Here is a 56,610-nt window from a genome sequence, read left to right on the forward strand (position 1 = left end):
AGGAGACCACGAAGGCTTTCGCCGCCGCGTAGACGGCCATCCCCGGCATCGGCGCGTACCCGGTGAGGCTGGCCACGTTGAGCAACAGCCCCGTTTCGGCGTCGAGCAGGTCGGGCCAGAGGGCCTTGGTCAGATCGGTGAGGGCGGTGACGTCCACGGCGATCTGCCGGGCCGTCTCCTCCGCATCGGCCCGAGCGAACGCCCCGGCCCTGCCGTACCCGGCGCAGTTCACCAGTGCGCCGGCGACGACGCCCTCCTGGGCGAGCCGGTGACGCAGTGCCCGACCGGGCCGGGGAGCGGTGAGGTCCAGCGCGACGGGTGTCACCCTCACCCCGTGCTGCTCCCGCAACTGTGCCGCGAGGCGTTCCAAACGCTCGACGCGCCGGGCGACCACGACCAGGTCGTCGCCCCGGCTCGCGAACCTGCGTGCGAACTCCTCGCCGATGCCGGAACTCGCTCCGGTGACGACCGTGACCCTCCGCATGAAGCCCCCAGGGTTGACAGGTGTCAAGTACCGGGTCAGCACGGTACATTGACACCTGTCAACCAACAAGTCCCGGAAGCGCCCGGAGGATGGGAATGGCCGGCGACACGGCAGGCAGGGGCGGCCGCGACCTGCGGCGGTCCCTGATCGAGGCGGCATCGAGGCTGCTACAGGAGCCGCGCACCGCCCCAGCCCCCTCGCTCCGCGCGGTGGCCCGCGCCTGCGACGTCTCGGCGACCGCCGTCTACCTGCACTTCGACTCACGCACGGCGCTCATCGACGCCGTGCTCGACATGCACTTCGCCGAGGCGCGGGAGCGGGCCGAGGCGGCGGTGACCGCAGCCGCAGGGCCGCGGGAGCGTCTCGACGCGTTCGCTCTCGCCTACGTCGGCTGGGCGCTGGAGCGCCCCGGCCCCTACCAGTTGCTCTTCGAGAGCGTCGACTGGCTCAAGGGGACCGGCGCCGTCCGCGCGTGGATGGAGGAGCGGACGGCCTCCCTGGCCGAGGACCTGCGCGCGGTCGACCCCGGACTCGCCCCCGGGGAGGCGCTGGAGAGGGGCGAACAGCTCTGGACGGCCCTCCACGGCATCGTCGCGGGCCGCTCCCGCCGGGGAGACCACGAGTGGCCCCGCAGCGTCGCCGACGAGGTCGTCGGCATGGTGGCGATCTTCGCCGGCGCTCAGCGCCCCGGCACACCGCCCCTCTCAGCGCGCACCCCGGAGCACCCTGCGCGGACGCCCCGCTGAGCAGCCCCGTCCCGGCCGGCGGGACGAAAGCGGCACTGCGGACGCCGGCACCCTCCGGACCGCCAACTGACCGCGCAGTCGAAGCACTTGACGCGCAGCGAGCGCGCTCCCGGGCGACCGAGCTGCGCGCGTGCCCATTCAGCCGACGGCTGCGTCCCCGCTGCCCGTGCCCTCCTCAGCGATCCGCTCGTGGTGCCGGATCACCTCGGCGATGATGAAGTTGAGCAGCTTCTCCGCGAAAGCGGGGTCGAGCTTGGCGTCCTCGGCGAGGCTGCGGAGGCGGTCGATCTGCCGGGACTCGCGGGCCGGGTCGGCCGGCGGAAGTCCGTGCCCCGCCTTGAGTCTGCCGACGCGCTGGGTGCACTTGAAGCGCTCGGCGAGCAGGTGGACCACGGCCGCGTCGATGTTGTCGATGCTGTCCCGCAGCTCCGCCAACTCCTCGCGCACGGCGGTGTCGATCTCGTTCTTCTCCATCGGCTGGTGCTCTGCTCCAGTGTCGTCGCTGCGGGCTGTGCGGTGAGCGGCACGCGGACCGCCAACGGCACCCTAGCCCAGGTCCTCCGAGGGCCCGTCCGCTGCGGTGGTCCCGCCGGAGGAAGCCGGCTCACGACCGTCGACGGTCGGCGTGCATCCGGCGGTCGCGGTGACGAGGACGAGCGCACCCGCGATACGCACCCGCTTTCCGTACCGCCCGCCGGGAGCCGGGTATCCGCCCGTAGAGTGGAACGACCGCAGGCACGAGGGTCCGAGGTGGTGCGCGATGGGCACGGGTGGCAGACGCGGCGCGGCCGACCCGGTCGAACACGGCTTCCCGCACCTGGAGACGGTCCGCGACGCCATCGCCGCCCTCCACCGCCGCCTGTCGTACGAAACCCTGAGAACCTGGGATGCGAGCCTCTCCCCCGCCGAGGTCGCCTTCGCCGACGACGACGAACTCCACCTCGGCGTCCAGCAGGTGGCCGCTGCCGTCGTCCGCCACTACCGGCTGCCCGAGGCCCGCGTGATCGTCAGCTTCCGCGAGATGGAGCACGCGGCCAACGTCGAACTGGAGGCGGGGCCCGAGTACTTCGTCGAGCTCAACACGCGGTTCAAGGCGCACCGCAGGGACGTCGGCGCCGCCCTCGCGCACGAGGTGGCGCACGTGCTGCTGCACCGGCTCGACCTCGCCTTCGGCACCGTCGGCGAGAACGAGATCCTCACCGACACGGCCGCCGCCTACCTCGGCGCCGGCTGGCTCCTCCTCGACGCCTTCCGCCAGGACGCGCTCACCTCGCAGAAGCTCGGCTACCTCACGCCTGAGGAGTTCGGCTACGTCCTCGCCAAGCGCGCCGAGCTCAACGGCGAGGACCCGGCCGTCTGGTTCACCAGCCCGCAGGCGTACGACGCGTACGCGGCGGGCCGCACCCTCGCCGCGCGCGACCGGCGGCAGCCGCCGCTCACGGCCGCCGGCTGGACGACGCGCGCCCGCTACGCCATGGACCGCAAGCTCGCCCTCGCCGGCCGCCCGCCCGTACCGCAGCCGGACGCCGCCTACGCCTTCGACGCCGGCTCGCCGCCCCGCGTCTCGTTCCGCTGCCCGACCTGCCTTCGCCGCATCCGGATACCGGTGCGGGGCAGGGTGCGTGCCCGGTGCTCGTCGTGCCGCTCGGTCCTGGAGTGCGACGCCTGAGGCCGGACCGTACGGGCGCGCGGCCCTCCGTCGCGTAGGTTCGGTTGCCATGAGTCCCACGATCGCGACCAACACCCCCGTCGGCCTCGACGACCTCCTGGAGTTCGTCCGGCCCAGGCACCGCGCCGTCCTGCTCACCACCCGTACCGACGGCACCCCGCAGGCGTCGCCCGTCACCTGCGGGGTCGACCCGGAGGGGCGGATCGTCGTCTCGACCTACCCGGAACGCGCCAAGGTCCGCAACGCGCGGCGCACGCGGCGGGCGAGCGCCGTCGTCCTCTCCGACGAGTGGAACGGGCCGTGGGTGCAGGTCGACGGCGAGGCGGAGGTGATCGATCCGCCGGAGTCCGTCGAACCGCTCGTCGAGTACTTCCGGGCGGTCTCCGGTGAGCACCCGGATTGGGACGAGTACCGCGAGGCGATGCGCAAGCAGGGCAAGTCCCTGCTGCGCCTCACCCCGACCCGCTGGGGTCCCGTCGCCACCGGCGGCTTCCCCGCCCACCTCGCCGAGGACTGACGGAGGTCCGACCGCGTCCGGCGGGGCGCTCGGCACACGTCGGACGCGGTGGTCGGCAGCGCCGCGGGGAGCTGTCCCCGGCAGGGCCGTCGTGCGGCCGACCACCGTGCGGAGACGCCGAATCCACGTCGGCCTAGCGCCCCTTCGCCTTCTGCTCCTTCTTCTCCGCCCGCACCTTCTCCAGCGTCTCGGGGCCCGTCACGTCGGCGGCGGAGCGGTAGGTGCCGTCCTCGCCGTACGGACCCGCCGCCTCGCGCCAGCCCTGCGGGCGGACGCCGAGCTGCTTGCCGAGCAGGGCGACGAAGATCTGCGCCTTGGCGTCGCCGTAACCGGGCAGGGCCTTGAGGCGGCGCAGCAGGTCGCGCCCGTCGGAAGCGCCCTCCCATACGGTCTCGGCGCTGCCGTCGTAGTGCTCCACGAGGTACTGGCAGAGCTGCTGCACGCGCTTCGCCATGGAGCCGGGGAAGCGGTGCACGGCGGGCTTCTCCGAAAAGAGCTGCTCCAGCTCCTCGGGGTCCATCGCGGCGACGGCGCGTGCGTCGAGGCCGTCGTCCCCGAGGCGCCGGTTGAGTTCGTACGGGCCTGCGAAAGCGCGTTCCATAGGCACCTGTTGATCGAGGAGGGAGCCGACGAGCAGCGCCAGAGGGCTACGGCTCAGCAGGGCGTCGGCGTCGGGCTGCTGCGCCAGGTGGAGCGTGTGGTCCATGGCGTCGATGGTCGCCCCGGGAGGCGCGCCGCGCACGCCGCGGCACGCGGAACCCGGCGCGCACACGCGTAACGCCCCCGGCATCTGGGCAGCGTACGGCCGAAACAGCCCGGAGTCAGAGTGCGCAGCGCATCGGTGATCAAGCACGTACTAGACGGAGGCTCCCGTGTGCGACTTGCACGATCCCCACGAAAGCGTCGAGCAGGCGAAGCAGGCCGCCGAGACGATGGCCGCAGGCGGCATGAGCAGGCGCCGCATCATGCAGCTCCTCGGCGCCGCCGGCGTGACGACGGCCGCAGGCGCCGCGACGGCGGACCCCGCGATGGCTGCGGCGGCCGGCCCGGCGGCCGGTGACGGCTACGAGCCCCCGAAGGGCCTCGCCAAGGACTCCCCCGCGAAGACCTCGGCGCTCTCCTGGATCGAGCGCCAGGAGAAGCGCATCGTGGGGCTCAACGACGAGATATGGGAGAACGCCGAGTTGAGCCTGCGCGAGTGGAAGTCCTCGCTCGCCCAGGCCGAGTTCCTCGAACAGGCAGGCTTCGACGTGGAGTTCGGCACCGCCGGCTTCCCCACGGCGTTCACGGCGACCTTCACGAGCGGCTCGGGCGGCCCCGTCCTCGGGTTCAGCGGCGAGTACGACGCGCTCCCCGGCCTCTCGCAGCGCAAGGGCGCGGGCGAGCACGCACCGCTGGAGTACATCCACGACCCCTTCTCCCCCACCTACGGCCCCGGGCACGGCTGCGGCCACTGCGCGCTCGGCACCGCGGCGGCAGCGGCGGCGGCAGCGGTCGCGCGCGCGTCGAAGCAGCACGGGCTCGACGTCACCGTGAAGTTCTTCGGCTCGACCGCGGAGGAACAGCTCATCGGCAAGACCTACGCGGTCAGCAAGGGCGTCTACGACGACCTCGACGCCTTCCTCGACTGGCACCCCTCGACGGCCAACGCCACCGGCTGGGACACCTCGACGGCGATGACGGCCGTGACCTTCACCTTCCTCGGCGTCGCCGGGCACGGCGGCAGCCCGCTCGGCAACAAGAGCGCGCTCGACGCCGCCGTGATGATGGCGACGATGTCGGAGTTCCTCCGCGAGGAGGCGATGGCGCCCTCGGCACGGCTGCACTGGGCGATCGTCAACGGCGGGGACATTCCCAACGTCACCCCGGAGAAGGCGGAGATCTCCTACTACGTCCGCGAGGGGAGCCCGGAGCGCGTCGAGTCGCTGCTGGAGAAGGTGATCGCCGTCTCCGAGGCGGCGGCGAAGGCGAGCCGTACGAGCGTCCGGCACAAGATCACGTCGGCGTGCTGGAACCAGCTTCCCTCCCGCTCCTTCGCCGAGCTGATGTACGACAACATGCGGCGGATCGGGCCGCCGAACCACTCCGACGAGGCCCAGCAGATCGCCAAGTCCCTGCAGAAGTCCCTCGGCCTCCCGCAGAAGGGCCTCCACGACGAGATCGGCGAACTCACCCCGCCCAACCCGGTCTTCAACGGCGGCGGCTCCACGGACGTCGCCGACATCAGTTGGCAGGTGCCGACGGTCTCGCTCGGAACGGCGCTCGCACCCGTCGGCTCGAAGATGCACACCTGGTCGACGGCGTCGTGCGCGGGCTCGGCGCCCGGGCACGCGGCACTGCTCGCCGCGGCGAAGTACCTCGCGGCGACCGCGCTCGACCTGGTCGTGCAGCCGAAGCTGCTGAAGGCCCTGAAGAAGGAGTTCGCCGAGCGCACCGAGGACGTCGACTGGAAGACGGCCCTCCCCGACGGGTACGAGCCGCCGATGTACGAACCGCCGTCCTGGTTCCTCGAGAAGACGGGCCAGAGCTGGCCGCCCGAGAACATCACCTGGCCCCCGGCGCAGGTGATCAGCAAGGAGAAGTTCTCTTCGCTGGGCCCCGAGTTGGAGCCCCAGTACTGAGGACGTGACGGCGGCGCCCCGCACCCGGCAGCGCGATGCGGGCGCGGGGCGCCGCCCGTGCGGCCGCCGCCGGGCGGTGGCCGCACGGGTGCGGGGGTCAGACGGTGAGCGCCCGGTCCGTCGGCCGGATCGGCGCCGGGAGCGCGCTCGCGCCGCCGGCGAGGTGCCGGTCGACGCCCTTCGCCGCGGAGCGCCCCTCGGCGATCGCCCAGACGATGAGGGACTGCCCGCGCCCGGCGTCGCCCGCGACGTACACGCCGGGGACGTTGGTGGCGAACTCGGCGTCGCGCGCGACGTTGCCGCGCTCGTCGAGGTCGAGGCCGAACTGCTCGACGAGGCCGTTCTCCCTGTCGATGCCGGTGAACCCCATGGCCAGCGTGACGAGTTGGGCGGGGATCTTCCGCTCGGTGCCCGGCTTCTGCGTCAGCTTGCCTTCGACCATCTCGACCTCGACCAGGTGGAGCCACTGGACGTTGCCGTCCTCGTCGCCCTCGAAGCGGGTGGTGTTCACCGAGTAGACGCGCTCGCCGCCCTCCTCGTGCGCCGAGGTGACCTTGTAGAGCATCGGGAAGGTCGGCCACGGCTGGTGCGGCGCGCGCTCCTCGCCCGGCTTCGGCATGATCTCCAACTGCGTGACGGAGGCCGCGCCCTGCCGGTGCGCGGTGCCGACGCAGTCGGCACCGGTGTCGCCGCCGCCGATGACGACGACGTGCTTGCCCTCCGCGGAGATCGGCGGGGTGACGTAGTCGCCCTCCTGGACCTTGTTGGAGAGCGGCAGGTACTCCATCGCCTGGTGGATGCCGTTCAACTCGCGTCCGGGCGCCGGCAGTTCGCGGGCCGTGGTGGAGCCGGCCGCGATCACGACGGCGTCGTGGCGCTTGCGGAGCTTCGCCGCGTCGAGGTCCCGGCCGATCTCCACACCGGTGCGGAACTTGGTGCCCTCCGCGCGCATCTGCTCGATACGGCGGTTGATGTGCCGCTTCTCCATCTTGAACTCGGGGATGCCGTACCGCAGCAGCCCGCCGAGGCGGTCGGCGCGCTCGTAGACGACCACGGTGTGCCCTGCGCGGGTCAACTGCTGCGCGGCGGCGAGCCCCGAGGGCCCGGAACCGATCACCGCGACCGTCTTCCCCGAGAGGCGCTCGGGCGGCTGCGGCGTGACGAGGCCGCAGGCCCACGCCTTGTCGATGATGCTGACCTCGACGTTCTTGATCGTCACCGGCTCCTGGCTGATGCCGAGGACACAGGCGGACTCGCACGGCGCAGGGCACAGCCGCCCGGTGAACTCCGGGAAGTTGTTGGTCGCGTGGAGCCGCTCGCTCGCCGCCGACCAGTCGTCCCGGTAGGCGTAGTCGTTCCACTCGGGGATGAGGTTCCCCAGCGGACAGCCGTTGTGGCAGAACGGGATGCCGCAGTCCATGCAGCGCCCCGCCTGCTCGCTGACGATCGGCAGCAGCGAGCCGGGGACGTAGACCTCGTTCCAGTCCCTGACGCGCTCCTCGACGGGGCGCGACTGGGCGCCCTCGCGCTCGGTGGTGAGAAAGCCCTTCGGGTCAGCCATGGGTCGCCGCCTCCATCATCTTCTCGTGGGTCTCGGACTCGGAGAGTCCCGCTCGCTCGGCGGCGTCCTTGGCGGCGAGCACGGCCTTGTAGGTGGGGGGCAGAACCCGGCTGAACCGGGCGGCGGTCCGCTCCCAGTCGGCGAGGAGCCGCTCGGCGACGGTGGAACCGGTCTCCTCGAGGTGGCGGCGCACCACACCGTGCAGCCACTCCAGCTCGTCGGCCCCCGGTACGCCGACGGCGTCCCGCAGGCCGGGGTTGACGTGGTCGGGGTCGAGATCGAGGACGTACGCGGTGCCGCCCGACATGCCGGCGCCGAAGTTGCGGCCCGTCTCCCCGAGGACGACGGCGGAACCGCCGGTCATGTACTCGCAGCCGTGGTCCCCGACGCCCTCGGCGACCACCGTGGCACCGGAGTTGCGGACGCAGAACCGCTCGCCCACGCGGCCGCGGAGGAAGACCTCGCCGCCGGTCGCGCCGTAGCCGAGGGTGTTGCCCGCGATCGTCGAGTACTCGGCGAGGTGGTCGGCCCCGCGGTCGGGGCGGACGACGAGGCGGCCGCCGGAGAGGCCCTTGCCGACGTAGTCGTTGGCGTCGCCCTCCAGCCGCAGCGTGACGCCGCTCGGCACGAAGGCGCCGAAGGACTGGCCCGCCGACCCGGTGAAGGTGACGTCGATGGTGCCCTCGGGGAGCCCGGCGCCGCCGAACTTCCGGGTCACCTCGTGGCCGAGCATCGTGCCGACGGTGCGGTTGATGTTCCGGATCGCCACCTGGGCGCGGACCGGCTGCGCCTGCTCGGCGGTCTCCGCGTTGAGCGCGTCGGCCGAGAGCTTGATGAGCTGGTTGTCGAGCGCCTTCTCCAGGCCGTGCTCCTGCGGGGTGACCCGGTGCCGCGCCGCGCCCTCGGGGAGCTCGGGCACGTGGAGGAGCGGCGCGAGGTCGAGGCCCTGCGCCTTCCAGTGGTCGACTGCCCTGCTGGTGTCGAGGAGTTCGGCATGGCCGACGGCCTCGTCGAGCGACCGGAACCCGAGCGCGGCGAGGAGCTCGCGGACCTCCTCGGCGATGAACTCGAAGAAGTTGACGAGGTGTTCGGCCTTGCCCGTGTACCGCTCGCGGAGCACCGGGTTCTGCGTCGCGATACCGACCGGACAGGTGTCCAGATGGCAGACGCGCATCATGACGCAGCCGGAGACGACGAGCGGCGCCGTCGCGAAGCCGTACTCCTCGGCACCGAGCAGCGCGGCGACGAGCACGTCGCGGCCGGTCTTGAGCTGGCCGTCGGTCTGCACGACGATGCGGTCGCGCAGGCCGTTGAGGAGCAGCGTCTGCTGCGTCTCGGCGAGCCCCAGCTCCCAGGGGCCGCCCGCGTGCTTGAGGCTGGTGAGCGGCGAGGCGCCGGTGCCGCCGTCGTGCCCGGAGACGAGCACCACGTCGGCGTGGGCCTTCGAGACGCCGGCCGCCACGGTGCCGACGCCGACCTCGCTGACGAGCTTGACGTGGATGCGGGCCCGCGGGTTGGCGTTCTTCAGGTCGTGGATGAGCTGGGCGAGGTCCTCGATCGAGTAGATGTCGTGGTGCGGCGGCGGCGAGATGAGGCCGACGCCGGGAGTCGAGTGCCGGGTCTTCGCCACCCACGGGTAGACCTTGTGGCCCGGGAGCTGCCCGCCCTCGCCCGGCTTGGCGCCCTGCGCCATCTTGATCTGGATGTCGTCGGAGTTGACGAGGTACTCGGAGGTCACACCGAACCGTCCCGACGCGACCTGCTTGATCGCGGAGCGCCGCTGCGGGTCGTAGAGGCGCTCGGCGTCCTCGCCGCCCTCGCCGGTGTTGGACTTGCCGCCGAGGCGGTTCATCGCGACGGCGAGCGTCTCGTGCGCCTCCTGCGAGATGGAGCCGTACGACATCGCACCGGTCGAGAACCGCTTGACGATCTCGCTCGCCGGCTCGACCTCCTCCAGCGGGACCGGCTGCCGCTCGCCCTCCTTGAGGCGGAAGAGCCCGCGGAGCGTCATCAGGCGCTCGGACTGCTCGTTCACGCCGTCCGTGTACTTCTTGAAGATGTCGTAGCTGCGGGTGCGGGTGGCGTGCTGGAGCCGGAAGACGGTGTCCGGGTCGAAGAGGTGCGGCTCGCCCTCGCGGCGCCACTGGTACTCGCCGCCGATCTCCAACGCCCGGTGCGCCGAGGCGATCCCGGTCGCCGGGTACGCCTTGGCGTGCCGCGCCGCGACCTCCTTGGCGATCGTCTCGAGACCCGCACCGCCGATCTTGGTAGTGGTGCCGTGGAAGTAGGTGTCGACGAAGGACTCGTCGAGTCCCACCGCCTCGAAGACCTGCGCACCGCGGTAGGAGGCGACGGTGGAGACGCCCATCTTGGACATCACCTTCAGCACGCCCTTGCCGAGCGCCTTGATGAGGTTGCGGATCGCCGCCTCGGGCTCCATGTCGCCGGGGAGGAAGGTGCCCGCGCGCACCAGGTCCTCGACCGACTCCATCGCCAGGTACGGGTTGACCGCAGCGGCGCCGTACCCGATGAGCAGGGCCGCGTGGTGCACCTCGCGGACGTCGCCCGCCTCGACGAGCAGACCCACCCGGGTGCGCTGCTTGGTGCGGATCAGGTGGTGGTGGACGGCCGAGGTGAGGAGCAGCGACGGGATCGGCGCGTGCTCGGCGTCGGAGTGCCGGTCGGAGAGGACGATCAGCCGGGCGCCGGACTCTATCGCCGTGTCCGCCTCGTCGCAGATCTCCCGGAGGCGGGCGGCGAGCCCCGCGCCGCCGTCGGCGACGCGGTAGAGGCCTGAGAGGGCGGCCGAGCGGAAGCCGGGGAGGTCGCCGTCGGCGTTGATGTGGATCAGCTTGGCCAGCTCGTCGTTGTCGATCACCGGGAACGGCAGGGTGACGCTGCGGCAGGAGGTGGCCGACGGCTCCAGCAGGTTGCCCTGGGGTCCGAGCGGCGAGCGGAGCGAGGTGACGAGCTCCTCGCGGATCGCGTCCAGCGGCGGGTTGGTGACCTGCGCGAAGAGCTGGGTGAAGTAGTCGAAGACGAGCCGCGGGCGCTCCGAGAGCGCGGCGATCGGCGAGTCCGTGCCCATCGAACCGATCGGCTCGGCAGCGGACTTCGCCATCGGCGCCAGCAGGACGCGCAGCTCCTCCTCGGTGTACCCGAAGGTCTGCTGGCGGCGGGTGACGGAGGCATGGGTGTGCACGACGTGCTCACGCTCGGGCAGGTCGGCGAGGGCGATCAGGCCCGACTCCAACCACTCCTCGTACGGGTGCTCGGCCGCGAGCTGCGCCTTGACCTCGTCGTCCTCGATGATGCGGTGCTCGGCGGTGTCGACGAGGAACATCCGGCCCGGCTGGAGGCGGCCCTTGCGGACGATCCGCTCCGGCTCGATGTCGAGGACGCCGACCTCGGAGCCGAGCACGACGAGCCCGTCGTCGGTGACCCAGTAGCGGCCGGGACGCAGCCCGTTGCGGTCGAGGACGGCGCCGACCTGGGTGCCGTCGGTGAAGGTGACGCAGGCCGGGCCGTCCCAGGGCTCCATGAGCGTCGCGTGGTACTCGTAGAAGGCCCGGCGGGCAGGGTCCATCGTCTCGTGGTTCTCCCACGCCTCGGGCACCATCATCAGCACCGAGTGCGGCAGCGAGCGCCCGCCGAGGTGGAGCAGCTCCAGAACCTCGTCGAAGGTGGCCGAGTCGGAGGCGCCCGGCGTGCAGAGCGGGAAGATCCGCGAGAGGTCGGCGGCGGCCTCGGGGGCCGCGTCCTTCGCCGCGAAGAGCGCGCTGGAGAGCTGGGACTCCCGGGCGCGCATCCAATTGCGGTTGCCCTGGACGGTGTTGATCTCGCCGTTGTGCGCGATGAACCGGTAGGGGTGGGCGAGGGGCCAGCTCGGGAAGGTGTTGGTGGAGAAGCGGCTGTGCACCAGCGCGATCGCCGAGGCGAACCTGCGGTCGGAGAGGTCGGGGAAGAACGGCTCCAGTTGGCCGGTGGTCAGCATCCCCTTGTAGACGACGGTGCGCGAGGAGAGCGAGGGGAAGTAGACGTCCGCGTCGTGCTCGGCGCGCTTGCGGAGCACGAAGGCGATCCGGTCGAGCGCGACACCGTTGCGCTCCCCCGCCGCGTCGGCGACGAAGAGCTGGCGGAGCTGCGGCAGGGTCTCGCGGGCGCCGGCGCCGAGGAGTCCGGGGGCGACCGGTACGTCGCGCCAGCCGAGGACGCGCAGCCCCTCCTCGTCGGCGAGCTGCTCGATCCGCGCGACGGCGGCGGCTGCGTCCGCCTCGTCCGCGGGAAGGAAGGCGATACCGACGGCGTACGCGCCCGCGTCCGGCAGTGCGAAGTCGGTGACCTCGCGGAGGAAGGCGTCCGGGATCTGGACGAGGATGCCCGCGCCGTCGCCCGTGTCCGGGTCGGAGCCGGTGGCGCCACGGTGCTCCAGGTTGCGCAGGACGGTGAGACCGCGCTCGACGAGCTGGTGGTCGGGCTCGCCTGTCAGGGTCGCCACGAAGCCGACGCCGCAGGCGTCGTGCTCGTACCTCGGGTCGTACATGCCCTGCTTGGCAGGGTGGGCCAAAGCCGCCAATGGTGCTGCACGCATCGGCTCTCCCGTCGTCTCGTGGCAATCGCACGCGCCGAGGGACGACGTTGGCCCTCTGCATGAACAAATTTTCGCGCAGGTTACATCATCACCCTCTTCCCACTGCACGGAAACTCCGGACCACCATGCGGACGCACAGGGACGCCTGGGATGTGTGCACGGAGGTGCCGTGCGAGGGAAGAGGGGTCTGTGGACCCGCTGTCTCAAAAGGGTGCGGAAGGTCTCCGCTCAAGTACGCGCTGCGCCCCGGGCTTCGTTGCCCTTGGGCTTTCCGGCTTCTGCCCGGCACGCAAGAGACTGAAACCGCCGAGTAACACGGGATCACGCCCGGGAGCCGTGGAGCACGCCGTGGGTCAACCCACAGCGACACCGAAGAGCGCCCCGAGCCCGTACGTCAGCGCAGCGGCACCGCCGCCCAGCGCGAGCTGACGCAGCCCGCTGAACCACCAGCTTCGCGCCGTCACCTTGGCGACGACCGCCCCGCAGAGGAACAGCCCCAGCAAGGCCACGACCACGGCGGGCAGCAGCGCCGTCGCCCCGAAGAGGTACGGCAGCACCGGCAGCACCGCGCCCGCGCTGAACGCGAGCAGCGAGGAGACGGCGGCGACCGTCGGGGAAGGCAGGTCGTCCGGATCGATGCCCAGCTCCTCGCGGGCGTGCACCTCCAGCGCCCGCTCCGGATCCCGGTGGAGCTGCCGCGCCACCTCCCTCGCCAGCTCGGGATCGACGCCGCGCCCCTCGTAGACGGCGGCGAGCTCGCGCACCTCCGCCTCCGGGTGCTTCCGCAGCTCCCGGCGCTCGACCTCCAACTCCGCCTGTACCAACTCCCGTTGGGAGGCGACGGAGTGGTATTCGCCCGCCGCCATCGAGAAGGCGCCGGCCGCGAGTCCGACAAGGCCGGAGAGCACGATGGCCTGTGGCGAGGCGGAGGAGCCCGCAACGCCCGTCATCAGGCCGAGGTTGGAGACGAGCCCGTCCATGGCACCGAAGACCGCGGGCCGCAGCCATCCCCCGCTCACGTCGCGGTGGTGCGGCGCACCGTCCGCTGACTCGCCGTGCTCCCGTTCGGCTATGCCGGTGCTCATGGTGGTGACCCGCTCCCTTCGACGGCGGAAGCCGGCGCTCCGGCGCCGCCTCTCCCAGCTCGAAGGTAGGCACACTCCCGCCGACCGCGCCAGCAAGGAAGGCCGAACTAACCGCGCTGACCTGCGGTTTCGTCGAAGCCCCCCCCGCCCCGCACACCCGAGAGCCGGCCCGCGGATGCGGACCGGTGGGACCCGGTGGACGATGAGCCGCGTGTACACAGCAGGCGCCCCGCGCGGGCGGCACCGATGAACGCCCGGCGCCGCGCCTCCGCCCACGACGAACCGCCGCCCGAACCCCGGGCGGCCGATCCGTCGGGCCCCCGCGCCCAGTTGACGCTCCTGCTCCTGGCGACCGCTTCGGGCAGCGTGGACGCGCTCGCCTTCACCGCGCTCGGCGGCGTCTTCGCCGGGGTGATGACGGGAAACCTCGTGCTCGGCGGCGTCGCGGCGGCCGGTGCCGCGCCGCCCGGGCACATCTGGTCCGCTGCCTGTGCCCTGGGCGGGTACGCGGTGGGGACGGCGGCTGTCGCGCTGCTGACGCGATGGGCGCGGTCGGCGTCGTCCGCGGAACCGGGGCGGCTGTGGCCGCGCCGGGTGAGGCTCGCCTTCGGCGCCGAGGCGCTGGTGCTCGCCGTGCTCGCCGGGTGCTGGATCGCGGCCGGGTCCGCGCCTGCCGACCGCTGGCAGACGCTGCTCGTCGTCGGTTACGCGACCGCGATGGGCGCGCAGGCGACGGCGCTCCTCGCCGCCGGCCGCAGCGGCGCCCCGACGACGTACTTCACCAGCACCCTCACCACCCTCCTCGCGCGCCTCGCGACGGGGACCGCCCGGTCGGCCGGCGCACACCCGTCCGACCTGTGGATCGCCGCGCGCCTCGCCTGCCTCGTCGCCGGCGCGGGCGGCGCCGTGGGGCTGCATGCCGCGGTGGCGGCGCCTGCCGCGCTGCTGCCGGTCGGGCTCGTCGGCGCGGCAGGGGCCGTCACGGTCGTGGGTGACCGGCGCAACTCCCGTGCGCACGGGCGGAGTTGACGACTAGGCCGCGCTCGGGCCGCGATCCTCCGGGCTGCCGCCCCCTTCGCTCGAACCCTCGCCTGACGCGGCGGAGGTGTCCCCGCCCGCGTCCACCGGTTCCGCCTCGCCCCGCCGCTCGGCGGCGCGCTGCGCCTCCCTGCGCTGCTCGGCCTCCTCTATCGCCTCACCGAGCTCGTCGAGGACGAGCCGCTGGCGGTCGAGGCGGCCGCGGTAGCCGGCGCGGCCGACCATGTGCGCGGCGACCGGCGTCGTCACCAGTTGGAAGATCGCGATCAGGATCAGCGTCGTGACGTCGACGACGGTGCGCAGCCAGAGCGCGGCGCCTCCGAGGACGAACAGCAGGCCCAGCGCCTGCGGCTTGGTCGCCGCGTGCATGCGGGTCAACACGTCGGGGAGGCGCATCAGTCCGATGCCGGCGACGAGGCAGAGCAGCGCGCCGAGGAGCATGAAGACGGCACCGGTCCAGTCGACGACCGCGGCCCAGTTCATCGGTTCTTCCTCCGTCCGCCGCCGTTCCTGCCCTCGTTGCCGTCGCTGCCTTTGCGCCCTTTGGGCCGCGTCGACCAGGAGCCGACGTTCTGCTCCGCGAGGGTGTCGGCGCTCTTGCCCGCGTAACGGCTCTCGTCGACGTCGGTCGTCCCGGCCTCGTCCCGCAGCGTCATGAACCGCGCGATCGCGACGGAGCCCGTGAACCCGAGGAAGGCGAGAACGAGCATCACCGGCAGGTAGAACGGCACATGCTGGACGGCGGTGTAGACGCCGATCCCCGCCATTATCACGGAGACCAGCGCGTCGAGTGCGACCGCGCGGTCGAGGGTGGACGGGCCGATCGCCAACCGCGCGGCCACCAGGACCCCCGCGGCGATGAGGACCGCCGCGACCACGAGCATCATCACGTCCACGGGCCGATCACCCTCTCCGCTGTCTCGGCCGCCTCCATGGCGGCGACGTCGTCGGGCGTGCCGAACGCGCGGACCACCCGGGCCTCCAGGCGCAGCACCTCGTGCACCGCCCGCTCCCGCTCGGCGAGGCTGTCGGCGCCGAGCACGTGGATGTAGAGGGTGCCGGTCGCGCGGTGCACCTCCAGCACGGTGCTGCCGGGGACGGCGGAGACGGCGATGGCGGTGCCCGTCATCATCAGGTCGCCCGGGCAGCGCATCCGCACCCGCAGCACGGCCCAGGAGGGCTTGCTCTGGCCGAGGATGAAGCGGTTCAGCCGCCAACTGGAGATGAGCATGTCGAGCACGAAGCGCGCAAGGAACCTGGTGAACCCCAGGAGGTGCAGGCGCGCCTGCGTCTCGATCGGCGGCAGCGGGAAGACGACGCAGACGAGCACGCCCACGAGGAGCCCGGTGAGGACGTTCGCCACCGAGAGTTCGCCCCAGAGCAGCACCCACACGATCATCAGCCCGACGATCATGGGCCACTGTGTCGCGCGGAACCGCCCCGGCGCCTGCTCTTTGAACCTCTGCGGAGAGGTCACCTGTCCATCACCGCCGATACGTACGGGGTCCGCTCGATGAGCTCGTCGGCCGTGCGCCCGGTGAAGTCGAAGAGCGGACCGGCGAGGGCGGTGAAGGCGAGTCCGAAGAGGACCAACCCCACCGTTGAGCCGATCATGCTCGCGGGGAGCCGGGTGGTCGTGGTGACCTGCTGGCCGCCGAAGGTCGCCGTCTGCGTGTGCCCGGCCGGTGCGGGCGCCTCCTGCCTGGCGGTGTCGGTGGCGGTGCCGACCGCCACGTGCGCTTCCTCCGGCGCGCGTCCCGAGCCTACCGGCGGCTGGGAGGCGGGGGCACCGGTGTCGGACGCGGTGCCGGTGTCGCCCTGTTCGCGGCTCGCCTCCGCCTCGGACTCGTCGGTCTCCTCGTCGGTCTCCTCGGAGTCCAACACGGCGCCCACCTCGTAGAGTTCGGCCGGCGCCGCGCGCCAGAAGGCGAGGTTCCAGACCTTCGCCATCGCGTAGAGCGTCAGCAGCGAGGTGAGGGTGCCCCCGGCGACGAGCACGTACGCGAGGACGCTGCCGTCGGCGACGCCCGCGCGCAGCAGGCCCAGTTTGCCGAGGAACCCGGAGAGCGGGGGGATGCCGGCGAGGTTCATCGCGGGGATGAAGAAGAGGATCGCGAGCAGCGGTGAGAGCGTCGCCAGCCCGCCGAGCCGTTGGAGGTCGGTGGAGCCGCCTCTCCGCTCGATCAGCCCCACGACGAGGAAGAGCGTCGTCTGCACGGTGATGTGGTGGGCGACGTAGAAGATCGCCCCCTCGAAGCCCTCCGGGGTCGCCAGCGCGATCCCGAAGATCATGTATCCCATGTGGCTGATGAGCGTGAAGGAGAGCAGCCGCTTGAGGTCGGTCTGGGCCACGGCCCCGACGATGCCGACGAGGAGCGAGAGCAGCGCGACGATCATCAGCACGTCGGTGAGCCGGGTGCCGGGGAAGAGGAGCGTCTGCGAGCGGAGCATCGAGTAGACGCCGACCTTGGTGAGGAGCCCCGCGAAGACGGCGGTCACCGGGGCGGGCGCCGTCGGATAGGAGTCGGGTAGCCAGGCGGCGAGCGGGAAGACCGCAGCTTTGATCCCGAAGACCCCGAGGAGCGCGATCTCCATCAGCGTGGTGACGCCGTCCGGCAACTTCTCGATCGCCGCCGGCAGTTCGGCCATCGTCACGGTGCCGGTGGCCCCGTAGACCATGACGATCGCCACCAGGAAGAGCACCGAGGAGAGGAGCGAGACGATCGCATACGTCGCCCCCGCGCGGATGCGCGCGATGGTGCCGCCCAGCGTCAGCAGCACGAAGCTGGCGACGAGCATGATCTCGAAGCCGACGTACAGGTTGAAGAGATCGCCCGCGAGGAAGGTGTCCGAGACGCCGGCGACGAGCACCAGGTACGACGGGTGGAAGACGCTGAGCGGCGTCGCCCCTTCCCGGTCCGCCATGCCCTGGCCGTTGGAGTAGACGAGCACGCCGAGCGTCACCGATGTCGAGACCACCAGCATCAGCGCGGAGAGCCGGTCGGCGACGAGCACGATCCCCACAGGGGGCGCCCACCCGCCGGCGTACATCACCTGCGGGCCCTCTTTGTCCGCCACGACGAGCAGCACCAACGAGACGATCACGACCAGCGACAGCACGACGATGCTGATGGCGCGCTGGGTGCGCTGGAGGCGCAGCCCGATGGCGAGCTTCAGTCCGGCCGCGAAGAGCGGCAGGATCACGGGCAGGGGGACGAGTGCGGAGGCGACGGAGGCGGCCTCCGAGGGTCCGGCGCTCATGGGCGCTCCCTCGCAAGGTCGGGGTGTGCGGGTGCCGGGCGCAGGTGCGGCCCGACGGGGTCACTCGGTGTCACCTGTCGGCTCCCAGAATCGTCTCCCACGGGTCGTCCTCCTCCGCGGTCTCCTCGGCGGTCTGCTCGGCCCGCGCCTGCCGTGCGCGGTGCGCCCGTGCGTCGGCGCGCGCTCGGTCCTTCAACTCGCGGTAGCGGTCACGGGCTTTGCCGAGCCGCTGGTACGCGCGGCGCTCCGCGGCCCGCTGCTCCTCCTCCGAGCCGACCATGCTCTGGTACGCCTCGCGCCAGTCGTTGTAGGTGGCCCGCAGGCGCTCCCGCTCCTCCATGTAGACGGCGCGCCTGGCGACGCGGATGTCCTCCACGTCGTCCTGCACGTCGTCGCTTCCGGAGAGCTGCCAGGCGCGGTACGCCATCGTCACGAGGAACGCCGTGAGCGCCAGCGTGATGACGATGGCGGTGAGGATGAACGCCTGCGGCAGCGGGTCGACGATAGTCGACGTGTCGGCGCCGAAGCCGAGCAGCGGTGCGTCGCCCGCGGCCCCCGCCGTGGTGAGGACGAGGATGTTGGTCCCGTTGCCGAGGAGCACCGAGCCGAGCAGGATGCGCGTCAGCGGGCGGCAGAGCAGCAGCGTGGTGCCGGCTCCGAAGAGGGTGCCGCCGACGATGACGAGCGCCAGGGTCAAGGTCATTTCTGCGTCGCCCCTCCCTCTGCCGTCGCGTTCGGGACGCGGCGGAGTTCGCGTTCCACCCGCCGGTCGATCTCGGAGCCGAGGCTCCGCAGGACGTCGAGGACGACGCCGAGGACGAGCAGGTAGACGCCGGTGTCGAAGAGGACCGGCGAAGCCGCGTGGAAGTCGCCGATCAGCGGCAGGTGTCCGTGGAAAGTGCCGGAGCCGAGCACGGAGCCGGTGAAGAGCAGCCCGCCGAGCCCGGTGAGGGTGATGGTGAGCAGCCCGATGCCGAGGAGGAACCCGGCGTCCACCGGCGCCGCGTTCGCCAACTCGTGGCGCCCGCCCGCCAGATACCGCACCCCGAGCGCGAGCGAGGCGACGAGCCCCGCGGTGAACCCGCCGCCCGGCAGGTTCTCGGCGCAGAAGAGCAGGAAGAGCGAGAGCACCACGATCGGGTGGAAGACGAGCCTCGCCACCACCTCGAAGACGACCGAGCGCCGCTCCGGCGCGAGCGTGGAGCTCGCGGCGAGCCAGGTGCGCCGCGGTGCCCTGCCGATCGGGTCGGGCTTCGGCCACCGCTCGGCCCGCTTCGCCTTCGTGTCGACGTGCGGCTGTTGCCCCGTGGCGCGGACGGACTCGGCGGGCCGCCCGCCGGGCTCCTCCGGGTGCGCGGTGCCGGAGCGGTGCCCGTGGTGGGCGAGGGCCGCGTTGGGCGGCGCCCCCGACGGCGCGGGGGACGCCGGTGAACCGGAGCGGCGCCGCAGGTAGACGAGGCTGGTGACGCCGACGGCCGCGACGGCGAGGACCGAGGACTCGCCCATCGTGTCCCAGGCCCTGAGGTCGACGAGCGTGGTGGCGACGACGTTCTTGAGTCCGTGGTCCTCGGTGGCCTGGCTGAGGAGCGGTCCCGCGGGCTCGTCGACGCGGGCGGAAGCGGCGATGTACGTCAGGCCGGCGGCGAAGGTCCCCGCCGCGATACCGAAGACGATCTGCGTCACCCGGCGCATCCGGCCCGCCGCGGGACCGACGGGGAACCTCGGGGGCAGCCTCCGCAGCACCAGCACGAAGACGATGATCGAGACCGTCTCGACGGCGAACTGGGTGAGCGCGATGTCCGGTGCGCCGTGCAGGACGAAGAGCACCGCGGCGCCGTACCCGGTGACGCCGGCGAGGACGACCGCCTTCATGCGCTGCCGCGCCCGCACGCAGAGCACCGCGACCCCGCAGACCGCGAGCGCGACGGCGAGTTGTGCCGTCGAGTCGTAGAGGCGTACGTCGCTGACGTGCTCCCAGGGCCGGTCGACGACGAGTGCGACCAACTGCGCCCCGATGAGGACGGCGAGCGCGGTGCCGAGGTAGAAGGGGAGCGAGCCGCGCTGGACGATGCCGGTCGTCTGGAGGGAGAAGCGCTCCAGTCCCCAGAGCGAGTGCGCGAAGGCGTGTTCCCCGTCCAGGACGGCGAGGTCGTCGCCGACCTTCGCGATCGGCCGGTTGAGCGCGAAGAGCACGGCGCCGAGCACCCACGCGGCGACGGAGAGCCCGAAGGCGATGCCGATGCCGTGCCAGAACTCCATGTGCAGCGGGTTGTGCACGGCGGGGAAGGCGCCGGCGAAGTCGGAGAGAAGCGGGTCGAGGAGCACGGCGCCGGGCCCGAAGGCGAGGCTCACCAGGACGACGGCGGCGCCGGGCAGGAAGAGCGCGGCGCCGGGCCTGCGCAGCACCTCGATGGGCTCGGCGCCCGGCTTGCTGGCGAACGCGCCCCAGAGGAACCGCAGCGTGTAGGCGGTGGTGAGTCCGGAGCCGACGACGATGGCGGCGAGCGCCCACTTCTGCACGGGTCCTTCGTGGAGCAGCGACTCCAGTGCTGCTTCTTTGGCGGCGAAGCCGAAGAGCGGCGGCACCCCGGCCATCGAGGCACCGGCGAGCACCGCGACGGTGCAGACCCACGGCATCTTGCGTCCGAGGCCGGAGAGTCGGTGGACGTCGCGGGTGCCCGTCGTGCGGTCGATGAGGCCGACGGTGAGGAACAGCGCCGCTTTGAAGAGCGCGTGCGCGAGGAGCATGGCGAGCCCGGCGAGCTCGCTGTCGTGGTGGCCGTCGCCCACGAGCATGGTGAGGAAGCCGAGTTGGCTGACGGTGCCGAAGGCGAGGATGCGCTTGAGGTCGGTCTCGCGGAGCGCCCGCCAGCCACCGAGGAGCATCGTGAGTCCGCCGAGCACCAGCACCGTGCCGCGCCAGGGGACGACGTCGGCGAAGGCGGGCGCCAGCCGCGCGATGAGGTAGATGCCTCCTTTGACCATCGCCGCGGCGTGGAGGTAGGCGGAGACGGGCGTGGGCGCGGCCATTGCGCCCGGGAGCCACAGACTGAACGGCCAGATCGCGGACTTGGAGAGCGCGCCGACGAGGACGAGCACCAGCGCGATGGAGACGAGCGCGTTGGCCTCCGGCGGGTTCTCCACCAACTCGGAGATCCGGAAGGTGCCGGCCTCATGGCCGAGCATGAGGAATCCGATGAGCATCACCAGGCCGCCGAGGGTGGTGACGATCAACGCCTGTAGGGCGGCGCGGCGGTTGGTCCTCGTCTCCGGATTGTGGCCGATGAGGAGGAAGGAGAAAATCGTGGTCAACTCCCACCAGACGTACAGCACGATCAGGTCGTCGGAGAGGACCAGTCCGAGCATGGCGCCGGCGAAGGCGGTCAACGTCCCCGCGAAGCGCCCCAGTCGTGGTTCGTCACTGCGGAAGTAGCCGGCGCAGTAGACCATCACCAGGGCGCCGACGCCGCCGGCGATGAGGGTCATCAGGAGCGAGAGCGAGTCGAGGCGGAACCCGAGTTCGACGCCCTGGTTGGGAATCCACGCCCAGTGGAGGGTGATTTCCTCCCCGCTGCTCACCACCTTCGGGTACTGCACGCCTGCCCACACGGCGGCGGCCGCCGGTGCGAGGGCCAGCAGCAGGAAAGCGCGCGAACCGAGCCACCGTACGAGGAGAGGGGCACAGCACGCGGCGGCGCAGTGGAGGACGATCAACCACAGCATGGGGGAAGCTTTGCACAGAAGGGTCCGCGAATAATGCAGGTCCCCCTCGGGCTGGTCCAGACCCCGTCCGGTAAAGTATCCCTTTGCCCTCGGCCAAGTTGACGCAAAGAGCCCGGTCGTAACCGGGCCCCTGTCGTTCTGCTACTCCTCCTTCGCCGCCGAACTGGCGCTTCCCGCACCGTTTTTGGCGTCCGCACCGCCCTGCCTCGGTGGCGTGGAGGCGGGTTCCTTCTCCTCCTCGCGGGAGGTCTCGGACCCTTCGTCCTCCTCCGAGCCTTCGGGGCTCCGCGGTTCGACGGTCTCCTCTCGCCCCGGCACCTTGCGGGCCGAGACCACGATGTACGCGACGGCGCAGAGGAAGACGACGATCGCCGTCCAGTTGTTGAGCCGCATCCCGAGCACGTGGTGCGCATCGTCGACGCGCATGTACTCGATCCAGAACCGGCCCGCGGTGTAGGCCGCGACGTAGAGCGCGAAGGCGCGGCCGTGCCCGAGCCGGAAGCGCCGGTCGGCCCAGATCACCAGGAGCGCGACGCCGATGCACCAGAGCGACTCGTAGAGGAAGGTCGGGTGGTAGGTGGCGATGTCGGGAGTCTCGACGGGGCGGTGCTGCGCGTCGATCTCGACGGCCCAGGGCAGGTCGGTGGAGCGGCCGAAGAGCTCCTGGTTGAACCAGTTGCCCCAGCGCCCGAGCGCCTGCGCGAGGACGATGCCGGGCGCCACCGCGTCCGCGTACGCGGGGAGCGGGATGCCGCGGCGGCGGCATCCGATCCACGCGCCGAGGGCGCCGAGGGCGATCGCTCCCCAGATGCCGAGACCGCCGTCCCAGATGCGGAAGGCGTCCACCCAGTTCCGGCCCTCGCCGAAGTAGAGCTGGTAGTCGGTGAGTACGTGGTAGAGCCGGCCGCCGACGAGCCCGAAGGGGACGGCCCAGACGGCGATGTCCGCGACGGTGCCCGGCCGGCCTCCGCGCGCGACCCAGCGGCGTGAGCCGAGCCAGACGGCGACGAAGACACCGGCGATGATGCAGAAGGCATAGCCGCGCAACGGGATCGGCCCGAGATGAATCTCGCCCGACGAGGGACTGGGGATGAAGGCAAGGGTGTCCATGGCGATCCAGACGCTACCGTGCCCGGGCGCACCGCGGGCAATCAGGCCGCACAACGGCTCCATAACAGCGGCGCCCCGACAGCCGATCGGCCGGAACCGACCTGCACCGGGGCGCCGGGCCCGTCAGTTCTTCCCGGCGACGAGCTCCTTGAGCCGCTGCGGGGTGAGCGGCTTCTGCTGGTTGCCGTAGATGTCCTCGCCGTCGAGCAGGACGGTGGGCGTCGACTGGTGGCCCGACTGCCCGAACGCCTTGTCCGACTCCTCGACGGTGCTGTTGTGCCGGCCCTCCTCCACGCAGGAGGTGAAGGACGAACCGCTGAGGCCCGGGACCTTCTTCGCCAGCCCGAGCAGGGTGGAGGTCTTGCCGAAGGTGTCGTCCTGCTCCTGCGGTTGGTTGCGGTAGAGGACGTCGTGGTACTCGGGGAACTTCCCCTCGTCCTTGGCGCAGTACGCCGCGTTCGCCGCCTTCTTCGAGCCCGTCCCCGGCATGTTGCTGTCGATGAGGGTGACGAGGTGGTAGTCGGTGCGCAGCTCGCCCGCTTCCGCCAACTCCCTGATCGTGTCGCTGAACTGGTTCTCGAACTGGCCGCAGGCCGGGCAGCGGAAGTCCTCGTAGATGGTGAGTCGGGAGGCGGCGGACGCGCTGCCCATCGAGATCGGCTTCGCCGAGGACTGGCTCTCCGTGCTCTCCCCGCCGCCCCTGTTCACCAGGAACACACCGGCGACCGCGGCCACGCCCAGCACCAGCACGCAGGCGAGGCCCATCTTCAGCGCGCGCCCGCGGCGTTGGGCGGTCTTCTGCCGCTGCTGCTCCTCATGCAGCCGCTCGCGCGCGGTGCGCTTTCCCTCACGGTTCTTCTGGCTCATCACACCCGGGGGCAACGAGCGGCCCCGGGGCAACCGCACCCCACCGCCGCCGATTCACCCGAAAGAGCAGGGTAGTTGGGGACCCGCGTACGGCACCGCGACGAGCGCCGTGCCGTACGCGGACCGCACGCTCCCGGCGTCAGCCGGTGCGGCGCACGCCCTCGGCGAGCTCGCCCGCGAGCGCCCGCACACCGGCGAGGCCCCCTTCGAGGTCCTCCCCCGCCGAGAGGAGGAGCTTGACGAAGGCGGAGCCGACGATCACCCCGTCCGCGAACCCGGCGACCTCGGCGGCCTGCTCGGCCGTGGAGACCCCGAGTCCGACGCAGACGGGCAGTTCGCCGACGCTCCGCGTCCGCGCCACGAGGTCCTGCGCCCGGCCGCCCACCGACTCACGCGTCCCCGTGACGCCCATCACGGACGCCGCGTAGACGAAGCCGCTCCCGGCCTCCGTGATCTTCGCCAGCCGCTCGTCCCTGCTGCTCGGCGCGACGACGAAGACCGTCGCGAGGCCGTGCTCCTCGGCGGCCTTCCGCCAGCCCTCGGACTCCTCGACCGGCAGGTCGGGGAGGATGCACCCGGCGCCGCCCGCCGCCGCGAGGCCGGCCGCGAACCGCTCGGCCCCGTACCGGTCGACGGGGTTCCAGTACGTCATCACCAGCACCGGCTTGCCCGTCGCCGCGTGCGCCTCGCGCACGGTGCGGAGCACGTCGGCGATGCGGACGCCGCCGCGCAGCGCGACGTCGTCAGCGGTCTGGATCACGGGGCCGTCGAGGACGGGGTCGCTGTGCGGCAACCCGACCTCGACGACGTCGCACCCGCCCTCGAGGAGAGCGGTGCAGGCGCTGATGCCGCCGTCCACCGTGGGGAAGCCGGCGGGCAGGTAGCCGACGAGGGCCGCGCGGCCCTCGTCCTTCGCCGCCGCGAGGGTGGACTCCAGCAGTGCGCGGTTCCCGCCGCTGTCGGTGCTCATTCGTCGCCCTCCGGGTCTGCGTCGTCGGCGCCGTCGTAGAGGCCGAAGTAGCGCGCGGCCGTCTCCATGTCCTTGTCCCCCCTGCCGGAGAGGCTGACGAGTACGACGCCCTCGGGGCCGAGTTCGCGGCCCAACTCCAGGGCGCCGGCGAGCGCGTGCGCGGTCTCGATGGCCGGGATGATGCCCTCGGTCTCGGAGAGCAGGCGCAGCGCCTGCATCGCCTCGTCGTCGGTGACGGGGCGGTACTCGGCGCGGCCGGTCTGCCGCAGGTGGGCGTGCTCGGGGCCGATGCCCGGGTAGTCGAGCCCTGCCGAGATCGAGTACGGCTCGGTGATCTGACCCTCGTCGTCCTGGAGGACGTAGCTGCGGGAGCCGTGGAGGATGCCGGGGCCGCCCTCGGTGAGGGTCGCGGCATGCTCGCCCGACTCCACCCCGTGCCCCGCCGCCTCGAAGCCGAGGAGGCGGACCTGCTCGTCGGCGAGGAAGGCGTGGAAGATGCCCATCGCGTTCGAGCCGCCGCCCACGCAGGCGGCGACGGCGTCCGGCAGCCGGCCGATGCGCTGGAGCACCTGCCGACGGGCCTCGACGCCGATCACCCGGTGGAAGTCGCGCACGAGCTGCGGGAAGGGGTGCGGGCCGGCGACGGTGCCGAAAAGGTAGTGCGTGTGGTCGACGTTGGCGACCCAGTCGCGGAACGCCTCGTTGATGGCGTCCTTCAGCGTGCGGCTGCCGGTCTCGACGCCGACGACCTCGGCACCGAGCATCCGCATCCGCGCGACGTTGAGCGCCTGCCGCTCGGTGTCGACGGCACCCATGTAGATCGTGCAGCTCAGCCCGAAGAGGGCGCACGCCGTGGCGGTGGCGACGCCGTGCTGTCCCGCACCGGTCTCGGCGATGATGCGCGTCTTGCCCATACGCCGGGCGAGGAGCGCCTGGCCCAGCACGTTGTTGATCTTGTGCGAGCCGGTGTGGTTGAGGTCCTCGCGCTTGAGGAAGACGCGAGCGCCCCCGGCGTGCGCGGCGAAGCGGCGTACCTCGGTGAGCGGGCTCGGGCGTCCCGTGTAGTCGACGAGCAACTCGTCGAGCTCGGCTGCGAAGGACGGGTCCTGCTTCGCCTTCTCGTACTCGGTGGCGACCTCGTCCACGGCGGCGACGAGCGCCTCCGGGACGAACCTGCCTCCGAAAGCGCCGAAGTACCCCTCGGCTGTGGGGGTTCGACCCTCGGGGTCGGGGATGAAGTAGTCGGACATCCGACAGTGCTCCTCGGACAGAAGAACGGACGTTTCCGGGTGCGGCGGGACGCGCGGGCACGACCGGCGGGCGGTGTCGCCCCCGGTTCCGGCGCCTCGCTCAGTTCGCGGCGGAGCCGCAGGAGGCGCGCCATCGGCGGCCGTTGATCTGTCCCGGCTCGCAGCCGATGTGGTAGCGCACCCGGCGGCCGAGCGCCCTGCGCGCCGGGGCCCTGCACCCGCGCGGCCGGCGCCCGCGTGCCAGCGCGGGGTGCGCCTCGGGGGCCCGGGGCGCGTACGTCGGCGAAGGGGGTGCGAAGGGCAAGGTGCTCAGTCCCTGCCGTGGCGCAGCGCCGGGTGGGCGCCCGCGGCGACGAGGTCGGAGACGGCGGTCTTCGGGTCCTTGCCGATCACGAGGGACTCGCCCACCAGGACGGCGTCCGCGCCCTCGTTGGCGTAGGCGATGAGGTCGTGCGGCCCGCGGACGCCCGACTCTGCGACCTTGACGACGTGTTCGGGGATCTCCGGCGCGATCCGTGTGAAGTTGCCGCGGTCCACCTCGAGCGTCCTGAGGTTCCGAGCATTGACCCCGATCACCTTGGCGCCCGCCTCCACGGCGCGTTCAGTCTCCTCCTCGTCGTGCACCTCGACGAGAGGGGTGAGCCCGATCGACTCGGCCCGCTCGATGAGCGAGACGAGCGCCTCCTGCTCCAGCGCCGCGACGATCAGCAGGACGACGTCGGCGCCGTGCGCACGCGCCTCCCAGAGCTGGTAGGCGGAGAACATGAAGTCCTTGCGGAGGACCGGGACGTCCACCCGGGAGCGGACGGCTTCGAGGTCGGCGAGGGAGCCGCCGAACCTGCGCTGCTCGGTGAGGACGGAGATGACGGCGGCGCCGCCCTGCTCGTAGTCGGCGGCGAGCCCGGCCGGGTCGGCGATGGCGGCGAGCGCGCCCTTGGACGGGCTGGAGCGCTTCACCTCGCAGATGACACGGACGCCTTCGCCCTTCAGCGCGGCCAGGCCGTCCAGCGCACGGGGAGCCTGGGCGGCGCGCTCCTTGAGCTCGTCGAGACTTACGCGCGCCTGCCGTTCGGCGAGGTCCTCACGCACGCCTTCGATGATCTCGTCGAGCACACTCACGCGAGCGGCTCCCTTCTTGGCTGATCTTGGCTGGTCCTGGCTGACTGCTTCTCGGGGATTCTCAGCGCTTCTCGGTGCTTCTCGGCCGGGTGCACCCGCGGTCGCGGGCAGACGTTCAGGTCACGGAGTGCGATGGTATCCGCCACCCCGTCCGAGCCTCGCATCCGCCCGTCGCAAATCCCACATCGCGGACGAACCTCGCAACGGAACCCCGCGTCCCTCACGGCGCGAGGACGGCCCCGAAGGGCAGGTTCCGGACAACACTGAAGACGCCCACCACGGCACCAACCGCCCACCAGTGCACGGCGCTCGGCGCCGGCACGCGCAACGGCCTCCCGCGCGCCGACTGCACCAGCCACGCCGACAACCCCCCGGCGAGCAGCACGACGAGGACGACGGCGAACGCGTTGGCGCCGAGCGCTGCCGGCACGTCCCCGTGCGCGAGGGCGTGCGCGGCGCGCAGGCCGCCGCAGCCCGGGCAGTAGACGCCGGTGAACGTGAGCAGCGGGCACGCCGGATAGTGGCCCGGGGTGTTCGGGTCGACAGCGCCCACGTACGCGAAAGCCGCGCCCGCGGCGGCGAGTGCGGCCAGGGGCGCGGCGAGGCGCGGCACCGCGCTGCGCAGGCGGTGCCGTGGTGCGGCCTCGGGCCGCTCGCTCAGGAGCGCGCTCCTGCCGTACCGCCCGGCTCCGTCGCGGTCTTGGCGGTGGGCCTGTGCCTCTCCTTGCCCATCCCGGCGGCGCTCATCGCCATGCCGACGAGCCCGCCGGCCCCCACCACGACGAGTCCGGCCACGACACCCCACGGCTGCGCCATGACCATGAAGGCGCTGCCGATGCAGAAGCCGATGAAGGCGATGGTGACGCCCGTCCACGCCGCGACGGTGTTTCCGTGGCCTGTGTCCGCCATGAATGCTCCTTGTTACCGACGAATCCCGTGGTGTGCCCGTACGACCGCGCCCACCTGCCTCCATTGTCCCCTGCGGCGCCCACCGCACAGCGAGCGGCCCCCGCTAGTGTCCGCGCACGCGTCCGGCCGGGCGGCGGGCTTCAGGTGGGGTCCTCGCCGCGGTCGAGCGCCTTCCACAGGTCCTCGGGCCGCTCGGGGTCGACCTCAGCGGCCGGTGCCTGCTTGCGCGAGGTCCGCTCGTACCGCGAACTCCCCGACATCGAGGGCCAATTGCGGCCGTAGACGAGGGCGAGCAGCCCGGCGAGGAGGATCAACAGGCCGCCGGCGGCCGAGAGGTAGGGCCAGGGCGTGGTGGAGACGGCTCCGATCGCGCTCTCCGCGAGGCCGCTCGTCTCGGCGGCCTCCTCGCGCAGCGCCGAGTCGTCGCCCATGCCCGTGAGCGCGGAGACGACGACGCCCGCGCCGCAGAGCGCGAGGAGCCCCGAGACGAGGAAGCGTCCTGCCCTGCGGACCGCGAAGACCGCGACGAGCGCCGCGAGTCCGACGAGTGCCAGGGCGCTCGGCAGGCCCGTGACGTCGCCGCCCGAGGCGCTGACGGGGACGCGTCCGCGCGCGAAGCTCGTCGCCGACTCGCTCCACGTCTGCCCCGCGGCGAGGAGGGCGAGCGCCGCGCCGACGGCGCCCGCGAGGAGCGCGACGCCGAGCGCCCTGCGGGCGGCCCGGGAGCGCGTAGTGCGGCCGGGCGCCTCGTCCGGCGCGGGCTCGGCCTCGGAGGCGTCCGCCTCCCCCGGCTCCGGGGCGTCCGAGGGTTCGGAGGTGCGCGCGTGCGGGAGGGAAGTCACCTCTCCACGCTACCGCCGAGGCGTTCGGCCGTACGGACCGCCCTCAGGACGGCCGCCGCCTTGTTCCGGCACTCGGCGTCCTCGGCCGCCGGTTCCGAGTCGGCGACGACGCCGGCGCCGGCCTGGACGTAGGCGGTGCCGTCGCGGAGGAGCGCGGTGCGGATGGCGATCGCGGTGTCGGCGTCGCCTGCGAAGTCCAGATAGCCGACGCAGCCGCCGTAGAGGCCGCGTCTCGTCGGTTCGAGCTCGTCGATGATCTGGAGCGCCCGGGGCTTGGGGGCGCCGGAGAGGGTGCCGGCGGGGAAGCAGGCGGTGAGTGCGTCGAGCGCGGTGCGGTCCTCGGCGAGGCGGCCCGTGACCGTGGAGACGATGTGCATCACGTGGCTGTAGCGCTCGATCGTCATGAAGTCGACGACCTCGACGCTGCCGGGGGCGCAGACCCGGCCGAGGTCGTTGCGGCCGAGGTCGACGAGCATCAGGTGCTCGGCGCGCTCCTTCTCGTCGGCGAGCAACTCGTCGGCGAGCGCGGCGTCCTGCTGCGGGGTGGCGCCGCGGGGCCTGGTGCCGGCGATGGGGTGCATCATGGCGCGCCCCTCCTCCACCTTCACCAGCGCCTCGGGGCTGGAGCCGACGACCTCGAACCCGTCGTCCGCCTCCTGCCCTGCGAACCGGAAGAGGTACATGTACGGGCTGGGGTTGGTGGCGCGCAGCACCCGGTAGACGTCGAGCGCGTCGGCGGCGCAGTCGGCCTCGAACCGCTGCGAGGGCACGACCTGGAACGCCTCGCCCGACCTGATCCGCTCCTTGATCTCCTCGACCCAGCCGCGGTAGGTGGCGCCGCCCGATCGACTGCGGTGGTCGGGGAGTTGGGAGGCGGGCAGGGCCGACGGGGGGACCGGTGCGGCGCGCGCGAGGTCGGCCTCCATCGCGTCGAGGCGGGCCAGGGCGTCGGCGTAGGCGTCGTCGACGCCGGTGTCGAGGTCGTTGTGGTTGATGGCGTTGGCGATGAGGAGGACGGTGCCGTCCTTGTGGTCGACGACGGCGACGTCGGAGGCGAGGAGCATGGTGAGTTCGGGGACGCCGAGATCGTCGGCGGTGTCCTCGTCGCGGCCGAGTCGCTCCAGGCGGCGGACGACGTCGTAGCCCAGGTAGCCGACCATCCCGCCGGTGAACGGCGGGAGTTCGGCGTCGCGGTGGAGGTCGCGGGGCGTGTGGAGGGCGGCGAGCGTCTCGCGGAGTGCGGCGAGCGGGTCGCCGCCCGTGGGGAGGCCGACGGGGGGCGTGCCGCGCCAGTGGGCCTCTCCGCCACGGACGGTGAGGGCCGCCGCGCTGCGTACGCCTATGAAGGAGTAGCGGGACCAGGTGAGGCCGTTCTCGGCCGACTCCAGCAGGAAGGTGTCGCGGCGCTCGCCCACGAGTTTTCGGTAGAGCGCGATGGGCGTGTCGCCGTCCGCGAGGAGACGCCTGGTGACGGGGATGACGCGGCGGTCCTCGGCGAGGGTGCGGAAGCCTTCGAGGTCGGGGGTGGTCATGGCGGGAACCTTGGGGCCGTGGGGATCGGGGCGGGGGTGCGCGGTCGGCGGCGACGCGCGGGCGGTGGCGGCCGGGAGGCGTACTGCGCCAACTACTCTGCCTGCGCGGCCTCTTGGGCTCCGCTCACCGGGAGGCGGTCGGCGTCGAAGCAGGTGCGGTCGCCCGTGTGGCAGGCGGCGCCGATCTGGTCGACCCGGACGAGGACGGTGTCGCCGTCGCAGTCGAGGGCGACGGCCTTGACGTACTGGACGTGCCCCGAGGTGTCGCCCTTGACCCAGTGCTCCCCGCGGCTGCGGCTGTAATAGGTGGCGCGGCCCGTGGTGAGGGTGCGGTGGAGCGCCTCGTCGTCCATCCAGGCGAGCATGAGCACTTCGCCGGTGTCGTACTGCTGGGCGACGGCGGGGATCAGGCCGTCGGCGTTGCGCTTGAGGCGCTCGGCGATCGACGGATCGAGAGAGACGGACATGGCTCCATTCTCGCCCATCGTCGCGCGCACACTTCGCGCGGAGGCGAACACGGAAGGTGACAGGACCGGAGGGCGCGGAAGCCGAGCAACACGCCTCCGCACCGGCTCGCGGCAGGGTGCTGCGCCGTAGGGTGGGGCACATGTCGACACACGCACAGCGGGAACGCCTGCTCCTCGCCGACCTGTTGGAGAACCACGGCCCCGACGCCCCCACCCTCTGCGGCGACTGGCGCACCCGGGACCTCGCAGCGCACCTCCTCGTCCGCGAGCGGAGGGGCGACGCGGCGGCGGGGAGCTTCGTCAAGCAACTCCAGCCGCGCATGGAGCGCGTGCAGGCCGAGTTCGCCGAGAAGCCCTACGAAGAGTTGCTCCAACTCTTCCGCTCGGGTCCGCCGCGCAGCTCCCCGTTCGCGATCAAGCAGATCGACGAGGCCGCCAACACCGTCGAGTTCTTCATCCACGCCGAGGACGTCCGCCGCGCCGAGGAGAGCTGGAAGCCGCGGCAGCTCGACGCGGTCTTCCAGGACGTGCTGTGGCGGCGGCTGGAGAAGGCGGCGCGGGTCCTTGCGCGCAAGTCGCCCGTGGGCCTGGTGCTTCGGCGTCCCGACGGGCAGACGGTCGTGGCGCGCAAGGGCACGCCCGTCGTCACGGTGACCGCCGAGCCGTCCGAGCTGCTGCTCTACGCCTCGGGCCGGCAGCGGGTCGCGAAGGTCGAGGCGGCGGGCGACAGCGAAGCGGTGGCGCGGGCCGAGACAGCGGACCTGTCTTTTTGACACTCCCCGACTGCCCCTCGCTGCACGGTAATTGACGCTTCTCCGTGCATCGCCCCGAGCCCCTGTTGACCGACGGTAACCGGGCGTATCGTCTGCTCCGTAGCTGCGGACGGGGGAGACGGCGCCGAGCACTACATCGTCATGGAGGACGCCGGCGGCAACACGGTGGAGGAGACCCTCCTGCGCACCAGGAAGAGCGAGGAGCAGCTCGGCAGGCCGCTCGACGTCGAGACGGTCCTCGCCTACGGGTGCAAGATCCTTGACCTGGGCGGCATTCGGCCCCCGACCGACGAGACCCCTCCCGTGGCCACTCTCGGCCACCCCTCACCCGAGATGGGCGAGAGCCCCAGGCTGCGGACGACCGTGGCCCGCGACATCCACACGGTCGGCCGCGCCCTGGAAAACCACGCGCACCGGGACGTGCCGGGACTCGGCATCGCCTCGCTCAAGGCGCTGGCACGCCTGTGCGCACGAGCCGTCAGCAGCAAGCCACCTCGCCGTTCCCCATGGGCAGTTACCCGCACGGTCCTACCATCGGAAGCGACGCCACCATGCCCGAAACCCCCTGAGGTGCACACGTGAGCAACTGGGCTGATCTGACGACCGGTAAGCGCATCAAGGCCCTGCGGGGCGCCGACCTGACACAGCAGGGCCTGGCCGAAGCGGCGGGCGTCTCGTACGCCCTGATCCAGAAGGCCGAGCAGGACCGCGGCGAGCTCTCCGTCGGCTCCCTGCTCAAGCTCGCCGCCGCGCTCCGCACAGACGTGGGCGTGATCCTGGGCCAGCAAGCACCGCGCCGCGGTATGAGCAGAGATACCAGGGCTGCTGTACGGCTGCTTTCCGACGGGGTACATGAAAGCGCGCTCGGCGGTTGGGCAGGCGTTGAAGACCCGAGCACGCTCAGCGAACTGTCGACAGCTTACGAACACGTGAGTGCCGCTTATTGGCGGGGCTCATACGGGGAGTTGAGCGAACTCGTCCCCAAGGTGTTGCTTGAGGGTCAGGCACGGTATGCGCATGCCACGGGACACGAACGTGAGCGCCTGGGCTCGGTCCTCGCGAGCACCTACCAATTTGCTGCGTCTGCCGCGCTTCTCCTCGGACAGCGTGACCTCGCTCTGAGCGCGCTCACCTCCGCGCGGAATCTGGCGGAGGACTCCGGCGACGAGGTGCTGAGCGCGCTGGTGGAATCCACGCTGTCGTGGATCTATCTGCGGAGCGCAAGGGTTCCACGGGCGGTGGCGGTTGCCGAACAGGCGGCATTGCGGATCGAGCCGTCATTCAGCCGTGCCGGCCGTCCCCAGTTGCTCGCGTACGGGCGACTGATGATCTCTGCTGCCGTAGCGGCCTCCCGGCGGGGCGATGGCGTATCCGCAGACGACTATCTGTCGCAAGCTCATGCTGCGGCTGCTCGGCTCGGTGCGGACGAGGCTATCTACGGCACGCATTTCGGCCCCACTGCCGCGAGCACCGAGGCCGTTGGAATCGCGGTGGCGCTCGGGAGCCACGGGAAAGCGCTCCAACTGGCATCGCGCACGCAACTGCCCCCATCCATGCCCAAGCTGGCGCGCAACCGGTACAAGCTCGACGTTGCCCTCGCGCAGTGCTCGGCAGGGCTGTACGACAAGGCCGGTGACACGCTGGTCGAGGTCGGTCTCGACGCGCCGGAGTGGGTGAAGCATCAGGCGTTGCCGGGCGTGATCGGGCAGCGGATCGCGAAGGTGTCCACAACACGCGTGCGGAACATCAGCGAATTGATCGGTGTTCCCTTGGTCGCGTGACACCTACGGAGCGTAGGAGTTGGCCCGGAACAAGTTACGTCGGTCCTACGCTCCGTCTCTTCACTGTGCGTGATCGTCGCGACACGATCTACGCATGGTCAGCATCGAGCAAGGACTCCACAAGGGGCCAACTCCGGCCCGGCGAACCGCAGGTGAGAAGAAGCGGCGGCAGGCCCTCGCGGACCACGCGGCCGGCCACGTGCCGGGCGAGGGCCCCGTACCGGACCACGCGTCCAAGGTCGACCGCTTCCGCGTCGTGATCTACCTGTGCGCGGCGGCCCACTCCGATATCTCGGGGCCGCGCAAGGAGTGCACCGAGTACGCCGCGGCGTTCGGCTGGAACATCGCCGACGTGGTCGAGGACCGCGTCGGCCTGCTTCCCCCGGAGGGCCGCGAAGGACTGACGCGCGCCGTCGAGATGGTCGAGAAGAGGGAAGCGGGCGCGGTGCTCACGCCCTGCCGCTCGATGATCTCGACCATTCCGCAGGAGTACGACGAAGTCGCGCGCAGCGTCGAGAAGGTGGGCGGCTTCCTGCACGTCATGGACTCCGACCGGGCCCGGCCGCACACCCCGTGCTGACGGCGCCGGCCATGCGCGGAAAGGTCACCGCCGGGTACTGGTGTGAGTGGTGGGTGTCCGATCCGAGCACGCCCGCACCGCGCCGCATACAGGCGTGCCCGGTCGCTGCACCCTCGAACGCGCTCCGTTGGGCGCGCGTCGGCCTCGCCATCATCGCGTCAGCCCTCGAAGAACCGGCCTCGGCGTACGCCTTCGACTGGCTCGGCGCGGACCCCCGCGAGGCCGAGGCCGACCTCGCCCGCGGAGAACCGTTCGAGTTCGCCGTCTCGTGCGGCGAAGCACGGTTCGCGTGGACGGCCCGACCGGTCAACTTCCTGCCCCTGGTGGGCGGCGACCCCTTGTCCTGCGGCGCACGCGGGGGTGCGCCGTGGGAGTGAGGCCGCTGGAACTGTGGGCCCGGTTCGAGTTCCGCCGCGGCTCGTGCCATCGCTGCGAGCGTACGAACCTGCCCGTGGCGCGCCTGGGGACGATGGAGGCGCACGGCGTCACCGTTGTATTCCGCGCCTGTCACCGGTGCATCTTCCGGCTTGAACAGCTCCATTGGGTCGAGGCCGAGCGCGCTCCACTGCGGGCGCTGCGCTTGCCCGGTGTCCCGCTACGAATCGGGCGCCTGCGGGGCAACGCCCGCGTAGGCTCCGCCTCGGCCGCACCCGATGGTTCATCGCCCGGCCGAGGCGGATTTCCGAAGCACCACCCGAGCACCACCGATCAGGAGGTACACAATGGGCGCATTTCCGTGGATGACGCGGGCCGATGGTGGAAATCCGCAGGATGACAGCGACTCCGGCAACAAGCACGGGGGTGGCGGTTCCGACGAGGGCGGCAACACCTCGGACGGCCAGGGTCCGGCGGACGGCGAGTAAGTGACCGCTGAAACTCCCGGCACGAAGGAGGCTGGCCCGGGAGGGCTGGCCTCCGTGCTGCTGGAGAAGGGCGCACTCACGTCGGATTGGATGCCCGCGTTCAAGGCGGTGCCGCGGGATGCGTTCGTGCCCGACCGGCTGTGGCCGGGCACGGCGGGCGGCAACCGTCAGGGCGAGGCGATCGACCGGAACACGGACCCGGCGCGGTGGTGGGGGAAGGTCCACAGCGACGTTCCGCTCACGACGCAATGGGACGACGGCGCGCATGCGGGCGCGGACAAGGGCCGGTCTCCGACCTCGTCCAACTCCATGCCCACGATGGTGTTCTCGATGCTCGACGCCCTGAGCGTCGAGCGCGGAAATCGGGTGTTGGAGATCGGGACCGGCACGGGCTGGAATGCGGCTCTGCTGTCGTACCGGCTCGGCCCGGACAACGTCGTGACGGTCGAGGTTGATCCGGCCGTCGCCGAGGAAGCGCGGCGGCGCCTCGCCGCGGCCGACCTCAACCCGTTGTCCGTCGTCGGCGACGGCGCACAGGGCTACCCGGACGGTGCCCCGTACGACCGGATCATCGCCACGTGCGGGATCTCCACCGTGCCGTACGAGTGGGTCGAGCAGGCCGCGGAAGGGGCCGTCATCGTCGCCCCCTGGGGCCCGTCCTACGGCGGGCAGGGGATCGCGCGGCTGAGGGTCGGCGAGGGCGGCGTCGCCATGGGTCAGTTCGTGATGTCCTCGGCGTTCATGCGCCTGCGCGATCAGCGCGACACGTTCCCGCCGACGGACGCGTTTCCGGGAGCGTCGAACTGGCCGAGCACGGCGTCGCGGCGCACGACCGCGCTCTCACCGGACGACATGGGCTCCTGGCACCACATGTTCACGCTCGGCGTGCAGGTGCCGGACATGTTCTGTCGCGTCGAGCGGGGCAAGGCCGGCGCGTATCGGCTGTGGCTGCTCGACATGGGCTGCACGTCGTGGGCGACGGCCGACTACGAACCCGGGCGTACCGCATTCGAGGTCGCCGAATACGGGCCGCGTCATCTGTGGGCTGAGGTCGAGGCCGTCATGTCCTGGTGGCGAGAGAAGGGCGAGCCGCGGTTCGAGCGGTACGGCCTGACGGTCACTCCGCACGGTCAACGCGTGTGGCTGGACAGTCCGGACAACTTGGTACCTGTCCAGGTGCCGTGAGGCTCCGACACGTCCCGGTGTCCCCGCCCGCCAACTCCGCGGTCGCCGACGGGGGTCGGATGCACGACGCCGAATCCCGGCGGATCTCCCGGCAGTTGACGGACCCGGGGACGGAGCGCTGTTTCGACGCCTCCGACGTGATGCCGCCCGCGGTGCGCGACGCGTTCCACGAGTCCGTGCTGCTCTTCCTCGACTCCCCCGAGGTGGCGCCCCGCCTGAAGTCGATCCAGGCGGTGCAGGACGCGGAGCGCGGCAAGCTCGTCCGAAGCGGCCGACTCGCCCCGGGAGAGCCGTGGATGCGAGGCATCTGCAGCAAATGACCGCGCACAACGGCCGCTTGGGGACGTCGGGCGGCTCAGAGCGCGAGCTCGCTCCTCCGTACCCGGGACGAGGCCCCGGCGATCGCCAGCCCGACGAGGCTGAAGCACGCGCACGCCGCGAAGACGGGCCCCGCACCCCACACGCCGGCGGCGAGCCCGAAGACGGGATAGCTCATCGGCGCGACGCCGATGGCGCCGATGAGCTGCACGGAGGAAACGCGCCCGAGCATCGCGGGCGCCGTCTCGGTCTGCACCAGAGCACGCCCCAGACCGCCCCACGTGCCACCCGCGAGACCGGCGCACCCGGCCGCCCCGACGGCCCAACCCAGCCCGGGCGCAAGGCCGATACCGGCGACCGCCGCGGCAGCGAGCACCATCCCCAGGAGCATCACAGCACCGGTGCGCGGCACACGGCCCGCCACCGCCAGCACCAGCGCCGCACCCGCCGCCCCGACACCGAAGGCCCCGACGAGCCACGCCGTGCCGCCGGCGCCCCACCCCCGCTCGGCTGCGAGGAGGACGACGCCGACATTCATGGGCCCTGCTATCGCGAGTTCGCAGACGGTCCCCGCGAGGACGATCCGGCCGATCAGCGGATGCCGCACGACGTAGTGCAGCCCGTCCCCGAGGTCGCGCAGGGCGCCCCTGCGCCCCGGTGCCGGGTCCACGTGCCCGGGTGGTTCCGTATCGACGCGGAGCGGCGCGAGCCGGACGGTGAGGAGCAGCGCGAGCGAGACGGCGAAGAGGCCGCCGGCGAGGCCGAAGGCGGCCCCGGGGCCCCCGAGCCCCATCGCGAACCCGGCGAGCGGCGGCCCCGTGATGTTCCCCGCACGGACGGCGAGTTGGGCCATGCCCTGGAGCCGCGCGAGCTGACTCCGGTGGGTGAGGCGCGGCGGCAGCGCCCCGACGGCCGGCATGAAGACGGCGTCGACGGCGCCGAAGACGAGCGCGGCGGCGACGAGCACCCACAGCCCGGGCGACCCCGCGACGAGTGCGCCCGCGACCCCGAGGATCACCGCGCACCGCACCGCGTCGCCCCCGAGCGCGACCCGCCGCGGCCCGAACCGGTCGGCGATCACCCCTCCCCCGAGCATCAGCACCGCGCGCGGCACCGCACCGACCGCCATCACGAGGCCGACCTGCGCAGGGCCCGCGGCCTGCCGCGCGGCCCAGCCGAGCGCGAGGAAGTAGACGCCGTCGCCGATCATGGAGGCGGCGTAGGCGGCTAGCCACCGCAGCACGTTGGCGTCGCGGTAGGCGGGGCGCGGTGCGGGCGGCTGGGCGCGCGGGGTATCCGTCGCCGTCACGGGCGGAAGGGGAAGCCGTAGAGGTGGACGGAGACGTGCTCGCGCGGCGCGTCCCCGGCCTCGGCCGCCGACTTGCCGTGCTCGCCCCAGCGTTCGGCCACGGCCTGCAACTCTGCGGCGTACTCGGTGAGTTCGTCCGTGGTGAGGTAGGCGAGGTACTCGGCCGAGAAGGCGGCGTCGCGCCACTCGCGCGGCCAGCTCGCCGCCGTGTCGAGGTACTCGGCGTAGCGGCGCGTGCGCGTCTCGACCAGCCGGCGCACCACCTGCTGGGCCACGGCCGCGCCTTCGGGCGCGCCGTCGAAGTCGCTGCTGCGGAAGGTGAACTGCTCGTCGGGCGACACCTGCCACCACCGCTCGCGCGCGTCCCCCGTGCCGCCCTCCGCCTCGATGAGGAAGCCGTGTGCCGCCATCTTTCGCAGGTGGTAGCTGACGAGCGAGACGGCCTCGTCGACCTGCTCGGCGAGGTGCGAAGCGGTCGCGGAGCCGACGGCGGTGAGGAGGCGGAAGAGTTCGATGCGCAGCGGGTGGGTGAAGACCTTCAACGCGTCGAGGTCGGTGATGCGCGGCCGCGGCGGGGGCTCGCCCGGGGGCGTCGGTATGCCGGAGGGCTCTCCCCCTGCGGACTCGGACGGCCCGGAGTTCCCGGCCGGCGGCGGCTGCGGTGCGGTGGGCATGGTGCAGACCCTAGGCGTGCAACTCATTTTGCACAAACCTTCTTTCGCAATTTCCTTTGCGGAAAAGGCCGTTGGGACGGCACGACGAAGGGGGCGGCACGTGGGCCGCCCCCTTCACGGCGTGGGAGCCGAGGACAGGCGCGGGGTGCCGCCGCACCCCGCACACGTCAGAGCGTCACGCCGTACCCCGCGAGCCACTTGACGGGGTCGATCGCCGACCCGAACCCGGGGGTCGTACGCACCTCGAAGCGGAGGTGCGGTCCTGTGGTGTTGCCCGTCGAGCCGGAGAGGGCGACGCGGTCTCCCGCGGCGACCCGCTGCCCCTTCTCCACCTTCGTCTCGGACAGGTGCGCGTAGTGCGAGTACTTGCCGTCGGCGTGCTCGACGACGGCCTCGTGGCCGAAGGCGTCGTCCCAGCCCGCATGGTGCACGGCGGCGGAGACCGGAGTGCCGACGGGCACGGCGATGTCCGTACCGGTGTGCCCCTGCGACCAGTCGGCCCCCGACGCCTGGTACTCGGCGGTCCCGGTACCGCCGCTGACCGGGCGTACCGCCTGCTCGGTGCGGAGGGTGAGCTGCTGCCCCGGACGCAGGACGTCGGGGTCCGAGCCGAGCGTCGACTCGTCGGCGGCGTAGAGCCCCTTCCAGCCGCCCTCGACGTTCCGCTCCTCGGCGATCGTGGAGAGCGTGTCCCCGGACTCGACGGTGTACGAACCCCCTTCCGCCGACCCGGCGTTGGCCATCGAGGCGCCGACGAACGGCAGCGCGAGGGAGGCTCCGGCCGCCGAGGCCCGGGTGGCGAGTCGGCGCGTACGGCCCTCTCGGGAGGCGCGGTGCCGCGCACGGGCCTCGCCCGCGTGCTGCTCGGCGCACCCGGTCGAGACCTCGGGGGCGTACGGGACGGCGGACACGTACGCCGGATGGGGAGGGGACGGGGCGGAACCGCGGGACGGCGCAACGGCCATCGGGGCTCCTGGTCTCCGGCGCCTGCGGGGTGAGCTGTCGGGTTCGGGCGGGAGAGCGCCCGGCCGCGCAGTGGTCGGGGGACGCGGCTTCATCCCGAGCCGCAGCCGGTGGCGTACGGCGGAGGTGGTTCCCCCGCTCCTGCCCTGCGGTGGGGGGGGGACGTCGGGCGGCGCACCGGCCGGGGGCAGGATTCGGCGTCCGGCAGGTGCGTGTTCCTCTCGAACGGGCTGCACGCTAGGGCGCCGTTCTCGCGCGGCACAACCGGTGTCGCCACCGGCAGTGACCCAACTCGCCTGCCATGTAAGGCATTTCGGTCGCCATAAGCGGAGGCTTAGGCTTCCGTTAAGCCTCCGATCGGGAACCTCACCGGCTACTCGGCGGCCAGGTGCTCGGTGAGGATGCGCCGCAGCTCGCGTGCCGCACGCGGCGGGGAGACGTCGCTGCGGTGCGCGACGGAGACCGTGCGGTGCAGCCCGGGCGCCGCGAACCTCGTCGCCCTGAGCCCGGAACGCTCCGCCACCATCCCCGGCACCACGGCGAGACCGAGCCCGGCGCGGACGAACCCCAGCACCGCGTCCATCTCTCCGCCCTCGACCCCGGGCAGCGGCTCGAAACCCGCCTCGCGGCAGGCCGCGGTGATGAGTTCGCGCAGGTCGTACCCGCGCCGGAAGATCGCGAGCGGACGGTCCCGGAGGTCGGCGACGCGCATCGGGCGCCCCTCCACCGGAGGCGGCTCGTCGGGCGGCGAGACGACGACGAGCTCCTCGCGCAGCACCTCGGCCGTGGCGAGCGCCGGCGCCTGCACGGGGAGCGGGGTGAGGATGAGCGCCAGGTCGAGCTCGCCCGCCGCGAGCACCCGGACCAGGTCCTGCGAACCGTCCTCGTGCACCACGAGTTCGACGCCCGGGTACCGGTCGTGGAAGACGCGCAGCACGTCGGGGACGACGCTGGCGCACAGGCTCGGCGGTGCGCCGAGCCGCACCCGTCCGCGTCCGAGCCGTGCGACCTCCTGCACCTGCCGCCGCGCCGTCTCCGTGTCGGCGAGGATGCGGCGCGCGAACGGCAGCAGGGCCTCGCCTGCGTCGGTGAGCGAGATGTGGCCGCGGGCCCGGTGGAAGAGCTCGGCGCCCAACTCCCGCTCAAGCGCCCGGATCTGCTGCGAGAGCGAGGGCTGCGCCACCATCTCGCGCTCGGCGGCCCGAGTGAAGTGGCGGGCGTCCGCCACGGCGACGAAGTACCGGAGCTGGTGGAGCTGCATACCGCCAGCGTACCCGCCCGATAGACACCGCCTATGGTCCAGAGCAGAACTATGTCTTGGACTGATTCTGCGGCCGTTCCTACTGTCGTGATTCATGGCAACGGCAACGGCGAAGACGCCGACGGACCGCGGCGGGGAGCGCTCCGCCTCCGGCACGGCCCCGGACGCGCGGCGGCTCGGGCCGCTCCGCAGGATGTGGCGGAGCAGCATCGGCAAGAAGACCGTGATGGCGGTGAGCGGGCTGCTGATGCTCGGCTACCTCGTCGTCCACATGCTCGGCAACCTCAAGATCTTCTTCGGGGCCGGCGAGTTCAACGGCTACGCGCACTGGCTCCGCACCATCGGAGAGCCCTTCCTCCACCACGAGTGGTTCCTCTGGATCGCCCGCGTCGCGCTCGTCGCGGCCGTCGTCGCGCACGCCGTCTCCGCGTACCAGCTCAGCCGCCGCGACCTGGCGGCCCGCCCCGTGAAGTACGCCCGCCGCAGGGCCCGCACCAGTTACGCGACGCGCACCATGCGGTGGGGCGGCGTGATCGTCGGCCTCTTCATCGTCTGGCACATCCTCGACCTCACCACCGGCACCGTGAACCCGCGCGGCCAGGCGGGCCACCCGTACGAGAACGTCGTCGCGACCTTCAGCACCTGGTACGGCAACACCATCTACGTCGTCGCGATGCTCGCCGTCGGCCTCCACGTCAGGCACGGCTTCTACAGCGCCGCGCAGACGCTCGGCGCCACCCGTGCCGGCCTGCGCCGCGGCCTCTCGGCGGCCTCCAACGTGCTGGCGGTGGTCCTCACCGCCGGCTTCCTCTCGGTCCCCATCGCCGTCATGACGGGAGCGGTGCACTGACATGCCCGACGCAGCAGACCACACCACGCAGGCGGCGCGTGCCGACCTCCCCCCGTACGCGCAGTACCGCGTCGGAGAGCCGATCGCCGACACCAAGGCGCCGTCGGGCCCCATCCAGGAGCAGTGGGACACCCGGCGTTTCGAGGCGAAGCTCGTCAACCCGGCGAACCGGCGCAAGTACAAGGTGCTCGTCGTCGGCACCGGGCTCGCGGGCGGGGCCGCGGGAGCCACCCTCGCCGAACAGGGCTACCACGTCGTCCAGTTCTGCTACCAGGACTCGCCGCGCCGGGCGCACTCCATCGCGGCACAGGGCGGCATCAACGCGGCGAAGAACTACCGCAACGACGGTGACTCCGTCCACCGGCTCTTCTACGACACCGTCAAGGGCGGCGACTTCCGCGCCCGCGAGTCCAACGTCCGCCGGCTGGCGCAGATCTCAGTCGAGATCATCGACCAGTGCGTCGCGCAGGGCGTGCCCTTCGCGCGCGAGTACGGCGGCCTCCTCGACACCCGCTCCTTCGGCGGCGTGCAGGTCTCGCGCACCTTCTACGCCCGCGGCCAGACGGGGCAGCAACTCCTGCTCGGCGCCTACCAGGCGCTCTCCCGCCAGATCGCGGCCGGCGCCGTCGAGATGCACCCGCGCACCGAGATGCTCGACCTGATCGTCGTCGACGGCAGGGCACGCGGCATCGTCGCGCGCGACCTCGTCACCGGACGGATCGAGACCCACCTCGCCGACGCCGTCGTCCTCGCCACCGGCGGCTACGGCAACGTCTTCTACCTCTCCACCAACGCGAAGAACTCCAACGCGACGGCGATCTGGCGCGCCCACCGCCGCGGCGCCCACTTCGCCAACCCCTGCTTCACCCAGATCCACCCGACGTGCATCCCGCGCTCCGGCGACCACCAGTCGAAGTTGACCCTGATGAGCGAGTCGCTCCGCAACGACGGCCGCATCTGGGTGCCGAAGCAGGCGGGCGACACCCGCCCGCCCGCCGAGATCCCCGAGGACGAGCGCGACTACTACCTGGAGCGCCGCTACCCGGCCTTCGGCAACCTCGTCCCGCGCGACATCGCCTCCCGCGCGGCCAAGAGCGTCTGCGACGAGGGCCGCGGGGTCGGCCCCGGCGGACAGGGCGTCTACCTCGACTTCGCCGACGCCCTCGCGCGCCTCGGCCGGCCGGCCGTCGAGGAGAAGTACGGCAACCTCTTCGAGATGTACCAGCGGATCACCGCGGAGGACCCGTACGAGGTGCCGATGCGCATCTACCCGGCGATCCATTACACGATGGGCGGTCTGTGGGTCGACTACGACCTCCAGACCACGATCCCGGGGCTCTTCGCGATCGGCGAGGCCAACTTCTCGGACCACGGCGCCAACCGGCTCGGCGCCTCGGCCCTCATGCAGGGCCTCGCCGACGGCTACTTCGTCGTCCCCGCGACCCTCGGCGACTACCTCGCCCGCCACCCGCACGACGAGGTGGACCCCGACCACCCGGCTGTCCACGAGGCCGTCGGCGAGGTCACGGACCGCCTCTACCACCTGCTGTCCAACAACGGCGACCGCAGCCCCGACTCCTTCCACCGGGAGCTCGGCGAACTCCTCTGGGAGGACTGCGGGATGGCCCGCAGCGAGGAGAGCCTCCGCAAGGCGCTGGAGCGCATCCCCGAGCTCCGCCGCGAGTTCTGGGAGCGCATCCGCGTCCCCGGCAGCGGCACGGAGCTCAACCAGTCGCTGGAGAAGGCCAACCGCGTCTCCGACCACCTCGAACTCGCCGAACTGATGTGCCTCGACGCGCTCCACCGCACCGAGTCCTGCGGCGGCCACTTCCGCGTCGAGAGCCAGAGCGAAGGCGGCGAGGCCGCACGCGACGACGACGCCTTCTCCTACGCCGCCGCCTGGGAGTTCACCGGCAGCGGCGCCCCGCCCGTACTCCACCGCGAGGACCTCGCCTTCGAGTACGTACACCCCACCCAGCGGAGCTACAAGTGAGACTCACCCTGCGGATCTGGCGCCAGCGCGGCCCCGAGGACCGCGGCGCCATGGCCACCTACGAACTCGACGGCATCGCACCGGAGATGTCCTTCCTGGAGATGCTCGACACCCTCAACGAGGAGCTCGCCGACCGCGGAGAGGAGCCCGTCGCCTTCGACCACGACTGCCGCGAGGGCATCTGCGGCGCGTGCGGCGTCGTCATCAACGGTCAGGCGCACGGTCCCGAGCCGACGACCACCTGCCAGCTCCACATGCGGCACTTCGAGGACGGCGACACGATCGACGTCGAGCCGTGGCGGGCCGCGGCCTTCCCCGTCGTCAAGGACCTCGTCGTGGACCGGTCCTCCTTCGACCGCATCATCGGCGCGGGCGGCTACGTCACGGCGCCGACGGGCAGCGCCCCCGAGGCCCACTCGACCCCCGTGCCCAAGGACGCCGCAGACACCGCCTTCGAGCACGCCGAGTGCATCGGCTGCGGAGCCTGCGTCGCCGCCTGCCCGAACGGCGCGGCGATGCTCTTCACCTCGGCCAAGGTCAACCATCTCAACTCGCTGCCGCAGGGCGCCCCCGAACGCGAGACCCGCGTCCTCGACATGGTCGACCAGATGGACACCGAGGGCTTCGGCGGCTGCACCCTCGCCGGCGAGTGCGCCACCGCATGCCCGAAGGGCATCCCGCTCCCGTCGATCGCGGCGATGAACCGGGAGTACCTGCGGGCGGTGCGGAAGAGCTGAGGGGGCACGCTGCGTGCGTCCCCGCTCTGCCCGGGGGCGCGGTGGCTGGAGCGGCGCCCGCGAGGGACGGTTCCGACGAGCGGGCCGGCAGGGCCGAGAGCGGTGATCGGTCGGCGACGACGAGCGTGAGCCGTGAGGCATCCGCACCGAAGGTCATGCCCCCTCGCCCGGTCGCCCGCATGTGCCAAACTGCCTGCGGTGACCGCACGGTGGCGCGACGGGGAGGGGCGGCATGTCGCTGCGTGAGCTGGTGGAGCAGGAGACCGTCACGCGCATGACCTCGGCGGAGCGTCTCGCTCAACTGCGTTCTCTACGGCTCTACTTCCGACGTCCCGAGCATCCCGGCTTCTTCGTCTCGGAGACGGTGGAAGGGCCGATGGTGCCGGTCTTCACGTCCTGGGAAGAGCTTGCCCTCTTCGCGGGCGCATGCGAGTGGGCGTCCACCAGCGCCGAGGACGTGCTGGAGCTGTTGCCTGAGGGCGTCAGCGCACTCGTCGATCCGTTGGGGCCGCATCCCTTCGTGCTGGACGCGGCAGTCGCCGCGGCGTCGGCGGGGCTCTCCGAGACGGGGCCTGAGGTGGCCGAAACACGGGGAGAGTCGGCGTGACGGACGAAGGCAAGGACGCGTCGGGCGACGGAAAGGCGCCGGCGCCCGGCGACGGCTATGCGGTGCAGATATCCGAGGTCCGAAAGGTCATGAAGCCGCTGGAGGAGTCGGTCGTGGCGGCGCACAAGATCAAGGACGACTGGAAAACGCTGGCCAAGAACATCGACTACGCGGCCACGATCGACATCGAGAAGCCTGCCAAGGACATGCTCTCGGGATGGGGTTACGGCATGGGCCGCATCGCCGAGCACACCGAGGACATCATCGAGACACTGCGGCAGGTGCTCTCCGCATACATGACGGCCGACATGCTACGGATCAAGGACTTCTCCCCCACCGCGGACAACATGGCCAAACTGCCCGTCGGTGACCACGGTCTCGAGGTGTGGGAAGAAGGTCATCGGCCGGAGTTCGACTCAGCACCGAAGAGCCTTCAGGAGCAGTGGGAGGAACAGCCCAAGCCAGAAAAGGAGCCTCGAGTCCGCCGCTTGGGTAAGGACCGCGTCCTTGACTGGGAGGACGAGAATGCCGAAGCGCCTCCCGCATGACCTCGAAGGACGCGACAGAGGGTGCCTCACCCGGTTCCGTCGAACGGCTCCCTCCGCACGCCGAGCCCAGCGACGTCATCATCGGCGACCCCGGCAAGCTCGACGATCTGGTCGTCAAACTCCGCGCTTACGCGGGGGCGTTCCACGACGGCAGGGAAAAGCTGGCCGTCCTCGTGCGGATGCCGTGGACGGGCGAAGCCGCCGCCTCCTTCGAGGACTCCGTCAGAGCGCTGCCGAGGGAACTGAAGGCGGCACAGAAGTACTTCATTTCGGCCGCCAACGCGCTGGACGCCTACGCCGACAAGCTGCGGTCCGTCCAGAAGCGGGTGAAGCCGATCATCGAGGACGCGGACACGGCCCGTGCCGCATCCCGCGCCTACGCGCGCCAGGTGACGCAGTACAACGCCGCCGTCGAGCGCAAGGACGAAGACCTTCCGGACAAGCCTCCGAGCGAGGACCCGGGCGTCACCGCGTTGGAGAAGTGCTACCGGCGTCTGGACACCTTGGAGGAGGAGCTTCAGGGCGTCGTCGACATCTCCAAGAAGCAGTTGGAGACGGCGGCGGAGAGCGCGCCCGACGCACCCAAGGGATACGCACGTTTCCAGGAAGAGGGAGGGGACTTCCTCTACGGGGCCGGGAACGCGCTACGCGGCTGGGGCAAGCAGGCTGAGTACCTTGTCGAAGACGGCTTCGGCGGCTGGTCGATGCAGCTCGCCGGGATGGCCGACGGCGTCGTCTACGCGCAGGAGCACCCCAAAGAGTTCGCGAAAGCCGCCGTCAGCTGGGAGGAATGGCAACGCAATCCGTCGCGCGCGGCCGGCCAACTCACCCCCGACCTCCTGCTCGCACTCGCCACCGGGGGCGGCGCCGGCGCACGCAAGGGCGCCACTGCCGCCAAGAACGCCGCCCAGCGGCTGGCCGGCCGCGAGCGGGGGCTTCGCCGCAACGGCAGCGGACGCGAGCGCGCGGACGGGGAACCGCAGAAGAACGACAAGAGCAGCAAGGAAAAGCCGGGCCTCAACGAGCCCGTCGATGCCGCCACCGGCGAGATGTTCACCTCGGAGACGGACGTCGAACTCCCCGGCGTCCTGCCGCTCGTGCTGGAACGGCACTACGTCTCGGGGCATCCGTGCGGCGGCTGGTACGGACCCACCTGGGCCGGCACGCTCGACCAACGGCTGGAGCTCGACGACAAGGGCGTCGTCTACATAGCCGACGACGGCATGGTGCTCAGCTACCCCGTCCCCGAGCCCGACGTGCCCACCTTCCCCGTCAGCGGGCCACGCTGGCCGCTGACGTGGGACGGCAAGCCGGACAGCTCCATGACGATCAGCGCCCCCGAGCGCAACCGCACCCTGCACTTCACACGGCTTCCCATCGGTGGACAGGAACTGGCCCTCTCAGCGATCACCGACCGGGCGGGCAACCGCGTCACCTTCACCTACGACGCACAGGGCGCACCCAGCGAAGTCACCCACTCCGGCGGCTACCGCGTCGCCGTCGACACCGATCCCCAACTCCTGCGCATCGTCCGTCTCCGCCTGCTCCACGGCGAGAACGCAGAGCGCGGCACCACCCTCGTCTCCTACGCCTACGACGCGGCCGGCAACCTCGCCCAGGTCATCAACTCCACGGGCGAGCCGCTCCGTTTCCGCTACGACGACCACCACCGCATCACCTCGTGGCACGACCGCAACGGCACCGCCTTCGGCTACGTCTACGACCACCGCGGCCGTGTCCTCCGCACCGTCGGCCCCGACGGCATCTACTCCGGGCGCTTCCGCTACGACGAGGCGGCACGCACCACCCGCTACACAGACTCCCAGGGTCATGAGTCGATCTACGTCTACAACGAGGCGTACAAGGTCGTCGCCGAAACGGACAACCTCGGCCATACGACGCGCACGGAATGGGACGAGGCCAACCGCCACCCCGTGACCGTCACCGACCCGCTGGGCCGCACCACCCGTTACTCCTACGACGATCTCGGCAACGTCGTCCGGATCGAACGCCCCGACGGCAGCACCGTCACCGCCGTCCACGACGACGACTGCCTCCCGCTTCAGATCAGCGACCCCAACGGCGGTGTGTGGCACCACACTTACGACGACCACGGCAACCGCACCACCACCACCGACCCCACAGGCGCAGTCACCCGCTACGCCTACAACGACGCCGGCCACCTCACCGCCCTCACCGACCCGCTCGGCCACACCACCACCGTCACGCCGAACGCGGCCGGCCTCCCTACGGCTCTCACCGACGCCCTAGGGAATACCACCCGCGTCCAACGCGGCCCGCACGGCCGCCCCACCGCTCTGACCAACCCACTGGGGCACACCACCCGTTACGGCTGGACGATCGAAGGCAAACCGGCCTGGCGCGCACACCCCGACGGCGCCCAGGAGACCTGGAGTTGGGACGGCGAGGGCAACCTCGTCGCCCACACCGACCCGGCAGGCAACACCACCCGCCACACCCACACCCACTTCGACCTCCCCGCCACCCGCACGGACCCCGACGGCGCCGAGTACGCGTTCACCTACGACACCGAACTCCGCCTGACGAGCGTCACCAACCCACAGGGCCTGCACTGGAAGTACACCTACGACGCAGCCGGACGCTTCACGGCCGAACAGGACTTCAACGGCGCGACGTTGACGTACGAGCTGGACGCGGCAGGGCAACTCCTCGCCCGCACCAACGCCGAGGGTCAGACCCTCCGCTACATCCGAGACGCCCTCGGCCGCGTCGTCGAGCAGCTCGACGAGTCCACCGACGAGCGCACCACCTTCACCTACGACTCCGCTGGCGGCCTGATATCCGCCATGAGCCCCGACGCCGAACTCCGCTTCGAGCGCGACGCGTTGGGCCGAGTAGTGAGCGAAACGACGAACGGCCGCACGGTCTCTCACACCTACGACGCTGCCGGCCGCCGCACCCGACGTAGGACACCCTCCGGCCACACCTCCACCTGGGTATACGACGCGGCCAACCAGCCGCTCTCCCTCACCACGGACGCCGGCTCGCTCTCCTTCACCCACGACGCGGCAGGCCGCGAGACACACCGCGAACTGACCTCGTCGATAACGCTCTCCCAGGACTGGGACGCGACCGGACGCCTCACCCGGCAGACCATCGGTGCCGCAGGGGAGGAGATCCTTCAGCACCGCACGTACGCCTACCGCCCCGACGGCTACGTCACCGAGATCCGCGAACTCACCTCCGGCACCCGCCAGTTCGCCCTGGATCGCGTGGGACGCGTCACGGGCGTCCAGGCCCACGGGTGGACGGAGCAGTACGCCTACGACGCCGCCGGCAACCAGTCCCATGCGGACGCGCCCGCGCACCACTCCCCCGGCGACCGTGACATCACTGGCACGCTGATCCACAGAGCGGGCCACACCCACTACACCAACGACGCAGCAGGCCGCCGCACCACCGCCACACGCCACCTTCTCAACGGTCAACGCCGACAGTGGAGTTACACGTGGAGCGCGGAGGACCGCCTCCGCACCGCCGACACCCCCGACGGCACCTGGAGCTACGCGTACGACCCCCTCGGCCGCCGCATATCCAAGACAGACCCCAACGGCAAAACACTCACGTTCACTTGGGACGGCACCCGCCTGGCCGAGGAGACCACCCCCGACGGCACCACCCTCACGTGGGACTACGCCCCGGGCACCCACCGCCCGATAGCCCAAACCAACCGCGACCCCCTGCTCAAGGACCGCACGCTCCACCCCGTCGTCACGGACCTGACAGGGACCCCCACCGAACTCCTCACCCCAGACGGCGACCTCGCCTGGCAATTCCGCACCACCCTCTGGGGGACCCAACTCCCCACCCCCCAATCCACGGTGCGCTGCCCCCTCCGCTTCCCCGGCCAATACGCGGACCCGGAAACTGGCCTCCACTACAACTACTTCCGGTACTACGATCCGGAGACGGCGCGGTATCTGACCTCAGACCCACTGGGGTTGCTGCCAGCGTTCAACCATCACAGCTATATCCTCAACCCGCTCAACTGGTTGGACCCCCTCGGTCTTCAGGGATGTGGCATCGACGATGACACGTACGACGCCCTTGACGAGAAGTACGGGAATCGCGTGGCGGACGGTGTAGATCACGACGTCCAACGGATGAACGATGGCTCGCCCAGCGCCCCGGCCCACTCGCTCGCGGGAATCGGGACGAACGCCGAAGAGCTGGCCAAGTATCTTTCGACGTACGAAGGCCGGATGACTCACACTGACACAAAGACGGGCGCGCAGGTCACTTACGATGGGAGCCGGCGAGATGCCAACGGCGATGGAGTGCTGATTGTGCAGACCGCGTACCGAATCCACGCCTATCACATGTCCGAATCCAGCTTCAATTCAGGAAGGTATCAGTCCAATTGAGAGCCCGGGTGCTGATCGCGCAACAGGACGATGGGCACTTTGCTGTGACGTTGAGCCCTGCCCAGGCGTCCGTCATGGAAGAGTGTCTTCGTCTCGTGACCGAGGGGAGCGCGCGGGATGAGGTAGTGCGATTCACTGTGGGCAGCCCGAGCGAAGAAGTCCCGGCTGTCATTGCAAAGGCACGTCGAGTGAGCCAAGCGAACCACCGTGCAGAGCATGTGTTCACGCTCGCTCAACTACATGTGATCTACGCCAGCCTCACCAGCGCCGTGACGGAGTTCGTCTCCGATGAAGACTTTCATCAGCGAACCGGTTGGTACCGCGAGAACGTGATCGCCCTCGCCAGCGCTTTGTCCCGCTCAGTTCGCGACCTCTTCTAGAGTCCAGTCGATACCCGGTGTCGGCGTTAGTCGGCAGTCCACCGCCGCCGGTCACCGTTTCGAGGACGTCGAGTAGGCAATGGGTGCGGACGGCGGACATGTCGTGCTTGCCTCCCGGCCTGACCGGTGGGGTCCAGAGGAAAGACGTCCGGAGCGGAGGCGCCGCCGGGTCCATGGCGTCATCGTCCACGTCGCCAAGCAGACGCCCGCTCTTCGAAGGCGACCAGGGACGCCGCAGCAGCAGGTGGCGGCGGATACCGAAGGACGCCGACAGCGGGCGCGAGGCGCGCTCGCCCCATTCGCTGATCTCGTCGAGGCTCTGCGCGGTCGAGACGACCGCGCAAGGGCACACCAGCCGTACCGCGGTCACCGAGCACCGCCACTCGGCGACGTCCGGGGGGGGCGTCGAGGACCGCCTCCACCTCGGCCGGGTAGACGTTCTCGCCGCCGCGCAGGATGAGGTCGGAGCGCCTGCTGCTGATACGCAGCAGACCGTGCCGCATGGTGCTCAGGTCGCCGGTGCGCAGCCGGCCGTCCGGGGCGTCTCGCGGGTCGCTCGCGGGACCCTCCAGTAGCGGAGCGTCATCTGCGGTCCGCGCAGGCAGACTTCGCCTTCCGTGCCGTCGGGGACGCGGGCGTCGGCGGCGTCGCGCACCTCCACCTCGGTGTTGACGACAGGGCGGCCGACGCTGGACGGGTCCCGCGCGAGCTCGGCCGGGCCGGCGAAGGTCGCCGCCGTGCTCGACTCGGTGAGGCCGTAGCTCGCGCCGGGCAGCGCCGCGAGGCCGGGGAGCCTGTCGCGGACCTCGCCCAGGAGGGCGGGCTAGAGGGGGCCGAGTTGAGGGAGAGGGTCGTGAGAGACGAGAGGTAGTAGAGGGAGAGGTCGCCCCGCGCGAGGAGGCGGTTGGCCATCGTGGGGACGGCGCCAAAGTTGGTGATGCGTTCCCGTTCGATGAGCTCGAGCACAGGACACGAGCCGACTGCGCCACGGCTGCCGCGTGTTCGGTGAACGTCAACCGGGCGGAGTCGCTGACGAGGTACTCGGTGGCGCCGTACTGCCGTGCACGGTCGGGGAGTTGGGGAAGGGAGCCGTACCGGTTGCGGAAGACCCGCATCGGTACGCCCCGTACGTCTCCACCGCGGCTTCGAAGGGCTTGCCTGCCCGCGTCAGTTGCGCCTCGGCAGCCGCCCTGCTGTCCGGAGCAGCAACGGTCACGGCACTCCCTTCGAGGCAACCAAGCAACCGTTGGGTCCGCAACGCGGGGGAAGTCAAGGTCCCGCGGGTGCACCAGGGCATGGAGGGGCCGGGTACGTGCGGTCATTGTGCTTGTGTGCTGCGGGCGTTGAGGGTGGACGGGCCGGCGACGCGGCCGAGCGGGACGGCCGCGTCGCGGAAGGCACCCGGGCATGGTGAGCCCGGGCCGGGAGGCCGGTTGGCTCTCCCAGCCCGGGGCGGGTGGGTCAGATGCCGCAGTCAGGCGCGTCCCAGTACTGGCTGCTGCGGTGGTCGACGTGGGCGTGGTCGTCGTGGCCGGGGTAGCCGGGGCCGAGGATGCCGTGGAATCCGCGGTCGCGGGCCGCCTGGGCGAGTTCGCACAGGGTGTGGTTGTCGGAGACGAGGTCGGCCGCGTCGCCGTAGAGGTGGCGGCTGTCGGGGGCGCCGCCGACGCTGTCGTTGCAGCCGGTGGAGCGGAAACCGCTCGTGACGGTGATGGGCTCGTCGCCGAGTGCGTGGCGGAGCGCCTCCAGCTTCCACATGGTGCGCAGGGCGTTCGACTTGGCCTCCTCGGCGCCGACGGCGCCGCCGCTCCAGTCGGAGTTGCAGCTATTGAGCTCCGCGAAGTCGAAGTGGGCGGGTGAGCAGTCGTCGTCCTGGAGCTGATAGATCTGCTCGTAGGTCTCCGTGTCGGCGACCCCTGTCTTCGACAGCCCGTACGCGCTCTGGAACCGTTCGACGGCTGCTTCCGTCGCGGGACCGAACTCGCCGTCCACGGCGAGGACTTCGCCCGAGGCCGGATAGCCGCCGACGCGGATCTGTAGCTGGGTGACGGCGTCGCCGCTGGCGCCCTGGGAGAGCTCCTCGTCCCAGGTGTAGCAGCCGTCGGCGGCCTGCGGCGCCTGGGCGGCACCGGCGGCGGAGCCGCCCAGGAGGACGGTGGCGGCGAGCATGGCGAGGGCAACGGCGAGGCGCAGCGGCCCGTTGCGGGCCCGGGTGCGCAGGAAAAGTCTGCGGCGCATGATCTCTCCGTACGGTGGGGGACATCGGAGGGGCATGGCGGTACGGGCGCCCCGGCCTCGGCACGGTGCCGTTCGGCGCGGAGCATGTGCCGGGCAAAGCTAGCGGGGGGCGCCGGCGGGTGTAAACAGGTCGGCAGAGCCTCGTCCGTGACGAGGCCGGCGCCCCCTCGGGCGCTAGCCTCCGTCGGGCGGGCTTGCTGCGCCGACGGCTCGTCGCGTATTCAACTCGTCGATTCGAGGGCGGAGTTGCCGCGCCATTGCGCCTCGCGCACGTACGGCCCTCCTCATGGCGGCGCACGAAGAAGCACACGTGACTTCGCGCAGATCGGCCAACTCCGCAGCGGGTACGGAGGTTGGCGGCCTCCCGACCGCCCATCCCGGACGAGTACCTCGGTTCGGTATGCGGCACGGAGAAACGCCGGCTGCGTCCGTGGGATCAGCCAACTCCGCCGAAAAAAGTTGACGCCTCCCCGGCCGCCCTGACCCATCCTCCGGCCACGTGCGCGTGCTGCGTGCTTGACTCCCCTTATGGACACGAGAGTTGACCAACCGTGGGGCGTCGTCGTCCTCGGTACCGCGACGGCCTCGGCCCCTCCCGATCTGGTACGGGTCCGGCTCGCAGTCGACGTGACGGAGAACGACCCGTCCGCGGCGTTCGACGTCGCGCGCGGGGCCGTCGGCGAGCTCCGTGCCGTCTTGCGGCGGCACGGAGCTCGCGACGAGGACGTCTCCGTCTCCCAACTGGAGCTGCGCACCGACTGGGAGTGGCGCGACAGGCGCCGTACCTTTCTCGGCTACCGCTGCCACGCCGACGTCGCAGCGCCGCTCCCGGACACCGGCTCGCTTGAACCGTTCCTCACCGGGGCCGTCGGCGTCTCTGCCGTCCTCGTCGAGGATGTCGCCTTCGATGTCCTCGACAGGTCCCGACTCCTCACCGCGGCACGGCAGGACGCCGTCCGTGACGCGCGCGCCAAGGCCGGGCTCTACGCCGAGGCGGCGGGCGCGGCGCTGGGTCCCGTGCTCCACGTCGAGGAGGTTTCGGAGCCGCGCCCCGCGGGCTTCGACGGACGGCGGAACCCGGCGCCCGGGGATCTCGTCCCGGGCCGTGTGTCGGTCGAGGCCGCAGTGCGGGTGGGTTTCGCGCTCCGTCCCGGCCGGTACGAGCACGACACGGGCTCCCATGCCGGATAGCGACCGCGTCGGCACAGCTCAACGCCTCGCCTGGGCCGCCGGGTTCGGGCTCTGCGGAGGGCTCGGCCTCGGCACGATCGTCGAGCCGGGCATGTGGGGCGTCGAGCCGGCGTGGGCGTTCGCGGGCGGCGCCGTCGCCGGGGCACTGGCGGGGTACGCCGTCTCGGGGAGGCCGCAGCCCCGGGCGCCGGAAGGCGGCTGGCCGCAACCGGTCGGCGGTGATCTGCGAGAGCAGCGCTGGTGGCGGTGGATGACGGCTTTCCTCTGGGGGCCGTCCTACCCCTCGCGGGTGTCTTCTCGGCGGTGGACGGCCATTGGTTTCGCGCCATCTTGATGGTGCTGCTCTCCGGGTTCCTCCTCGCTCAGCAGGCCGTGTACCGGAGCCGCCGACGCACAGGCCGTGACACCGGCCCCCCGATGGAGATGCATCCGGCCGTGCGAGGTCGGGGGCGGCTCCTTGCGTTGGGCCTGCTCGCAGTCGTGGCGGTGGGAGTGGCGGTCGGCGCGGTGCTTGGCTGAGGATCGCCGAAATCCCTTCGGGGGGCGTCGAGTTGCCGGCAGCGGTGCCCGGCCTTCCGCAGGCATGCCTCGACACGCCGCTCCAGCGGAACCCCGCCCTGAGGCGGTAGCCGACGAGCGGACACCGCGGGCACGGCAGCGGCTCAGTCCCCCGGCTGCTCACGCACGAGCCGTCCGCCCCCGCACGGCAGAGGTCTCACAGGCTCCTCCGCGGCGGGCGTGGAGCCTCCCGGGCGTCGCCGATGCCTCATCTCGCGGACGGCCCCCGCTGCCCCGGCAGTTGGGGCAGGAGCCACCATAACGGCCAGGTGCCGCCCGCCCAGCGTGCGAGGAGCTCGCGGCCCACGAGGTGGATCTCCTGGGAGCGGCCGAACGTCCTGGCGTCCTGGGTGAAGCGGCCGTTGGTCACCAGGACGACCACGTCCGCGCCGTGGACCGGACGAGCGGTGCCGTTGAGGCGTTGCAGATCGGGGGTGCCGATCGCGGAGCCCGACGCTCCGGCGCTGCGGTGCTTGCACTGGACCACCCAGCGACGGCCCGACGGATCGGTGCCGACGACGTCGGCGCCGAGGTCGCCGCGGCCGCCCGTGCGTACCGCGTCCGCGCAGCCGTCGCGGAACAACAGGTCGCGTACGGCCTCCTCGAACTCCCCGTGGTGCAGGGCGTCGATACGGGGCAGGTCGAAGCGCGCCTCCGGGGCCCCGCCGCCCCGCCCCGCGGCGGACTGCTGCCACCGCGCACGCGCAGCCACGACCGCGGCGGCAACGGCAGCGGCGACGAGCAGCACCCACCAGTGCGCAAGCAGCCACTCGACGACCGCGCGCAACACCGCCACTGCGAAGAGGAGAGCAACAGCGGCGAGCGCGAGCTCCTGGAAGCGAAAGCCCGGCCGCCGCCCGCCGGTTCGAGGGCCGGGCCGGTACCGAGGGCGCCGATACCGAGGACGGGGGTGCGGCCGGGGCCGAGAGCGAGGCCCGTACCGGCGCGGCGGCGGACGCCGACGCGGGCCGTAACGCGGACGGGGCCGGCGGCGGGGGCTCACCACGGCCGCCTCGACTCCCCGCGAAGGCACACCGGCGGCATCCCCCGCACCCCTACTGCACGCATGCCCCGACCTCTCCCCCACTCGTCCTCATCCTCCGGACTCCAGTAGAGCAGAGGGCACTGACACCGCGTGCCCGAACGATCACGCCGCTATCCGTCCCCGGCGGGCGGCCTCTGCCTCCGCCGAACTCACACCGCTGCGACCGGCGTTGACGTCACCGGGCGCCGCGGAAGCCACCGGCAACCGGTGCCGACCGAAACGGCAACCCGGCCCCCCGCAGACGCACAACGCAACGGCAGCGGACCCCGCCGAGCCCGCCGCGTCCCACTCCCGGCAACGTGCGCCCAGGCGCGAGCAGGGGGCGTGCACCGGGCGCCCGCACGTCCCGCGCCCCTCCCCTTTCGGGTGGACCCACCGCACCACCGCAGGCACGCCTCGTTCCCAGGTCCGAAGCACCCGCACGACGACCCGGAGGAACCGTGGGCACCAAGCTCTCGACGACCGCCGTCACCCTGGCCGCAGCCGCCGTCTTCGTCGGCCCGTGCACGGGAACGGCCGGCGCCGCACCGTTGAACCCGCAAGCCGGGGACGCCTCGCTGCGCCGGCAGGCGGACCGGATCATGAACCTCACGTACCAGGAGTTCGCGCGCGCCCGGCACGTCGCCCCTTTCGACTGGACCACCGACGGCTGTTCCGTCCCGGCCGGCCTCACGCCCTTCAACGAGGTCTTCCGCCCCGCCTGCGTCCAGCACGACTTCGGCTACCGCAACTACGGTTCCGCGCACAAGCTGAAGCTCAGCCCCACACGCAAGGCGAAGAACTGGATCGACGGCCGCTTCCGTACGGAGATGAAGCGCCTCTGCGACGCCACCTACAAGTCCTCGTCCCGGCACAAGAACTGCCTCAAGGCCAAGGACACGTACTACTTCGCCGTCAACAACTTCGGTGACAGGGCGTTCTTCTGAGCCGTCCCCTCGACGCGTACTCGACGCGGCAGGGACAGCGGCGCCCCTGAGCGCCCGGAAACGCGAGCACCCCGGCCTCCCGCACGTCGGGGGCTTACCGCTGCCCCTGCCCAAATCCGTTGCCGCGCCGACGAGTTGCCCACGGACTACACACCGACCGCGCCCGACGGACGGCACCGGCACACCGACAAGCATCCCAGCATCCTCGCCTCCACCGGAGCACGACGAACCGGCCAAACCCCGGCCAACTCGGCGGCTCCCCACGCGAGTTACCGCCTGGAGCAACGAAGCCTTTCCCCCGACGCCCCGGTCAGACACCACCCACCGAAAGCCACCACCGCCGCACCGGAGCACCCGCAGAATGCCTTCGGCACCACTACGGACGCGTGCTCCTCACACCGCAGCATCCCAGCGCCCTCAGCAGGCCGGAGGGAAATCACCGCCCCGGCAGCCGCGACCGGCCATACCGCCGACCCCACCCGACCCCGGATCAGAGCCGCCGCACCAGCACCGTCGCATCGGTCCGCTCACGCGGAACGCCTTCCGGGTCCTTCTGCACACGCACGTGCTCCTCGCTCCGCAGCACCTCCCAAGCTCCCTCGGGAAGCCGAAGCGACTCGACGACCTCCTCGGGCGTCGGAAAGTGGAGGTCCTGCGGGTGGTCGTGCTGCCACGAGGGGAACCCCATGTGCCCCTCGACGAGCAGGACGCCCCCCGGCGCGACCGCGCACGCCGCGCGGCGGAGGATCTCCTCGCGCGGCATCTCCACCATCGAGTGGAGGAACTGCGCCGAGACGAGGTCCCAACTGCCCTCGGGGAAGGAGACGGCGAGGTCGTGGTGGAGGAAGTCGATCCGCTCGGCGACGCCGGCCTCCGCTGCGTGCCCCGCGGCCCGCTCCAGCGCGACGGTCGAGATGTCGACGGCGGTGACCCGCCAGCCGCGGCGGGCGAGCCACACCGCGTCGCCGCCCTCGCCCGCACCGAGATCGAGCGCGCGCCCGGCGGGGAGCTCCCCGACCACCTCGACGAACGCGGCGTTGGGCTCACCGCTCCAGATGCGCC

At 71.6% G+C, this 56,610-nt stretch carries 56 protein-coding genes (2 of these 56 running past the window's edge); 24 read left to right on the plus strand and 32 right to left on the minus strand.

Annotated features, from left to right (window positions below; all coding sequences use genetic code 11):
* A protein-coding gene (locus F603_RS0109065; protein WP_019545691.1) for an SDR family NAD(P)-dependent oxidoreductase crosses the window boundary here: on the minus strand, nt 1-484 show its 5' portion. It extends 299 nt beyond the left edge of the window; the window shows 484 of its 783 coding nt (coding positions 1-484); its start codon is at nt 482-484; the stop codon falls past the left edge of the window.
* Nucleotides 485-579: 95 nt separating this feature from the next.
* Here F603_RS0109065 and F603_RS0109070 point away from each other — a divergent pair, with 95 nt between their 5' ends.
* On the plus strand, nt 580-1,230 hold the full coding sequence (locus F603_RS0109070; protein WP_019545692.1) for a TetR/AcrR family transcriptional regulator: 651 nt from the start codon (nt 580-582) through the stop codon (nt 1,228-1,230).
* Between the two features lie 138 nt (nt 1,231-1,368).
* On the opposite strand, the gene F603_RS0109075 is transcribed toward F603_RS0109070, so the two are convergent.
* Nucleotides 1,369-1,704, minus strand: coding sequence for a chorismate mutase (locus F603_RS0109075; protein ID WP_019545693.1), 336 nt, complete (start codon nt 1,702-1,704; stop codon nt 1,369-1,371).
* 72 nt (nt 1,705-1,776) lie between these two features.
* Nucleotides 1,777-1,905, minus strand: coding sequence for a hypothetical protein (locus tag F603_RS36220; protein WP_019545694.1), 129 nt, complete (start codon nt 1,903-1,905; stop codon nt 1,777-1,779).
* A gap of 85 nt (nt 1,906-1,990) precedes the next feature.
* On the opposite strand from F603_RS36220, the gene F603_RS0109085 reads away from it, so the two are divergent.
* Nucleotides 1,991-2,899 carry a hypothetical protein gene (locus F603_RS0109085; protein WP_019545695.1) on the plus strand — a complete coding sequence of 303 codons (909 nt, stop codon included), beginning with the start codon at nt 1,991-1,993 and terminating at the stop codon, nt 2,897-2,899.
* Nucleotides 2,900-2,948: 49 nt separating this feature from the next.
* A complete protein-coding gene (locus tag F603_RS0109090) occupies nt 2,949-3,416 on the plus strand; it encodes a PPOX class F420-dependent oxidoreductase (protein ID WP_019545696.1) in 468 nt (155 codons plus the stop codon).
* Nucleotides 3,417-3,549: 133 nt separating this feature from the next.
* Here the strand turns inward: F603_RS0109090 and F603_RS0109095 are convergent, their stop codons facing one another.
* Nucleotides 3,550-4,122: an HhH-GPD-type base excision DNA repair protein gene (locus tag F603_RS0109095; RefSeq protein ID WP_026328259.1), complete on the minus strand. Its 573-nt coding sequence runs from the start codon at nt 4,120-4,122 to the stop codon at nt 3,550-3,552.
* Between the two features lie 166 nt (nt 4,123-4,288).
* Between F603_RS0109095 and F603_RS0109100 the strand changes: the two genes are divergently transcribed.
* Complete coding sequence (locus tag F603_RS0109100) at nt 4,289-6,037, plus strand: amidohydrolase (protein WP_019545698.1); 1,749 nt, start codon at nt 4,289-4,291, stop codon at nt 6,035-6,037.
* Nucleotides 6,038-6,134: 97 nt separating this feature from the next.
* Here the strand turns inward: F603_RS0109100 and F603_RS0109105 are convergent, their stop codons facing one another.
* The 3 genes from F603_RS0109105 to F603_RS0109115 form a co-directional block, all read right to left on the minus strand.
* Nucleotides 6,135-7,598: a glutamate synthase subunit beta gene (locus F603_RS0109105; protein ID WP_019545699.1), complete on the minus strand. Its 1,464-nt coding sequence runs from the start codon at nt 7,596-7,598 to the stop codon at nt 6,135-6,137.
* A complete protein-coding gene (gene gltB / locus F603_RS0109110; RefSeq protein ID WP_019545700.1) occupies nt 7,591-12,141 on the minus strand; it encodes a glutamate synthase large subunit in 4,551 nt (1,516 codons plus the stop codon). Before gltB ends, F603_RS0109105 begins: the two co-directional genes overlap by 8 nt.
* A 401-nt stretch (nt 12,142-12,542) precedes the next feature.
* Entirely contained in the window at nt 12,543-13,274 is a 732-nt protein-coding gene (locus F603_RS0109115) for a VIT1/CCC1 transporter family protein (protein WP_019545701.1), read from the minus strand.
* A 246-nt stretch (nt 13,275-13,520) separates the two neighbouring features.
* Here F603_RS0109115 and F603_RS0109120 point away from each other — a divergent pair, with 246 nt between their 5' ends.
* Entirely contained in the window at nt 13,521-14,303 is a 783-nt protein-coding gene (locus F603_RS0109120; RefSeq protein WP_019545702.1) for a DUF1275 family protein, read from the plus strand.
* Nucleotides 14,304-14,306: 3 nt separating this feature from the next.
* On the opposite strand, the gene mnhG is transcribed toward F603_RS0109120, so the two are convergent.
* The 17 genes from mnhG to hisI form a co-directional block, all read right to left on the minus strand.
* On the minus strand, nt 14,307-14,795 hold the full coding sequence (gene mnhG / locus F603_RS0109125) for a monovalent cation/H(+) antiporter subunit G (RefSeq protein ID WP_019545703.1): 489 nt from the start codon (nt 14,793-14,795) through the stop codon (nt 14,307-14,309).
* The gene (locus F603_RS0109130; protein ID WP_106431288.1) at nt 14,792-15,199 is read right to left on the minus strand and encodes an MrpF/PhaF family protein; all 408 of its coding nucleotides are present in this window, start codon (nt 15,197-15,199) and stop codon (nt 14,792-14,794) included. Before F603_RS0109130 ends, mnhG begins: the two co-directional genes overlap by 4 nt.
* On the minus strand, nt 15,199-15,789 hold the full coding sequence (locus tag F603_RS0109135; RefSeq protein WP_019545705.1) for a Na+/H+ antiporter subunit E: 591 nt from the start codon (nt 15,787-15,789) through the stop codon (nt 15,199-15,201). The genes F603_RS0109130 and F603_RS0109135 overlap by 1 nt, the downstream gene beginning before the upstream one ends.
* A complete protein-coding gene (locus F603_RS0109140) occupies nt 15,786-17,573 on the minus strand; it encodes a Na+/H+ antiporter subunit D (protein ID WP_019545706.1) in 1,788 nt (595 codons plus the stop codon). The genes F603_RS0109135 and F603_RS0109140 overlap by 4 nt, the downstream gene beginning before the upstream one ends.
* A 70-nt stretch (nt 17,574-17,643) precedes the next feature.
* Nucleotides 17,644-18,276 carry a Na(+)/H(+) antiporter subunit C gene (locus F603_RS0109145; RefSeq protein WP_019545707.1) on the minus strand — a complete coding sequence of 211 codons (633 nt, stop codon included), beginning with the start codon at nt 18,274-18,276 and terminating at the stop codon, nt 17,644-17,646.
* The gene (locus F603_RS0109150; protein ID WP_019545708.1) at nt 18,273-21,296 is read right to left on the minus strand and encodes a Na+/H+ antiporter subunit A; all 3,024 of its coding nucleotides are present in this window, start codon (nt 21,294-21,296) and stop codon (nt 18,273-18,275) included. Before F603_RS0109150 ends, F603_RS0109145 begins: the two co-directional genes overlap by 4 nt.
* Before the next feature lie 141 nt (nt 21,297-21,437).
* On the minus strand, nt 21,438-22,406 hold the full coding sequence (gene lgt, locus F603_RS0109155; RefSeq protein WP_019545709.1) for a prolipoprotein diacylglyceryl transferase: 969 nt from the start codon (nt 22,404-22,406) through the stop codon (nt 21,438-21,440).
* A 123-nt stretch (nt 22,407-22,529) separates the two neighbouring features.
* On the minus strand, nt 22,530-23,273 hold the full coding sequence (locus F603_RS0109160) for a DsbA family protein (RefSeq protein ID WP_019545710.1): 744 nt from the start codon (nt 23,271-23,273) through the stop codon (nt 22,530-22,532).
* Between the two features lie 139 nt (nt 23,274-23,412).
* Entirely contained in the window at nt 23,413-24,243 is an 831-nt protein-coding gene (gene trpA / locus F603_RS0109165; protein ID WP_019545711.1) for a tryptophan synthase subunit alpha, read from the minus strand.
* Complete coding sequence (gene trpB, locus F603_RS0109170) at nt 24,240-25,493, minus strand: tryptophan synthase subunit beta (RefSeq protein ID WP_019545712.1); 1,254 nt, start codon at nt 25,491-25,493, stop codon at nt 24,240-24,242. The genes trpA and trpB overlap by 4 nt, the downstream gene beginning before the upstream one ends.
* A 100-nt stretch (nt 25,494-25,593) precedes the next feature.
* A complete protein-coding gene (trpM, locus tag F603_RS35770; protein WP_078503616.1) occupies nt 25,594-25,797 on the minus strand; it encodes a tryptophan biosynthesis modulator TrpM in 204 nt (67 codons plus the stop codon).
* Nucleotides 25,798-25,802: 5 nt separating this feature from the next.
* Entirely contained in the window at nt 25,803-26,612 is an 810-nt protein-coding gene (gene trpC, locus F603_RS0109175; RefSeq protein ID WP_019545713.1) for an indole-3-glycerol phosphate synthase TrpC, read from the minus strand.
* Nucleotides 26,613-26,832: 220 nt separating this feature from the next.
* The gene (locus F603_RS0109180) at nt 26,833-27,225 is read right to left on the minus strand and encodes a DUF2752 domain-containing protein (RefSeq protein WP_019545714.1); all 393 of its coding nucleotides are present in this window, start codon (nt 27,223-27,225) and stop codon (nt 26,833-26,835) included.
* A gap of 44 nt (nt 27,226-27,269) precedes the next feature.
* On the minus strand, nt 27,270-27,521 hold the full coding sequence (locus F603_RS0109185) for an HGxxPAAW family protein (protein ID WP_019545715.1): 252 nt from the start codon (nt 27,519-27,521) through the stop codon (nt 27,270-27,272).
* Nucleotides 27,522-27,661: 140 nt separating this feature from the next.
* Nucleotides 27,662-28,363 carry a TIGR02234 family membrane protein gene (locus tag F603_RS0109190; RefSeq protein WP_019545716.1) on the minus strand — a complete coding sequence of 234 codons (702 nt, stop codon included), beginning with the start codon at nt 28,361-28,363 and terminating at the stop codon, nt 27,662-27,664.
* A complete protein-coding gene (locus tag F603_RS0109195) occupies nt 28,360-29,895 on the minus strand; it encodes an anthranilate synthase component I (protein ID WP_019545717.1) in 1,536 nt (511 codons plus the stop codon). The genes F603_RS0109190 and F603_RS0109195 overlap by 4 nt, the downstream gene beginning before the upstream one ends.
* Nucleotides 29,896-29,987: 92 nt before the next feature.
* Nucleotides 29,988-30,362, minus strand: a complete 375-nt coding sequence (hisI, locus tag F603_RS0109200; protein ID WP_019545718.1) for a phosphoribosyl-AMP cyclohydrolase — start codon at nt 30,360-30,362, stop codon at nt 29,988-29,990.
* Nucleotides 30,363-30,502: 140 nt separating this feature from the next.
* On the opposite strand from hisI, the gene F603_RS0109205 reads away from it, so the two are divergent.
* The 8 genes from F603_RS0109205 (at nt 30,503) to F603_RS0109240 (ending at nt 35,864) form a co-directional block, all read left to right on the plus strand.
* Entirely contained in the window at nt 30,503-31,135 is a 633-nt protein-coding gene (locus tag F603_RS0109205; protein WP_019545719.1) for a TIGR03085 family metal-binding protein, read from the plus strand.
* A gap of 141 nt (nt 31,136-31,276) precedes the next feature.
* Entirely contained in the window at nt 31,277-31,717 is a 441-nt protein-coding gene (locus F603_RS0109210; RefSeq protein WP_019545720.1) for a hypothetical protein, read from the plus strand.
* Nucleotides 31,714-32,916 carry a helix-turn-helix domain-containing protein gene (locus F603_RS0109215; RefSeq protein WP_019545721.1) on the plus strand — a complete coding sequence of 401 codons (1,203 nt, stop codon included), beginning with the start codon at nt 31,714-31,716 and terminating at the stop codon, nt 32,914-32,916. Before F603_RS0109210 ends, F603_RS0109215 begins: the two co-directional genes overlap by 4 nt.
* A gap of 94 nt (nt 32,917-33,010) precedes the next feature.
* Nucleotides 33,011-33,496, plus strand: coding sequence for a hypothetical protein (locus tag F603_RS0109220; protein WP_019545722.1), 486 nt, complete (start codon nt 33,011-33,013; stop codon nt 33,494-33,496).
* 11 nt (nt 33,497-33,507) lie between these two features.
* Nucleotides 33,508-33,873: a hypothetical protein gene (locus F603_RS0109225; protein WP_245600734.1), complete on the plus strand. Its 366-nt coding sequence runs from the start codon at nt 33,508-33,510 to the stop codon at nt 33,871-33,873.
* A gap of 345 nt (nt 33,874-34,218) precedes the next feature.
* Nucleotides 34,219-34,359, plus strand: coding sequence for a hypothetical protein (locus F603_RS35060; RefSeq protein ID WP_158678628.1), 141 nt, complete (start codon nt 34,219-34,221; stop codon nt 34,357-34,359).
* Nucleotides 34,360-34,413: 54 nt separating this feature from the next.
* Nucleotides 34,414-35,544 carry a methyltransferase domain-containing protein gene (locus F603_RS0109235; protein ID WP_019545724.1) on the plus strand — a complete coding sequence of 377 codons (1,131 nt, stop codon included), beginning with the start codon at nt 34,414-34,416 and terminating at the stop codon, nt 35,542-35,544.
* 59 nt (nt 35,545-35,603) lie between these two features.
* Nucleotides 35,604-35,864, plus strand: a complete 261-nt coding sequence (locus F603_RS0109240) for a hypothetical protein (protein ID WP_158678629.1) — start codon at nt 35,604-35,606, stop codon at nt 35,862-35,864.
* A gap of 35 nt (nt 35,865-35,899) precedes the next feature.
* Here F603_RS0109240 and F603_RS0109245 read toward each other — a convergent pair whose 3' ends face one another.
* The 4 genes from F603_RS0109245 to F603_RS0109260 all read right to left on the minus strand — a co-directional run bounded on the left by F603_RS0109245 (nt 35,900) and on the right by F603_RS0109260 (nt 40,069).
* Nucleotides 35,900-37,171, minus strand: coding sequence for an MFS transporter (locus tag F603_RS0109245; protein ID WP_019545726.1), 1,272 nt, complete (start codon nt 37,169-37,171; stop codon nt 35,900-35,902).
* Nucleotides 37,168-37,845, minus strand: coding sequence for an ArsR/SmtB family transcription factor (locus tag F603_RS0109250; protein WP_019545727.1), 678 nt, complete (start codon nt 37,843-37,845; stop codon nt 37,168-37,170). Before F603_RS0109250 ends, F603_RS0109245 begins: the two co-directional genes overlap by 4 nt.
* Before the next feature lie 167 nt (nt 37,846-38,012).
* Entirely contained in the window at nt 38,013-38,810 is a 798-nt protein-coding gene (locus tag F603_RS0109255; RefSeq protein WP_019545728.1) for a M23 family metallopeptidase, read from the minus strand.
* Nucleotides 38,811-39,181: 371 nt separating this feature from the next.
* Entirely contained in the window at nt 39,182-40,069 is an 888-nt protein-coding gene (locus F603_RS0109260; protein WP_019545729.1) for a LysR family transcriptional regulator, read from the minus strand.
* Between the two features lie 94 nt (nt 40,070-40,163).
* Between F603_RS0109260 and F603_RS0109265 the strand changes: the two genes are divergently transcribed.
* The 8 genes from F603_RS0109265 (at nt 40,164) to F603_RS35540 (ending at nt 50,165) form a co-directional block, all read left to right on the plus strand.
* The gene (locus F603_RS0109265) at nt 40,164-40,919 is read left to right on the plus strand and encodes a succinate dehydrogenase cytochrome b subunit (protein ID WP_019545730.1); all 756 of its coding nucleotides are present in this window, start codon (nt 40,164-40,166) and stop codon (nt 40,917-40,919) included.
* A gap of 1 nt (nt 40,920) precedes the next feature.
* Complete coding sequence (locus tag F603_RS0109270) at nt 40,921-42,912, plus strand: fumarate reductase/succinate dehydrogenase flavoprotein subunit (protein WP_019545731.1); 1,992 nt, start codon at nt 40,921-40,923, stop codon at nt 42,910-42,912.
* Nucleotides 42,909-43,649, plus strand: coding sequence for a succinate dehydrogenase/fumarate reductase iron-sulfur subunit (locus tag F603_RS0109275; protein ID WP_019545732.1), 741 nt, complete (start codon nt 42,909-42,911; stop codon nt 43,647-43,649). The genes F603_RS0109270 and F603_RS0109275 overlap by 4 nt, the downstream gene beginning before the upstream one ends.
* Before the next feature lie 232 nt (nt 43,650-43,881).
* A complete protein-coding gene (locus F603_RS0109280) occupies nt 43,882-44,256 on the plus strand; it encodes an SseB family protein (protein WP_019545733.1) in 375 nt (124 codons plus the stop codon).
* Complete coding sequence (locus F603_RS0109285; RefSeq protein ID WP_019545734.1) at nt 44,253-44,804, plus strand: hypothetical protein; 552 nt, start codon at nt 44,253-44,255, stop codon at nt 44,802-44,804. Before F603_RS0109280 ends, F603_RS0109285 begins: the two co-directional genes overlap by 4 nt.
* Nucleotides 44,801-49,210 carry a DUF6531 domain-containing protein gene (locus F603_RS0109290; RefSeq protein WP_019545735.1) on the plus strand — a complete coding sequence of 1,470 codons (4,410 nt, stop codon included), beginning with the start codon at nt 44,801-44,803 and terminating at the stop codon, nt 49,208-49,210. Before F603_RS0109285 ends, F603_RS0109290 begins: the two co-directional genes overlap by 4 nt.
* An 8-nt stretch (nt 49,211-49,218) precedes the next feature.
* A complete protein-coding gene (locus F603_RS0109295; RefSeq protein WP_019545736.1) occupies nt 49,219-49,590 on the plus strand; it encodes a hypothetical protein in 372 nt (123 codons plus the stop codon).
* Nucleotides 49,591-49,763: 173 nt separating this feature from the next.
* Complete coding sequence (locus tag F603_RS35540; RefSeq protein ID WP_211231053.1) at nt 49,764-50,165, plus strand: hypothetical protein; 402 nt, start codon at nt 49,764-49,766, stop codon at nt 50,163-50,165.
* Here the strand turns inward: F603_RS35540 and F603_RS36495 are convergent.
* Nucleotides 50,099-50,404 carry an AMP-binding protein gene (locus F603_RS36495; protein WP_211231069.1) on the minus strand — a complete coding sequence of 102 codons (306 nt, stop codon included), beginning with the start codon at nt 50,402-50,404 and terminating at the stop codon, nt 50,099-50,101. The two genes, F603_RS35540 and F603_RS36495, sit on opposite strands and share 67 nt — an antisense overlap.
* A 647-nt stretch (nt 50,405-51,051) precedes the next feature.
* On the minus strand, nt 51,052-51,828 hold the full coding sequence (locus F603_RS0109305) for a D-Ala-D-Ala carboxypeptidase family metallohydrolase (protein WP_019545738.1): 777 nt from the start codon (nt 51,826-51,828) through the stop codon (nt 51,052-51,054).
* Nucleotides 51,829-52,356: 528 nt separating this feature from the next.
* Here F603_RS0109305 and F603_RS31890 point away from each other — a divergent pair.
* On the plus strand, nt 52,357-53,019 hold the full coding sequence (locus F603_RS31890; RefSeq protein ID WP_019545739.1) for an SIMPL domain-containing protein: 663 nt from the start codon (nt 52,357-52,359) through the stop codon (nt 53,017-53,019).
* Complete coding sequence (locus F603_RS35065) at nt 53,009-53,353, plus strand: hypothetical protein (protein WP_158678630.1); 345 nt, start codon at nt 53,009-53,011, stop codon at nt 53,351-53,353. Before F603_RS31890 ends, F603_RS35065 begins: the two co-directional genes overlap by 11 nt.
* Before the next feature lie 432 nt (nt 53,354-53,785).
* Here the strand turns inward: F603_RS35065 and F603_RS0109320 are convergent, their stop codons facing one another.
* The gene (locus F603_RS0109320; protein WP_019545741.1) at nt 53,786-54,373 is read right to left on the minus strand and encodes a restriction endonuclease; all 588 of its coding nucleotides are present in this window, start codon (nt 54,371-54,373) and stop codon (nt 53,786-53,788) included.
* A 689-nt stretch (nt 54,374-55,062) separates the two neighbouring features.
* Between F603_RS0109320 and F603_RS0109325 the strand changes: the two genes are divergently transcribed.
* Nucleotides 55,063-55,548, plus strand: coding sequence for a phospholipase A2 (locus tag F603_RS0109325; protein ID WP_019545742.1), 486 nt, complete (start codon nt 55,063-55,065; stop codon nt 55,546-55,548).
* Between the two features lie 490 nt (nt 55,549-56,038).
* Here F603_RS0109325 and F603_RS0109330 read toward each other — a convergent pair whose 3' ends face one another.
* Nucleotides 56,039-56,610: the 3' portion of an SAM-dependent methyltransferase gene (locus F603_RS0109330; protein WP_019545743.1), read on the minus strand. Its footprint extends 67 nt past the window's final position; 572 of the gene's 639 nt are visible here — the last part of the coding sequence; the start codon falls outside the window, past its right edge; the stop codon is at nt 56,039-56,041.

Source organism: Streptomyces sulphureus DSM 40104 (assembly GCF_000381025.1).
GTDB classification, from domain to species: Bacteria; Actinomycetota; Actinomycetes; order Streptomycetales; family Streptomycetaceae; genus Streptomyces; species Streptomyces sulphureus.

Coding starts and splice junctions, on each gene's coding strand:
- F603_RS0109205 (WP_019545719.1), top strand. CDS start 30,503: ATGTCGACACACGCACAGCGGGAACGCCTGCTCCTCGCCGACCTGTTG.
- F603_RS0109225 (WP_245600734.1), top strand. CDS start 33,508: ATGCGCGGAAAGGTCACCGCCGGGTACTGGTGTGAGTGGTGGGTGTCC.
- F603_RS0109120 (WP_019545702.1), top strand. CDS start 13,521: ATGAACGCCCGGCGCCGCGCCTCCGCCCACGACGAACCGCCGCCCGAA.
- F603_RS0109145 (WP_019545707.1), bottom strand. CDS start 18,276: ATGACCTTGACCCTGGCGCTCGTCATCGTCGGCGGCACCCTCTTCGGA.
- F603_RS0109130 (WP_106431288.1), bottom strand. CDS start 15,199: ATGATGCTCGTGGTCGCGGCGGTCCTCATCGCCGCGGGGGTCCTGGTG.
- F603_RS0109150 (WP_019545708.1), bottom strand. CDS start 21,296: ATGCTGTGGTTGATCGTCCTCCACTGCGCCGCCGCGTGCTGTGCCCCT.
- F603_RS31890 (WP_019545739.1), top strand. CDS start 52,357: ATGGACACGAGAGTTGACCAACCGTGGGGCGTCGTCGTCCTCGGTACC.
- F603_RS0109240 (WP_158678629.1), top strand. CDS start 35,604: ATGCACGACGCCGAATCCCGGCGGATCTCCCGGCAGTTGACGGACCCG.
- F603_RS0109160 (WP_019545710.1), bottom strand. CDS start 23,273: ATGAGCCAGAAGAACCGTGAGGGAAAGCGCACCGCGCGCGAGCGGCTG.
- F603_RS35060 (WP_158678628.1), top strand. CDS start 34,219: ATGGGCGCATTTCCGTGGATGACGCGGGCCGATGGTGGAAATCCGCAG.
- F603_RS0109270 (WP_019545731.1), top strand. CDS start 40,921: ATGCCCGACGCAGCAGACCACACCACGCAGGCGGCGCGTGCCGACCTC.
- hisI (WP_019545718.1), bottom strand. CDS start 30,362: ATGTCCGTCTCTCTCGATCCGTCGATCGCCGAGCGCCTCAAGCGCAAC.
- F603_RS0109280 (WP_019545733.1), top strand. CDS start 43,882: ATGTCGCTGCGTGAGCTGGTGGAGCAGGAGACCGTCACGCGCATGACC.
- F603_RS0109210 (WP_019545720.1), top strand. CDS start 31,277: ATGGAGGACGCCGGCGGCAACACGGTGGAGGAGACCCTCCTGCGCACC.
- F603_RS0109075 (WP_019545693.1), bottom strand. CDS start 1,704: ATGGAGAAGAACGAGATCGACACCGCCGTGCGCGAGGAGTTGGCGGAG.
- F603_RS35065 (WP_158678630.1), top strand. CDS start 53,009: ATGCCGGATAGCGACCGCGTCGGCACAGCTCAACGCCTCGCCTGGGCC.
- F603_RS0109305 (WP_019545738.1), bottom strand. CDS start 51,828: ATGCGCCGCAGACTTTTCCTGCGCACCCGGGCCCGCAACGGGCCGCTG.
- F603_RS0109070 (WP_019545692.1), top strand. CDS start 580: ATGGCCGGCGACACGGCAGGCAGGGGCGGCCGCGACCTGCGGCGGTCC.
- F603_RS0109220 (WP_019545722.1), top strand. CDS start 33,011: ATGGTCAGCATCGAGCAAGGACTCCACAAGGGGCCAACTCCGGCCCGG.
- F603_RS0109250 (WP_019545727.1), bottom strand. CDS start 37,845: ATGCCCACCGCACCGCAGCCGCCGCCGGCCGGGAACTCCGGGCCGTCC.
- F603_RS0109195 (WP_019545717.1), bottom strand. CDS start 29,895: ATGACCACCCCCGACCTCGAAGGCTTCCGCACCCTCGCCGAGGACCGC.
- trpA (WP_019545711.1), bottom strand. CDS start 24,243: ATGAGCACCGACAGCGGCGGGAACCGCGCACTGCTGGAGTCCACCCTC.
- trpB (WP_019545712.1), bottom strand. CDS start 25,493: ATGTCCGACTACTTCATCCCCGACCCCGAGGGTCGAACCCCCACAGCC.
- mnhG (WP_019545703.1), bottom strand. CDS start 14,795: ATGAACTGGGCCGCGGTCGTCGACTGGACCGGTGCCGTCTTCATGCTC.
- gltB (WP_019545700.1), bottom strand. CDS start 12,141: ATGTACGACCCGAGGTACGAGCACGACGCCTGCGGCGTCGGCTTCGTG.
- lgt (WP_019545709.1), bottom strand. CDS start 22,406: ATGGACACCCTTGCCTTCATCCCCAGTCCCTCGTCGGGCGAGATTCAT.
- F603_RS0109185 (WP_019545715.1), bottom strand. CDS start 27,521: ATGGCGGACACAGGCCACGGAAACACCGTCGCGGCGTGGACGGGCGTC.
- F603_RS0109140 (WP_019545706.1), bottom strand. CDS start 17,573: ATGAGCGCCGGACCCTCGGAGGCCGCCTCCGTCGCCTCCGCACTCGTC.
- F603_RS35540 (WP_211231053.1), top strand. CDS start 49,764: ATGGCGTCATCGTCCACGTCGCCAAGCAGACGCCCGCTCTTCGAAGGC.
- F603_RS0109095 (WP_026328259.1), bottom strand. CDS start 4,122: ATGGACCACACGCTCCACCTGGCGCAGCAGCCCGACGCCGACGCCCTG.
- F603_RS0109265 (WP_019545730.1), top strand. CDS start 40,164: ATGGCAACGGCAACGGCGAAGACGCCGACGGACCGCGGCGGGGAGCGC.
- F603_RS0109255 (WP_019545728.1), bottom strand. CDS start 38,810: ATGGCCGTTGCGCCGTCCCGCGGTTCCGCCCCGTCCCCTCCCCATCCG.
- F603_RS0109085 (WP_019545695.1), top strand. CDS start 1,991: ATGGGCACGGGTGGCAGACGCGGCGCGGCCGACCCGGTCGAACACGGC.
- F603_RS0109290 (WP_019545735.1), top strand. CDS start 44,801: ATGACCTCGAAGGACGCGACAGAGGGTGCCTCACCCGGTTCCGTCGAA.
- F603_RS0109105 (WP_019545699.1), bottom strand. CDS start 7,598: ATGGCTGACCCGAAGGGCTTTCTCACCACCGAGCGCGAGGGCGCCCAG.
- F603_RS0109260 (WP_019545729.1), bottom strand. CDS start 40,069: ATGCAGCTCCACCAGCTCCGGTACTTCGTCGCCGTGGCGGACGCCCGC.
- F603_RS0109090 (WP_019545696.1), top strand. CDS start 2,949: ATGAGTCCCACGATCGCGACCAACACCCCCGTCGGCCTCGACGACCTC.
- F603_RS0109115 (WP_019545701.1), bottom strand. CDS start 13,274: ATGAGCACCGGCATAGCCGAACGGGAGCACGGCGAGTCAGCGGACGGT.